At 64.8% G+C, this 57,671-nt stretch carries 43 protein-coding genes, 3 tRNA genes and 1 pseudogene (1 of these 47 running past the window's edge); 7 read left to right on the top strand and 40 right to left on the bottom strand.

Going from position 1 to position 57,671, the window contains the following annotated elements; translation table 11 throughout:
- The 12 genes from ligA to ccmA all read right to left on the bottom strand — a co-directional run.
- Positions 1 to 596, bottom strand: the 5' portion of a protein-coding gene (gene ligA / locus KUW00_RS20760; RefSeq protein WP_222570030.1) for an NAD-dependent DNA ligase LigA. Its footprint begins 1,447 nt before the window's first position; 596 of the gene's 2,043 nt are visible here — the first part of the coding sequence; the start codon lies at positions 594 to 596; its stop codon lies beyond the left edge, outside the window.
- Between the two features lie 192 nt (positions 597 to 788).
- Positions 789 to 2,765, bottom strand: coding sequence for a cell division protein ZipA (gene zipA, locus KUW00_RS20755; RefSeq protein ID WP_124803414.1), 1,977 nt, complete (start codon positions 2,763 to 2,765; stop codon positions 789 to 791).
- Positions 2,766 to 2,990: 225 nt separating this feature from the next.
- Complete coding sequence (gene smc / locus KUW00_RS20750) at positions 2,991 to 6,488, bottom strand: chromosome segregation protein SMC (RefSeq protein WP_222570029.1); 3,498 nt, start codon at positions 6,486 to 6,488, stop codon at positions 2,991 to 2,993.
- A gap of 3 nt (positions 6,489 to 6,491) precedes the next feature.
- A complete protein-coding gene (gene ccmI, locus KUW00_RS20745; RefSeq protein ID WP_222570028.1) occupies positions 6,492 to 7,712 on the bottom strand; it encodes a c-type cytochrome biogenesis protein CcmI in 1,221 nt (406 codons plus the stop codon).
- The gene (locus KUW00_RS20740; protein ID WP_308812416.1) at positions 7,709 to 8,311 is read right to left on the bottom strand and encodes a cytochrome c-type biogenesis protein CcmH; all 603 of its coding nucleotides are present in this window, start codon (positions 8,309 to 8,311) and stop codon (positions 7,709 to 7,711) included. Before KUW00_RS20740 ends, ccmI begins: the two co-directional genes overlap by 4 nt.
- Complete coding sequence (locus tag KUW00_RS20735; RefSeq protein ID WP_124803420.1) at positions 8,302 to 8,850, bottom strand: DsbE family thiol:disulfide interchange protein; 549 nt, start codon at positions 8,848 to 8,850, stop codon at positions 8,302 to 8,304. The genes KUW00_RS20740 and KUW00_RS20735 overlap by 10 nt, the downstream gene beginning before the upstream one ends.
- A gap of 61 nt (positions 8,851 to 8,911) precedes the next feature.
- Positions 8,912 to 10,912: a heme lyase CcmF/NrfE family subunit gene (locus KUW00_RS20730; RefSeq protein ID WP_108449933.1), complete on the bottom strand. Its 2,001-nt coding sequence runs from the start codon at positions 10,910 to 10,912 to the stop codon at positions 8,912 to 8,914.
- Positions 10,913 to 11,134: 222 nt separating this feature from the next.
- Positions 11,135 to 11,605, bottom strand: coding sequence for a cytochrome c maturation protein CcmE (gene ccmE, locus KUW00_RS20725; RefSeq protein ID WP_045991113.1), 471 nt, complete (start codon positions 11,603 to 11,605; stop codon positions 11,135 to 11,137).
- Positions 11,595 to 11,807: a heme exporter protein CcmD gene (gene ccmD, locus KUW00_RS20720; RefSeq protein WP_231498600.1), complete on the bottom strand. Its 213-nt coding sequence runs from the start codon at positions 11,805 to 11,807 to the stop codon at positions 11,595 to 11,597. The genes ccmE and ccmD overlap by 11 nt, the downstream gene beginning before the upstream one ends.
- Positions 11,804 to 12,544 carry a heme ABC transporter permease gene (locus KUW00_RS20715; protein WP_045991114.1) on the bottom strand — a complete coding sequence of 247 codons (741 nt, stop codon included), beginning with the start codon at positions 12,542 to 12,544 and terminating at the stop codon, positions 11,804 to 11,806. Before KUW00_RS20715 ends, ccmD begins: the two co-directional genes overlap by 4 nt.
- 51 nt (positions 12,545 to 12,595) lie before the next feature.
- Positions 12,596 to 13,330, bottom strand: coding sequence for a heme exporter protein CcmB (ccmB, locus tag KUW00_RS20710; RefSeq protein WP_108449932.1), 735 nt, complete (start codon positions 13,328 to 13,330; stop codon positions 12,596 to 12,598).
- On the bottom strand, positions 13,327 to 13,968 hold the full coding sequence (ccmA, locus tag KUW00_RS20705; protein ID WP_045991116.1) for a cytochrome c biogenesis heme-transporting ATPase CcmA: 642 nt from the start codon (positions 13,966 to 13,968) through the stop codon (positions 13,327 to 13,329). The genes ccmB and ccmA overlap by 4 nt, the downstream gene beginning before the upstream one ends.
- A gap of 277 nt (positions 13,969 to 14,245) precedes the next feature.
- On the opposite strand from ccmA, the gene lexA reads away from it, so the two are divergent.
- Together lexA and KUW00_RS20695 are read left to right on the top strand one after the other, a co-directional pair.
- Positions 14,246 to 14,722: a transcriptional repressor LexA gene (lexA, locus tag KUW00_RS20700; protein WP_045991117.1), complete on the top strand. Its 477-nt coding sequence runs from the start codon at positions 14,246 to 14,248 to the stop codon at positions 14,720 to 14,722.
- Entirely contained in the window at positions 14,722 to 15,348 is a 627-nt protein-coding gene (locus tag KUW00_RS20695; protein ID WP_222570027.1) for an IMPACT family protein, read from the top strand. Before lexA ends, KUW00_RS20695 begins: the two co-directional genes overlap by 1 nt.
- A 77-nt stretch (positions 15,349 to 15,425) precedes the next feature.
- Here KUW00_RS20695 and KUW00_RS20690 read toward each other — a convergent pair whose 3' ends face one another.
- The 4 genes from KUW00_RS20690 to KUW00_RS20675 all read right to left on the bottom strand — a co-directional run bounded on the left by KUW00_RS20690 (position 15,426) and on the right by KUW00_RS20675 (position 20,899).
- Positions 15,426 to 17,204 (bottom strand): GNAT family N-acyltransferase, encoded by a 1,779-nt coding sequence (locus KUW00_RS20690; RefSeq protein ID WP_222570026.1) that lies wholly within the window; start codon positions 17,202 to 17,204, stop codon positions 15,426 to 15,428.
- Between the two features lie 230 nt (positions 17,205 to 17,434).
- Positions 17,435 to 18,757 carry a sodium ion-translocating decarboxylase subunit beta gene (locus tag KUW00_RS20685; protein WP_045991120.1) on the bottom strand — a complete coding sequence of 441 codons (1,323 nt, stop codon included), beginning with the start codon at positions 18,755 to 18,757 and terminating at the stop codon, positions 17,435 to 17,437.
- Positions 18,758 to 18,766: 9 nt separating this feature from the next.
- The gene (oadA, locus tag KUW00_RS20680) at positions 18,767 to 20,578 is read right to left on the bottom strand and encodes a sodium-extruding oxaloacetate decarboxylase subunit alpha (protein WP_222570025.1); all 1,812 of its coding nucleotides are present in this window, start codon (positions 20,576 to 20,578) and stop codon (positions 18,767 to 18,769) included.
- Between the two features lie 72 nt (positions 20,579 to 20,650).
- Complete coding sequence (locus KUW00_RS20675) at positions 20,651 to 20,899, bottom strand: OadG family protein (RefSeq protein ID WP_045991122.1); 249 nt, start codon at positions 20,897 to 20,899, stop codon at positions 20,651 to 20,653.
- Between the two features lie 187 nt (positions 20,900 to 21,086).
- Here KUW00_RS20675 and KUW00_RS20670 point away from each other — a divergent pair, with 187 nt between their 5' ends.
- Positions 21,087 to 22,118 carry a tRNA dihydrouridine synthase gene (locus KUW00_RS20670; RefSeq protein WP_222570024.1) on the top strand — a complete coding sequence of 344 codons (1,032 nt, stop codon included), beginning with the start codon at positions 21,087 to 21,089 and terminating at the stop codon, positions 22,116 to 22,118.
- A 52-nt stretch (positions 22,119 to 22,170) separates the two neighbouring features.
- On the opposite strand, the gene KUW00_RS20665 is transcribed toward KUW00_RS20670, so the two are convergent.
- The 11 genes from KUW00_RS20665 to KUW00_RS20615 all read right to left on the bottom strand — a co-directional run bounded on the left by KUW00_RS20665 (position 22,171) and on the right by KUW00_RS20615 (position 31,215).
- Positions 22,171 to 23,037, bottom strand: coding sequence for an urea carboxylase-associated family protein (locus tag KUW00_RS20665; RefSeq protein WP_222570023.1), 867 nt, complete (start codon positions 23,035 to 23,037; stop codon positions 22,171 to 22,173).
- Positions 23,038 to 23,364: 327 nt separating this feature from the next.
- Positions 23,365 to 23,441 (bottom strand) — tRNA-Arg (locus KUW00_RS20660).
- Between the two features lie 66 nt (positions 23,442 to 23,507).
- A tRNA-Arg gene (locus KUW00_RS20655) sits at positions 23,508 to 23,584 on the bottom strand.
- 83 nt (positions 23,585 to 23,667) lie between these two features.
- Positions 23,668 to 23,760, bottom strand: a tRNA-Ser gene (locus tag KUW00_RS20650).
- Positions 23,761 to 23,845: 85 nt separating this feature from the next.
- Complete coding sequence (gene csrA, locus KUW00_RS20645; RefSeq protein ID WP_045991125.1) at positions 23,846 to 24,040, bottom strand: carbon storage regulator CsrA; 195 nt, start codon at positions 24,038 to 24,040, stop codon at positions 23,846 to 23,848.
- A gap of 187 nt (positions 24,041 to 24,227) precedes the next feature.
- Complete coding sequence (locus tag KUW00_RS20640) at positions 24,228 to 25,478, bottom strand: aspartate kinase (RefSeq protein ID WP_045991126.1); 1,251 nt, start codon at positions 25,476 to 25,478, stop codon at positions 24,228 to 24,230.
- Positions 25,479 to 25,591: 113 nt separating this feature from the next.
- Positions 25,592 to 28,198, bottom strand: coding sequence for an alanine--tRNA ligase (gene alaS, locus KUW00_RS20635; RefSeq protein ID WP_222570022.1), 2,607 nt, complete (start codon positions 28,196 to 28,198; stop codon positions 25,592 to 25,594).
- Positions 28,199 to 28,381: 183 nt separating this feature from the next.
- Positions 28,382 to 28,855: a regulatory protein RecX gene (locus tag KUW00_RS20630; protein WP_108132318.1), complete on the bottom strand. Its 474-nt coding sequence runs from the start codon at positions 28,853 to 28,855 to the stop codon at positions 28,382 to 28,384.
- A gap of 145 nt (positions 28,856 to 29,000) precedes the next feature.
- Positions 29,001 to 30,071, bottom strand: a complete 1,071-nt coding sequence (gene recA / locus KUW00_RS20625; RefSeq protein WP_045991129.1) for a recombinase RecA — start codon at positions 30,069 to 30,071, stop codon at positions 29,001 to 29,003.
- Between the two features lie 294 nt (positions 30,072 to 30,365).
- Positions 30,366 to 30,866, bottom strand: coding sequence for a CinA family protein (locus KUW00_RS20620; RefSeq protein WP_045991130.1), 501 nt, complete (start codon positions 30,864 to 30,866; stop codon positions 30,366 to 30,368).
- 190 nt (positions 30,867 to 31,056) lie between these two features.
- Complete coding sequence (locus KUW00_RS20615) at positions 31,057 to 31,215, bottom strand: YqaE/Pmp3 family membrane protein (RefSeq protein ID WP_045991131.1); 159 nt, start codon at positions 31,213 to 31,215, stop codon at positions 31,057 to 31,059.
- A gap of 342 nt (positions 31,216 to 31,557) precedes the next feature.
- On the opposite strand from KUW00_RS20615, the gene mutS reads away from it, so the two are divergent.
- Both mutS and fdxA read left to right on the top strand, forming a co-directional pair.
- On the top strand, positions 31,558 to 34,158 hold the full coding sequence (gene mutS / locus KUW00_RS20610; protein ID WP_409996307.1) for a DNA mismatch repair protein MutS: 2,601 nt from the start codon (positions 31,558 to 31,560) through the stop codon (positions 34,156 to 34,158).
- A 251-nt stretch (positions 34,159 to 34,409) separates the two neighbouring features.
- A complete protein-coding gene (gene fdxA / locus KUW00_RS20605) occupies positions 34,410 to 34,733 on the top strand; it encodes a ferredoxin FdxA (protein WP_045991132.1) in 324 nt (107 codons plus the stop codon).
- 760 nt (positions 34,734 to 35,493) lie between these two features.
- On the opposite strand, the gene eno is transcribed toward fdxA, so the two are convergent.
- From eno to pilM, 12 genes and pseudogenes are all read right to left on the bottom strand, one after another.
- On the bottom strand, positions 35,494 to 36,789 hold the full coding sequence (gene eno, locus KUW00_RS20600) for a phosphopyruvate hydratase (RefSeq protein WP_108132316.1): 1,296 nt from the start codon (positions 36,787 to 36,789) through the stop codon (positions 35,494 to 35,496).
- A gap of 103 nt (positions 36,790 to 36,892) precedes the next feature.
- Complete coding sequence (kdsA, locus tag KUW00_RS20595) at positions 36,893 to 37,744, bottom strand: 3-deoxy-8-phosphooctulonate synthase (protein WP_222570021.1); 852 nt, start codon at positions 37,742 to 37,744, stop codon at positions 36,893 to 36,895.
- Between the two features lie 5 nt (positions 37,745 to 37,749).
- Positions 37,750 to 39,405, bottom strand: coding sequence for a CTP synthase (locus KUW00_RS20590; RefSeq protein WP_045991135.1), 1,656 nt, complete (start codon positions 39,403 to 39,405; stop codon positions 37,750 to 37,752).
- 175 nt (positions 39,406 to 39,580) lie between these two features.
- Positions 39,581 to 40,999, bottom strand: a complete 1,419-nt coding sequence (locus KUW00_RS20585) for an FAD-dependent oxidoreductase (protein ID WP_045991136.1) — start codon at positions 40,997 to 40,999, stop codon at positions 39,581 to 39,583.
- 34 nt (positions 41,000 to 41,033) lie between these two features.
- Positions 41,034 to 45,479, bottom strand: a complete 4,446-nt coding sequence (gene gltB / locus KUW00_RS20580; protein WP_222570020.1) for a glutamate synthase large subunit — start codon at positions 45,477 to 45,479, stop codon at positions 41,034 to 41,036.
- A gap of 578 nt (positions 45,480 to 46,057) precedes the next feature.
- The gene (gene aroB, locus KUW00_RS20575) at positions 46,058 to 47,176 is read right to left on the bottom strand and encodes a 3-dehydroquinate synthase (protein WP_222570019.1); all 1,119 of its coding nucleotides are present in this window, start codon (positions 47,174 to 47,176) and stop codon (positions 46,058 to 46,060) included.
- Entirely contained in the window at positions 47,173 to 47,721 is a 549-nt protein-coding gene (aroK, locus tag KUW00_RS20570; protein WP_045991139.1) for a shikimate kinase AroK, read from the bottom strand. The genes aroB and aroK overlap by 4 nt, the downstream gene beginning before the upstream one ends.
- Positions 47,721 to 49,010, bottom strand: a pseudogene (locus tag KUW00_RS20565) (type IV pilus secretin PilQ); the annotation flags it as partial. The pseudogene KUW00_RS20565 and the gene aroK, both read right to left, overlap by 1 nt.
- A gap of 122 nt (positions 49,011 to 49,132) precedes the next feature.
- Positions 49,133 to 49,624 carry a pilus assembly protein PilP gene (locus KUW00_RS20560; RefSeq protein ID WP_222570018.1) on the bottom strand — a complete coding sequence of 164 codons (492 nt, stop codon included), beginning with the start codon at positions 49,622 to 49,624 and terminating at the stop codon, positions 49,133 to 49,135.
- Positions 49,621 to 50,289 carry a type 4a pilus biogenesis protein PilO gene (locus tag KUW00_RS20555; protein WP_222570017.1) on the bottom strand — a complete coding sequence of 223 codons (669 nt, stop codon included), beginning with the start codon at positions 50,287 to 50,289 and terminating at the stop codon, positions 49,621 to 49,623. Before KUW00_RS20555 ends, KUW00_RS20560 begins: the two co-directional genes overlap by 4 nt.
- Entirely contained in the window at positions 50,286 to 50,858 is a 573-nt protein-coding gene (locus tag KUW00_RS20550) for a PilN domain-containing protein (RefSeq protein WP_222570016.1), read from the bottom strand. Before KUW00_RS20550 ends, KUW00_RS20555 begins: the two co-directional genes overlap by 4 nt.
- Positions 50,855 to 51,907, bottom strand: a complete 1,053-nt coding sequence (gene pilM / locus KUW00_RS20545; protein WP_045991143.1) for a type IV pilus assembly protein PilM — start codon at positions 51,905 to 51,907, stop codon at positions 50,855 to 50,857. Before pilM ends, KUW00_RS20550 begins: the two co-directional genes overlap by 4 nt.
- Positions 51,908 to 52,146: 239 nt before the next feature.
- Between pilM and KUW00_RS20540 the strand changes: the two genes are divergently transcribed.
- Complete coding sequence (locus KUW00_RS20540; RefSeq protein WP_124803448.1) at positions 52,147 to 54,675, top strand: penicillin-binding protein 1A; 2,529 nt, start codon at positions 52,147 to 52,149, stop codon at positions 54,673 to 54,675.
- Between the two features lie 147 nt (positions 54,676 to 54,822).
- A complete protein-coding gene (locus KUW00_RS20535; RefSeq protein ID WP_231498599.1) occupies positions 54,823 to 55,527 on the top strand; it encodes a YdiY family protein in 705 nt (234 codons plus the stop codon).
- 402 nt (positions 55,528 to 55,929) lie between these two features.
- Here KUW00_RS20535 and KUW00_RS20530 read toward each other — a convergent pair whose 3' ends face one another.
- On the bottom strand, positions 55,930 to 57,201 hold the full coding sequence (locus KUW00_RS20530; RefSeq protein ID WP_222570015.1) for a malic enzyme-like NAD(P)-binding protein: 1,272 nt from the start codon (positions 57,199 to 57,201) through the stop codon (positions 55,930 to 55,932).
- Positions 57,202 to 57,671 lie beyond the last annotated feature (470 nt).

The raw sequence follows: 57,671 nt of genomic DNA, 5'->3' as shown, positions 1-57,671 counted from the left end.
ACCTTGCTGCCCTGCTCACGGGCACGCTCGTTCATCGCCTCGAACTCCTGGTGACGCATGATGACCTCGCCGCGCACCTCCATCAGCGTCGGCGGCGTCTCGCCCCGAAGGCGCAGCGGAATGGACTTCAGCGTCTTCAGATTGGACAGGATGCCCTCGCCGGTACGGCCGTCGCCACGTGTGGCACCGCTGACCAGCACACCGTCTTGGTAGACCAGCGAGACCGCAGCGCCGTCGAACTTGGGCTCACAGGAGAACGACAGTGCGTCGGCGTCCAGCTCCATACGCTCGGCCACCCGCTTGACGAAAGCTCGTATCTCATCGTCATCGAAGGCGTTGTCCAGCGACAGCATGGGCAGCGCGTGGGTCACCTCGGGGAAGCCGTCGGCGGGCTTGGCACCGACCCGCTGGGTCGGCGAGTCGGGGCTCGCAAGCTCGGGATGGGCCTGTTCGAGCTCCGTCAGCCGACGCAGCAGCCGGTCGTACTCGGCGTCGGGCAGACGCGGGTCGTCGAGCACGTGATAGCGGTAGTTGGCGTCATCGAGTTCGGTGCGAAGCCGCGCGACCTCGTCACGGGTCGAAGCATCGGTGGTCATGTAAACCCTTGTCCTGGCGAAGTGCGAAGTGCTGATGATCGGCCATTCTACCCCATGCCCGCCGGGAGAAAACCGCCAGGCATCACCGCCCCCGACAGGCAACCCCGGTCCGCCCCATCAAGACACAGAAGGAAAACGCAGACGGCCCCGTGTCTCCACGGGGCCGTCGCGTGCCAGGCAGCGCCTGCGCGGTCAGTTCACCTGATAACGATGCAGGCGGTGGCGGCGCTCGAACTCCTGCACCCGCTGGCGGGCAAACTCCACGGTCTGGGCGGTCATCACGCTGTGATTCTCGTCCTTCAGCTCACCCCCCATATGGCGCACGATCACCATCGCGGTCTCGACCATGGCCTCGAAGGCCGCCGAGCTGTCCTTGGCGCTGGGCAGCGGCATCAGCAGGGTGATACCAGGTGTGGTGAAGTCGTCCATGGCCTCGATCGGGAAGGTCCCGGGCTTGAGCACGTTGACCATGGAGAACTGCAGGGCGCTGCCCTCATCCTCGGTCTCGAAGCGATGGAAGATGCCCATGTCTCGGCTGTAGCGCAAACCGCAGGCCATCATCAGCTCCAGCAGGGTCGTGCCAGGGAAGCCGTCCTCGTCACGGGACATCACGCTGATGACGATGATTTCCTCGGCATTGCTCAGGCTGTCACGGGCATGCTCGGCGTTGACGTCGTGGCGCAGGGCCTTCTCGAGCACCGGATGGGTGCGCACCCTGGAGTCTTCGACATCGATGTCCTTAGTTTCATCAAATGCGGCTTCGTCATACGCGGCTTCGTCGTACGTGGCATCGTCGAACGAGGCTTCGTCTTCCATCGACGAGGCGCCACGCTGATCGGCAGCGGCCTGCCTGGCAAGCAAGGCTTCCTGACGGCGGCGCTCGGCCTCCTCCTGACGCAGCCCTTCTTCCTGCTGCCGCTGACGCTGCTGTTCGGCCTGATGCTGTGCCTGTTCGGCCTGCCGGCGAGCTTCTTCCTCGGCCTTGAGCTTGGCTTGTTCGGCCTTCTGCTCGGCCTTGAGCCGTGCCTTCTCGGCTCTTTCCTTCTCACGCTTCTCGCGTTCGATACGCTTCTGTTCCCGGCGCTCTCCCAGCGACTTCTGCAGCGAAGCGCCAAAACGATGCACGGAGGAACCCATGCGACGAGAGCGATCCTTCAACGAATCTCCCATCCCCTCGAAGTCCACCAGACGATACTGATCCTCGTCGAATTCCTCATGGTCCTGTGGGTCCGCCGCCAGAGACGGCATGGCAGCGTCGCCGGGCTCGCTGGCGACGTCATCGTCACGACGCGCGCTCAAGCTGGGCTCGCGGCGCCCATCACCCGCGTCGGCGACATCGTCACGCACCGCGTGTTCGTCCTGGGCAGTCTTGCCGGTGGAGGCGTCCGCGTCCACCGGAGCGTCCATCGTCGTCTCGCTGGTGGCCCGTGGCTCCTCGCGGCTGTCGGCCGCCATGGGCTCGTCTGACAGGGAGGACTGCTCGGCCACTTCTTCAGCGTTCGGGGCCTGCGCGGGCGCTTGATCGACCCGCACCGACGGCTCTGCCTGTGCTGGAGTCGGTTCTGCCTCGGCGGGCGCTTGTTCTGCACCCTCTTCTACACCCTCTGCCTGGGCGGGCTGCTCGGCCCGGGCTACAGGTGCCGGCTGACTGGCTCGCGGGGCAACGGTGTCCGCCGGCCGGTCATTGGTCGACGATCCATCGGCGCGCTGGCTGTCACCAGCCTCCTGAGCGCGACTGGCCTGACTGGAGCGGAATTCGGACAACACCCGGGATGGCCCGGGGTGCTCCTGGCGCTGCAGCTTGGGCTTGGGCTGAACATTGGAGAAATCCGCAGGCCTGACGACCCTGGCCCCTCCATTGGGCAGCTCCCAGTTGATTTCTTCCTGGCGCGCACGCTCCTCGGGGTCGTCCTCTACCGAGGCCACCTCCCGACGCTCTGGCGCGCTGGGTCCGGGGCTAGCCGCCATGGCGGGTTCCTGATCATGGCGACTGCCATGACCACTGCCATAGCCGCTTTCGTAGCTACCGTAGCCACTATCGAGGACGTCTCCCTGCACCTCATCAAGGCGGGGAGTGCGACGTTGGCGCTGGAGGCGACGCGCCCCATCGATAACGATGAGGGTCACCAGTGCCAGCCCCAGAATGATCAGCCACTCTCTTAGTTCCATGGGTCGTCATGCCTTTGCTAAGGCGCCATGCCTGATGGTTGTCCGTCAACAGCATAGCGTGATTGCGAAAAAAAGGGCCACTTTTTTTATTTGTCAAGCGCCGGATTTTCTCCGGTCTTCTCGACAGTGCCCTTCGCATTCGCCCTTCCAACTCCCTTTGCTTACCTTGCCATGCAGTATCATGGTCTTACTTGGTAACCCTATTATAACCACCTTTCAAGTGCATCATGCTTCTGCCAGCGCGGCCGCCTCGTCCACGCCCACCGAGACCAGTCGCGAGACGCCAGGTTCCTGCATCGTCACACCCATCAGTCGTTCACCGGCCTCCATGGCGATCTTGTTATGGGTGATATAGATGAACTGAACGCTCTCGGACATTTCCTTCACCAGCTTGGCATAGCGCCCGACATTGGCATCGTCCAGGGGCGCATCCACCTCGTCGAGCATACAGAACGGCGCCGGGTTCAACTGAAAGATGGCGAATACCATGGACAACGCCGTCAGTGCTTTTTCTCCCCCGGACAGCAAATGAATGGTGCTGTTCTTCTTGCCCGGAGGTCGCGCCATGATGGCCACCCCGGTTTCCAGCAAATCATCGCCTGTCAGGGTCAACCATGCGGTTCCACCACCGAAGACTCGCGGGAAAAGCGACTGCAGGCCGGCGTTGACCCGCTCAAAGGTATCGCGGAATCGCATCCGCGTCTCCTGATCAATACGTCGGATCGCCTTGTCCAGGGTTTCGAGGGCCTCGTTCAGCTCGGCCTGCTGCGCTTCGAGATAGTCACGCCGCTCGGCCTGCTGCTCGTACTCCTCGATGGCGGCCAGGTTGATCGCCCCCAGCCGGCGAATCTTCTCGCCCAGCTCCTCCAGCCGGGTCTGCCAGGCGGACTCGGTGGCATTGGGGTCCAGCCCTTGTGTCAGAGCCTCGGCATCGTGGCCAAGTTCCCTGAGCTGCTCATCCTGGGTCTCGGCCTTCAGCGCCAATGCCTGAACCTGCATACGCGCCTCCTGCAGACGCTCGCGCACGCCATCGAGATTTCGCTCGTGGCTCTGCCGCGCCTGCTCGTCGTCGCGTAGACGCTCGACCAGCGCCGCCGCCCGTGCCCGCGACTCATTGAGCTGGCGCTCCTCCTGCTCGCGCCGGTGCAACAGCTCATCGAGGCGCTCGCGACGTTCCTCATCCGGCTCATGCAGTCCCTCACGCGCTTCCTCGAGTTCGGCCACCCGCTCCTCCAGGCGTGAGCGGGTATCCCCCGCGCGCCCCTGCTGCTCGGCAAGGCCAGCACGCTCGGTGGTCAACCGCTGGTGCTCCAGGGTGAGCTGCTGGGAGCGCTCGCTCAGCGGACGCTGGCGGGTACGCAGCGAGGCCAGCCGCTCGCGCGCCTGGGTGCGCTCGCGCTCGAGACGCTCGCGTACCTCGGCGCCCTCTTCCAGCCGGGCCATGGCGCTCTGCCACTGCTCGCGCATTTCCTCGATGGCCAGCCGCGCTTCCTCGTCGGCTTCGGCCAGGCCCTCGAGCTCCTCGTGGATCTCGGCGCCGCGACTGGACAGATGCTCAAGCCGGCTGGCCAGTCCATTGTCCTGAACCGCCAGTTGCTGACGCGCCTGATCCAGCTCACGCTCCGACAGCCGCAGTTGCTCGAGCCCCTGCTCGGCCTGATCGACCAGCGCCTGGGCACCTTCGCGGGCCTGCTCGACGGACGCCAGCCGCTGTTCCTGCTCTGCCAGGGCGGCACTTGCCTCGTCCAGCCGGGCACGGCTCACCAGCAACGCATCCGGCCCATCTCCCTCGCCCCGCTGGCGCGCCCAACCAGGGCCTAGCCACAGGCCGTCGGCGGTCACCAGGCTGGCCCCCGCCTCGAGCCGATCCTGTGCCTGCCAGGCCTCGTCACGGGAGGCCGCACAGCGAATGCCGGCGAGCCACTGCGCGGCCGCACCGGCGCCCTTGACCCTCGCCGCCAGGCTGTCGCCGGCAGCGTCGACGCTGACCTCTGAATCGAGCAGTGCCAGTTCGGCGGCAAGCGGCGAGGCCATCACCTCACGACAGTGACTCGACGACGCCATGCGGGCCCTGAGCCAGGGACCCAGCACCCAGGACACCGTCTCCTCCCAGCCGGGCTCGACATTCAGGCATTCGCCCAGTCGTGGCGCCTCGGCAAGGCCATGCTCGGCCAGGTGCCGGTCCAGGCTTTCGTCGTGGTCGGCCAGGGCCGCCTCGATCAGCGCCTCCAGCGAGGCGATCTCGCCACCCAGGGCGCTGTGACGGGCAAGCGCCTGCTCGCGCGCGCGGTCATGTTCGACAACCTCGCGACGGTTGGCGTCGCGCTGCTCGATCAGCCGTTCACGACGCTCCTCGAGCTCCTCGGCGCGGGCCTCGTGCTCGGCCAGCTGACTCTTCACTTCTTCGCGCTGAGCGCTGAGGCCGGCCAGGTCCGGCAATTCATCGAGCTGCTGACGGCGCTTGGCACGGTCGGCGGCGATGCGCTCGAGCCGAGCTTCCAGCTCACGCAGTCGGTCCTGGGTGCGTTCAGCCTCGTGGCTGTCGCTGCGCCAGCGTTCGTTGAAGGCCTCCCATTCGGCGTCGGCCTCCTCCACCGCGGGCTCGGCCTCCTCCAGCGCCGCTTCCAGCTCGGCCAGTTGCTCTGCCAGTTCTTCCTGCTCGGGGCCCAGGGTCTCCAGGCGATCCTCGAGGGCCAGCAGGCGCTGACTGTCGTCCTCGCCGAGACGATCGAGCTCCTCGAGCTCGCGGCGGGCACTCTCGAGATCCCGCGCCAGTTGCTGATCGCGGGAGCGGGTGTGTTCGAGCTCCTGCTCGAGGCGGGCGATGGCGGTGGTGGTCTCGTAAAAGCGTGCCTGGCGCTGGTCGAGCTCCGAGGCCAGGCCATCGTGCTCGGCGCGGGCCTCTTCCAGCCGGGTCTCGCACTGGCGCATGCCGAGCACCTCGCGCTCCACCGCGGTCTCGAGCTCGCGCACCCGGGTGTCCTGCTCGGTCTGGGCGGCACGCAGGGCGCGTCCGCGCAGCAGTGCGAGTTCGCCCTTGACCCGGTGCTCTTCTTCTTTCAACGACTGGTAGCGTCTGGCCGCCTCGGCCTGACGCTTGAGCCGCTCGAGCTGCTTGTCCAGCTCCTCACGGATATCGTCGAGCCGGTCCAGGTTCTCCTGGGTGCGACGCATGCGATTTTCGGTCTCGCGACGGCGCTCCTTGTACTTGGAGATACCGGCGGCCTCTTCCAGGGTGGCGCGCAGCTCTTCGGGACGCGCCTCGATCAGCCGCGAGATCATGCCCTGGCCGATGATGGCGTAGGAGCGCGGCCCCAGGCCGGTGCCCAGGAACAGGTCGGCGATGTCGCGTCGGCGACACTTCTGGCCGTTGAAGAAGTAGCTGGACTGGGCGTCCCGGGTGACCTGACGCTTGACCGAGATCTCGGCGTACTGGGCGTAGACCCCGCCCATGGTGCCGTCGCGGTTGTCGAAGGTCAGCTCGATGGAGGCCATGCCCACCGGCTTGCGCCCGGTGGAGCCGTTGAAGATGACGTCGGTCATCGACTCGCCACGCAGGGTCTTGGCCGAGGATTCGCCCATGACCCAGCGTACGGCGTCGATGATGTTCGACTTGCCGCAGCCATTGGGACCGACGATGGCGGTCATGTTGCCGTCAAAGGGCACCGTGACCGGATCGACGAAGGACTTGAACCCGGCCAGCCGGATCGACGTCAGACGCATGGACTATTCAATCACTCGATCGATGATAAGCGCGACAGGATCCATGTCCGGGCCGCCGACTGCAACCCCTTGTCGTTCACCCATGAGATCGCCGGCCTGGGGCTGGGCCTGGCCGCTGGACGATACGCGCGCCAGCAGACGTACCTCATCGACCTGCGCGAGGCTTGCCATGGGCGACATGGCATCGCTGGCGTCAAGCGTCAGACTGGCCGGCAGGTCGGCCAGGGTCAGGCGCTCGATGGCCAGCGGCGGCAGCTTGCCTTCGCTGTCCCGCGCCACCACGAACACCGTGGTCTCCGGCGCTAGACGCCCGACCAGTTCATCGGCCAGCGACAGGCTGACCAGGACATTGCGCTCGCTCGCCGCAGGGGCCAGGCGTTGCTCGGCCTGGGCGACGCCCTGGCGCATGGCCTCGGACAACGGCGAGTCGTCTGCCGTCGACAGACCACGCCGCCAGAAGCCCAGGGCGCCCTGATAGTCCTCGTTCTGAAAGGCCTCGACCCCCAGAAACCACATGGCCGAGGGCAGATTCGGCGCCTCACGACTGGCCTCCCGGGACAGCGCCAGAATGCGATCGTCGAGCCGCCCTTCGTTGATGAAGTACTGCATCTTGGCCAACTCGCCGATCCACCAGGGTGAACGCCCCTCCAGCGCAAGCACACGCTCGATGGCATCGCTGGCCTGGGCGTAGGCGCCGCTGTCGCGGTAAAGCGGATACAGCGTCTGCCACACGCGAGGGTTGTCGGGTTGGCTCTCGGCCTGCTGCTCGAGGCGATGGATCATCAGCGCGAGGCTGGCCTCGGGGTCGTTGCGTACCTCTTCGATGGCCTGATACAGCACCAGGTCGCCCTCGGCGCCCTCCCAGCGGTACCACACCACGCTGACCACCACCACCGCCACCAGCACCAGCGGCACCGCCAGCTTGCCCGCAGCGGCAGACTTCAGCGGCGAGCGCTTGAGCCGCTCGGTGTCATCGAGCAGGCTGCGCTGGAGTTCACTGAGATCCTCGTCGAAGCGTGCCGCGTCGATGTCTCCCCGAGACTTGGCCGCTTCCAGCGACGCCACCCGACGACGATAGACCGCCACGTTCTGGGCGGCGGCGTCATCGCTGTCCTCCAGCGCACGTTGCAGGCGTTCCACCTTCGCCGCACGGCGCAGGGGCAGAATCAGCAGCCAGGCCGCGAGCAGCAGCAGAACGGCAAAGGCCAGCCATAACAGGGTCATGCGGATCCCTCTCTATCGATCAGGTCGTCCAGGCGCGCCTGCTCCTCGGCGGACAGCCTGCGTACCTGGGTGCGTCGCCGTGAGCGGATGATCAGCCACAGCACCAGGGCGCCGATGACGACCAGCGCGCCGGGCAGCCCCCACAGCAGCAGGGTGCGCCCCTCGAGACGCGGATTGTAGAGGACATAGTCGCCGAAGCGCTGGACCATGAAGTCGATGATCTCCTTGTCCGAGCGGCCGTCCTGAAGCTGGGCGTAGACCCGCTCGCGCATGTCGGCGGCGATCGGCGAGTTGGAGTCGCCGATCGCCTGGTTCTCGCACTTGGGGCAGCGCAGGGTGGCGGTCAGCTCCTGATAGCGCTTTTCGGTCACCGGGTTGTCGAAGCCGCGTACCTCGATGGCTTCCGCCCGAGCGTCGAGCGCAGCGACAAGCATCAACAGCGCCAGCACCATGCCCGCCAGCCAGCCAAGGCCCGAGCCAGGCAGGTTACGTGCACGGGCGCTGCGGTCGTCGCCGCTAGCGCGGGTGCGGGCGCTGGAGCTGATAGCGCGGGTGCGGGCGCTGATAGCGCTCGAGCAGCACAGATCGATCAACGCCATTTTTCCACCTCCGGCAAGATGATCTTCTCCACATCGTCGGCGGTGATATAGCCGGTGTGGTGGTAGCGAATGATCCCCTCGGCGTCTACCAGGAAGGTCTCGGGAGCGCCGTAGACGCCGAGATCGAAGCCGAGGGTACCCTCGGGATCGAAGATATTGAACTCGAAGGGATTGCCGAACTGGGTCAGGAAGGCGCTTCCCCTGGCTCTGCGCTCGCCGTCGCTGGCACCTTCTTCCTTGTAGTCGACCCCGACCAGGCGTACCCCACGCTCGGCCAGATCCAGAAGCTGCGGCATCTCCTGACGACAGGTCGGACACCAGCTACCCCAGACATTGACCAGGGAAAGCTCGCCGGACAGCGCGTCCTGGCTCACCCGACGGTCGGGATCCTCGAGGGTCGACAGCTCGAAGTCGGGGAACTCTCTGGCCATCAACGCGGATTCCCTTTCAAAGGGGTTGATCGACAGCCCCTGATAGAGAAAGATCCCGAGCGCCAGAAACAGCACCAGCGGCAACAGCAATAGAAGTCGACGTTTCATGCACGGGTCTCCCTGGCCGTGACGACAATGACAGGAGCGAAGGCCAGCGGCTGACGATCTTTCATGATGCACTGGCCTCCCTGGCCGTCACGACAGGTTCGGGCTCACGTACGCTCAAGCGGCGACGGTAGCGCCTGTCGGCGACGGCGATGATGCCACCGGCGGCCATCAGCAGTGCGCCCAGCCACAGCCAGCGCACGAAGGGCTTGATCTGCACCCTGAGCGCCCAGCTGCCGTCGTCGAGCTCCTCGCCCATGGCCACGTAGAGGTCATGGAACAGGCCAGGCCGCAGCGCCACCTGGGTCATCGGCATGCCGCGCGCGATGTACAGGCGCTTCTCCGGGTGCATCTCGAAGCTTGCGCTGGCGCCCTCTCGGGTCACCTCGATGGTGGCCGCGTCGGAGACATAGTTCGGCCCACGACGCTCGTCCAGCGCCGTCATGTGAAAGCCGATTCCGTTGACCTCGACGCGGTCACCGACATTCATGCGCACGTTGCGCTCCACCGAATAGTTGGACACCAGGGCGACCCCGATGATGGTCACGGCAAGCCCCAGATGGCCGAGCACCATGCCCCAGTAGGCAGGCGTCAGGCGCTTGAGGGCGCCAAGGCGCGAGCCGGCTCGGGAGGTCTTGCCCCACAGGTCACGCACCAGCGACAGCACCAGCCACAGCGCCGCGACCAGGCCCAGCGACGCCTTCAGGTTCCACTGCCCGGTGTAGACCAGCGGCGCCGCCACGCCGATGACCAGGGCGCCGAGACCGGCGAACCACAGGCGGGTCAGCAGCTCGCGCCCGGCCATGCGCTTCCAGCGGGCGCTGGGGCCAAGCCCCATGAACACGCAAAGCAATACGGTCAGGGGCACGAACAGGGCGTTGAAGTAGGGAGGCCCCACGCTGATCTTGCCCAGGTTCAGCGCGTCGAGCAGCAGCGGATAGACGGTCCCGAGCAGCACCGTCACCGTCATCACCACCAGCAGGATGTTGTTGACCAGCAACAGGGCATCGCGGGATACCCAGTTGAAGCCTCCGGGCTGGCTGACCCGTGGCGCGCGCAGGGCGAAGATCAACAGTGACAGGCCCACGGTGATGCCCAGCAGCACCAGAATGAACAGGCCCCGCGAAGGATCATTGGCGAAGGCGTGCACCGAGGTCAGCACCCCTGAGCGCACCAGGAAGGTGCCCATCAGCGACAGCGAGAAGGTGGTGATCGCCAGCAGCACCGTCCAGCTCTTGAAGGTGCCGCGCTTTTCGGTCACCGCCAGGGAGTGGATCAGCGCGGTGCCGGCGAGCCAGGGCAGCAGCGAGGCGTTCTCCACCGGGTCCCAGAACCACCAGCCGCCCCAGCCCAGTTCGTAGTAGGCCCACCAGCTACCGAGCGCGATGCCGACGGTGAGAAAGGCCCAGGCGATATTGGTCCAGGGGCGCACCCAACGGGTCCAGGCGCTATCCAGGCGTCCGCCCAGCAGCGCAGCGATGGCAAAGGCGAAGACCACGCTGAAACCCACGTAACCCATGTACAGCATCGGCGGATGGATGATCAGACCGACGTCCTGCAGCAGCGGATTGAGGTCGGCGCCGTCGGCGGGGATATTCGGCAGCGAACGCTCGAAGGGGTTGGAAGTGATCAGCACAAAGGCCAGAAAGCCCACGCTGACCAGCCCCATCACGCCGAGCACGCGCGCCACCATGTCCGGTGGCAGCCCCCGGGAGAAGCAGCCCACGGCGAAGGTCCAGACTCCGAGGATCAGGCTCCACAGCAGCACCGAGCCTTCGTGGTTGCCCCACACCGCGCTGAACTTGTAGTACCAGGGCAATAGCGAGTTGGCGTTGTTGGCGACGTTGACCACGCTGAAGTCGTCGAGCATGTAGCTCGCCGTCAGACAGCCGTAGGCGATCAACAGAAAGGCCAGCTGGCCCGCCGCCATCGGCCGCGCGTAGGCCATCCACAGCGGGCGCCGAGTGGCAGCCCCGGCCAGCGGCAGCACCGCCTGCACGCAGGCCATCAGCAGCGCCACGATCAGCGCGTAGTGTCCGATTTCCGGAATCATCTTGATCAGCATGGATTCACCTTGGCCCGCCTTCCGTCCGCGTCAGTCCACTGGCGCCTGGCTCTGCGACTGAATCGCGTGGGCCCATGGGCCCGGAACGCCTGCGTTATGGTCGATTGACCCTGTCCCCTTCTGGCTCGAAGAAACGCCTTCGGCCCTGCCCCCCTCGGGCAAACAAGGCCCCGCACCACGGAGCCCTGTTGTCGGGATACCTTTTTTGTCGATGCACGAAGCCTACTGCGACGTGCCTGGGCCCGCCTGCTTGTAGTCTGCCGGCGAATAGCCGGCGTCTTCCAATGCCTCGGCGACCTCGGGCGGCATATAGTTCTCGTCGTGCTTGGCCAGCACCTTGTCGGCCGCGATATAGCCGTCGCCGGTCAGTTCGCCGACCACCACCACGCCCTGCCCCTCGCGAAACAGGTCCGGCAGGATGCCGCTGTAGCGCACCTCGACATCGTCGACGTAGTCGGTGACCACGAAGCTGACGTCCAGGCTGTCACTGTCACGATGGACGCTGCCTTCCTTGACCATCCCGCCGGCACGTAGCTGCCGGTCCACGGGGGCTTCTCCGGCGGCAATCTGCACCGGGCTGAAGAACAGGTTGATGTTGGAGCGCAGGGCGTACAGCGTCAGTCCCACCGCCACCGCACACAGCGCCACCAGTCCAAGCACCAGCAGCATCTTGTTTCGGCGTTTAGCCCTCATCTTGATCCTCCGAGGGGGAACTTGCGACCGCGGCGTCACGCCTCAGCCGGCGGCGCAAGGTGCGCCGAACACCGCGGCTTTCACCGCGAACCAGAATCACGCTCAACAGCAGAAAGCCCAGGGTCGCACCCCAGGCGGTCCACACATAGGGGCCGTGGCTGCCCATGCTGACCAGCTCGGCCAGCGATTCGAAAGCCATCATGGACGCTCCTCGAACAGCTCTTTCACCCAGCGCTTGTGGCCTTCACGGCGCAGGATCTCGGTACGGGTGCGGGTCAGGGTGAAGGCCGCGAAGAAGGCGTAGAATCCCAGCACCATGATCAACAGCGGCATCCACATCTCGACCGGCATCGCCGGGCGTTCGGTGATGGTGAAGCTGGCGGGCTGGTGCAAGGTGTTCCACCACTCCACCGAGTACTTGATGATGGGTATGTTGATCACCCCCACCATGGCCAGCACCGACGCCGCCTTGGCGCCGCTCTGGGGGCGGGCGAAGGCGCGCCGGATCAGCATCACGCCAAGATACAGAAACAGCAGGATCAGCATCGAGGTAAGGCGGGCGTCCCACTGCCACCAGGTGCCCCAGGTAGGCTTGCCCCAGACCGACCCCGACAGCAAGGCGATGGCGGTCATGGCGGCGCCCAGCGGCGCCATCATCGCTGCCGCCATGTCGGCGATCTTGATCTTCCAGACCATGAATACGAAGCCGGAGGCGGCCAGCGCCATGAAGATCGACTGGGCCAGGAAGGCCGCAGGCACGTGCACGTAGATGATGCGAAAGCTGTTGCCCTGCTGGTAGTCCGCCGGAGCGAAGGCCAGCCCCCAGACGCTGCCGACCAGGATCAGCGCCAGCGCCAGCGCCCAGCACCAGGGAGAGAGACGCGCGGCTATGCCGTAGAACCAGCGCGGCGATCCCAGCTTGTGAAAGAAGGCCCACATGAGCGTTGTACCTCGATCAACCTTGAATTCGTGATGGCCACGACGGCCCGATCAACCATGGATACTGATGCGCAGCGACGCGGCAATGGCCACAGGAGCCGCCATCAGCGCTACCGACAACAGCGCGCCGATCACCGCCAGGTGCCCAAGCCATTCCCCGCCGCCCAGCGCCGCGCCCATGGCGCCGGTGCCGAAGATCAGCACCGGCATGAAAAGTGGCAACACCAGAAGCGACAGCAGCATGCCACCACGCGCCAGCCCCACCGTCAGCCCTGCGCCGATGGCACCAATCAGGCTGATGCAGCCACTTCCCAGTGCCAGGGTCGCGCTCAGCGCCAGGTAGCTGCCCTGGGGCAATGCCAGCAGCACCCCCAGCAAGGGGGCCATCAACGCCAGCGGTAGCCCGGTGGTCAACCAGTGCACGGCGACCTTGGCCAGCACCAGCAGCGACAGCGGGTGCGGTGCAAGCAACAGTTGCTCAAGGGTGCCGTCCTCGAAGTCGCCACGAAACAAGCCGTCCAGCGACAGCAGTGCCGACAGCAAGGCGGCCACCCACAACACGCCAGGGGCGATCAGCGCCAGGCGTTCGGGTTCCGGCGAGATCCCCAGTGGAAACAGGGTGATCACCATGGCGAAGAACACCAGCGGGGTCAGGGCGTCACCCGGTCGACGGGCGACCGCCGTCAAGTCACGGCGGAAGGTGGCAGCCATCGCGCGACCAAGGCCATCACCGGCCTCTCTGACCGGCTCGGCGGCTTCGATCGACCCAGACGTCGGCGTGTTCATGAAGCCACCTGTCGTTGTCCGTCCAGGGTCAGCCGGCGTACGCCAGGCACATTGGACAGCGGATGGTGGGTGGTGACCAGCACCGCGCCGCCGCTGGCGGCATGGTTGGCCAGGCGGCGCTCCAGGGCGGCCACGCCGGCCACATCGATCGCGGTAAAAGGTTCGTCCAGCACCCACAGGGCACGGCGACTCGACACCAGACGAGCCAGGGTCACCCGGCGCTTCTGGCCGGCCGATAGCTGGGCGGTGGGGACGTCCTCGAAGCCGGCCAGGCCGACTTCGGCCAGGGCCGCCTCGAGCTCGGCGTCGGGGCGCCCCTCGCCCCCCAGCGCCTGATACCAACGCAGGTTTTCCAGGGCACTCAGGTTGGCCTTGATACCCGGGGCATGGCCCAGATACAGCAGGTTGGCCAGCAGGTCGGCGCGGGCGCGGGGCAGCGCCCGCCCCTGCCAGCGCACCTCTCCATCGACGTCGGCGATCTGGCCGCACAGGATCTTCAACAGCGTGGTCTTGCCACTGCCGTTGGGTCCCTCGACTCGGAGCACTTCCCCCGCCTTGAGGACAACATCCAATCCTCGAAACAACCAGCGGCCATCGCGCTCACAGGCCAGTTGTCGGGCTTCAAGACACAGACGCAAAGGGCACTCCACAACCAGGGGACGGGGCAGCAAATCACGCACAGACTTTACACCGATTGCACTACCCGAACCAGACAGCCAGCGCAGCTGACAGCCGCAATCGCACAGGCAATGCACCTTTCGTTGATCCATGGCACTTGCACGAGCGGCGAGGCCTGCTATCTTTTACATACTGTATGAATCGACAGTATCAAGATCCCTCGACGTTGACACCAATCGCCACCCGCTACTCCATCCCGTGACAGCCCGACCCTCACAACAAGGGAGACCCCGCGCCATGGATATCGCGACCTGCCAGTTCCTCGAACGCCTGCCCAACCTGCCCATCGCCGACAGCTGGGCTCCCGTCGACTCCACCTCGGATGCCCTGGTGGAGGTCCCCCTGCTGGGGCAGGTATCCGCCGGCATGCCGATCGAGGCCTGCCTGGACAACGCCACCCTGCAGGTGCCATCGCGCATGGTCAGGCGCAACACTTACGCCCTCAAGGTGTGCGGCAACTCGATGATCGATTGCAATATCTTCGACGGCGATGTGATCATCATCGAACGCCAGGAAAGCGCCGAGAACGGCGAAACGGCGGTGGTGATGATCAATGACCAGGAGGTCACCCTGAAAAAGCTCTATATCGAGAAGAATGGTGTTCGCCTGCAGCCGGCCAACGAGACCATGCCCCCGATCTACCTGAAGAACAGTGACATCCGTGTGCTGGGTCTGGTCATGGGTGTCGCCCGCCAGGAAGAAATGGCCGCCTGATGCGCTACCCGATACCCGAGCTTGCCCCCGGTGAGTGGCACGAAAGCGAGATCGAGGTGGAAAAGAGCCGCTTTATCGCCTGGGTGGCCCACACCCCCAAGGTGGCGGACTTCGAAGCGCTGCTGGCCGAGGCTCGCAGGCAGCATCCCAATGCCAGCCATCATTGCAGCGCCTACATCGCAGGCCCGCCCGGGGAGCAGGTGCACATTGGCTTCTCCGATGACGGCGAGCCGGGCGGTACCGCCGGCCGACCGATGTTTCAGGCACTCGATGGCGATGGCATCGGCCAGGTGGGCGCGGTGGTGACCCGCTACTTCGGCGGCACCAAACTCGGTACCGGCGGACTCGCCCGCGCCTATACCCAGGCGCTGGTCACGGCGCTGGAAAGCCTGCCCAGGGGCGAATGCATCGAGCGCCGCCCACTCAAGATACGGGTCGACTTTGCCGGCGAGGCCGACGCCCGGCAGTGGTGCCAGGCGCAGGATATCCCGGTGCAGGCGGTCGACTACGGGGCCGAAGGCGTCACCTTGACCCTGGGCTGGCCCAGTGAACGGTCCACCGACCTGAGCGAGCTCAGCACTCGCCTCAAGGGCCGCATCGAGGCCCTGGACCATCAGGCAGGCTAGGCCCGCTCGATGCTAACGTCGAGGGAGCCTCCAGCCCCGTCTGTTCCTCCTCCGGGGCCGGTCCGACGCGACCCCTGCTAAAGCGGCCTCTCCAGGACGGCGTGTTCGTCCTTGGTGAGAGCGTCCTCTCCAGACGAGACAGCGTCTTCACCGATATAGCGTCTGCGCTTGTCGGCCTTGAGCCGTGCCACGTCGACCACCACCAGGCCATCGATGCAGTAGCCGAAGGCGGTATCCACGCCGAAGGCCTTGAAGCTGACGCCACCGGGTTCGGCCACCTCCACGTACTGCTTATAGAGCGCCGGCACCCCCGCCCCCATGGCCTGCAGTGCGCCTTTCAAGCGCTGAAAGTCCTCGCCGGCATCGTTGCCGGCAAACAGCCGATCCGCCTCCTCGCGCCCGGCACGCGACATCGTGCACACCGCCTTGGCCCGGATCGGGCTGTCACCGTCCCCGTGGTAGTGCCGGTAGTAGCTGACCAGCAGGTCCTTGGCCAGGGGCGGTAGATGATTGGGAATGGTCACCGGCCCGAACAGCCAGCGCACCTCGGGATGATGGCGCAGGTAGGCGCCAAGACCATGCCAGAGATAGTCGAGACTGCGACGTCCCCAGTAGCGTGGCTGGACAAAGCTGCGGCCCAGCTCCAGCCCGTGGCGCCAGCGATCCATCGGCGCCTGTTCGAGATGAAAGATGGTGGCGCTGTAGAGCCCTTCGATGCCTTTGCTATCGAGGATGCGCCCGACTTCACCGAGACGATAGGCCCCGGCGATTTCCAGGTCACGATCGTCCCACAGCACCAAATGACGATAGTGCTCGTCGTACTCGTCCAGATCCCGCTTCTTGCCGGTGCCCTCGCCGACCCGGCGAAAGGCAATTTCACGCAGCCGCCCGATCTCGCGCATCACCGCAGAGTCGGGACGATGGTCAAACAGCAGGATCTGCTTACCGTCAGGCGTCCTGCCCAGCACCTCGGCGTCGACCAGCTCCTCTCGCAGGTGCTGGCGATTTTCCGGATGGGCGATACCGGCCTCGGAGACAAACACGCCCTTGCGTCCCCGCCCCAGACGGTAGACGTGCTTACGCAGCAGCTTGAGCTTGGCGACGGTGGCCAGGTCCTCGCGGTCGAAGCGTGACAGCGGGATCTCGCCCCCCACCTTGAGCGTGATGTGCCGCCCTTTCTGGCGGAACATCTCGTGGGGCAACAGCAGCGTGCCCAGCAGCGAGTACAGCGAGGCCAACGAATAGAACAGCGAGGAGTTGCGACCGCCCACGTGCACCGGCAGGATCGGCGCATTGGTGCGCCGGGCCGCGTGCAGGAAACCTGACAGCCAGTTGCCGTCCTTTACCCCCTTGGGCCCCGCCCGCGACACCTCGCCGGCGGGGAAGACGATCACCGCCTGTTCATCGTCGAGGGCATCGACGATGCCCTGCAGGCTCTTGCGAAAGCCCCTGCGCGACAGGTTGTCCACCGGCAGCAGCAACGGTGCCAACGGCGAAAGCTGCATCAACAGGTCATTGGCGACGATTTTCACGTCAGGGCGTACATCCGCCACCATGCGTACCAGCGCCAGCCCATCCAGAGCACCGAGGGGATGATTGGCAACGATCACCACCCTGCCGGCGACCGGAATGTTGTCGCGATCACGCGACGACAGCGAATAGCCGAAGTTCAGCTGATCGAGCACCGCGTCGATGAACTCGAGCCCTCCGGCGCGGCGATGACGCTCGAGAAAGGCATTGATCTCGCGCTCGTGCACCAGGCCCTTGAGGCCGGCGCTCAACAGGCGGCGGCACCAGGCTGGCCAGCTCTGTGCCTTCGGCACCTTGGCCATCAAGGCCTTTTCGACATCGATCATGCCCGTCCTCCGTCGGTGGCAATAGCCGCCAGACTAGAAAGCGCGCATGACAGCACCGTGGCGATCGCATGTAAGCGGGATGACGGGCTCGACCGGAGTCAGCTACAAAAGCAGCGCCCCCACCTGGCGGCGGGGGCGCTGCGTTCGGTCAAACCAGGGCTGCAGGCCCGGATGACCTTGATCCTGATGTTTGATCACTATCCCGGGGTGTCACCCCAAGTACTTGATCATCATCCCAAGTACTTGATCATCACCCCGGCGGCCACTGCCGAGCCGATGACGCCGGCAACATTGGGCCCCATCGCGTGCATCAGCAGGAAGTTGTGAGGATTGGACTCGAGCCCCACCTTGTTGGACACCCGCGCCGCCATGGGCACCGCCGAGACACCGGCGGAGCCGATCAACGGGTTGATCGGATGCTTGCTGATGAGGTTGAGCAGCTTGGCCATCAGCACACCGCAGGCGGTGCCGATGGCAAAGGCCACCATGCCGAGCCCGAGGATGCCCAGGGTCTCCACCGCCAGGAAGCGGTCGGCCATCAGCTTGGAGCCCACCGACAGCCCGAGGAAGATGGTCACGATGTTGATCAGGGCGTTCTGCGCCGTGTCCGAGAGCCGTTCGACCACCCCGCACTCACGCATCAGGTTGCCGAAGCAGAACATCCCGAGCAGCGGCGCCGCATCCGGCAGGAACAATACCACCAGGATCAGCAGTGCCAGCGGAAACACGATCTTCTCGAGCTTCGACACCGGACGCAGCTGGGTCATGGCGATGCTGCGCTCCTTCTGGGTGGTCAACGCCTTCATGATCGGCGGCTGGATCAACGGCACCAGCGCCATGTAGGAGTAGGATGCCACCGCGATGGCACCCAGCAGCTCGGGGGCCAGAATGCTCGAGACATAGATCGAGGTCGGACCGTCGGCTCCACCGATGATGCCGATGGCCGCAGCCTGGTTGAGGCTGAAGTCCATCCAGCCCATGGCGGTCATGCCCACCGCCCCGATCAGAGTGGCGAAGATGCCGAACTGGGCGGCGGCGCCGAGGAACAGGGTGCGCGGGTTGGCCAGCAGCGGACCGAAGTCGGTCATCGCGCCGACCCCCATGAAGATCACCAGCGGCGCGATACCGGAGGCGATGGCCACGCTGTAGAACTGATACAGCATGCCATGGGAATAGCCCCCATCCATGGCCAGGTCGTTGGCGGTGCGAAGCAGCGCCGGCGAGATATCACCGTGCAGCGTCTCGCTGATGGCGTAGCGCCAGGTATCCACGTCGGCGCCCGCCGGCAGGCTGGTGCCGAGCGCCTGGGCCATCTGCGCCAGCAGCTCGGGACGGCCCAGGTGGGCCGCCTGCTCTGCCGCCGACAACGCCAGCCCTGCCTCGGGAATATTGGCCAGGATGCCGCCGAAGCCGATCGGCACCAGCAACAGCGGTTCGAACTTCTTGGCGATGGCCAGCCACAAGAGCAGCAGGCCCACCACCAGCATCACCGCCTGGCCCAGGGTCAGGTTGTACAGCCCGGAGCCGTACCATAGGGTCAGAATCTTCTCCATGGGAGGTCCTTAAAGCACGATCAGGGTGTCGCCGACGGAGACGCTGTCGCCCTCGGCGACCTGGACGTCAGACACGGTGCCGGCAGCGGCAGCGCGGACCTCGGTCTCCATCTTCATCGCCTCGAGGATGACCACCACGTCGCCCTCGGCCACGCTGTCGCCGGGCTTGACGTTGACCTTGAAGATGTTGCCGGCCAGCGGTGCATCGATGGTCTCGCCGGAGGAAGCTGCCGGCGCCGCCGGTGCAGCGTCAGAAGAGCCAGCGGCGGGCGCTTCCTTGACCTGGGAAATGTCGCCACCCTCGGCGACCTCGACCACGTAGGCGGTGCCGTTGACCTTGACGGTGTAGGTCTCGGGTCCGGCGGTACCAGCCTTGGCCGCCGGCGCCTTGGCGGGCGCAGCGGGCGTCGCCGCCTCGACACTGGGCGCGGGTTCGAAGGCGTCGGGGTTGTCACGGTTCTTGAGGAACTTGAGCCCGATCTGCGGGAACAGTGCGTAGGTCAGAACGTCGTCTACCTGACGCTCGCCTTCGGCCAGACGGATGCCGTCATCCTTGGCCTTGGCGGCCAGCTCATCGGTCAACCGCGACATCTCGGGATCCAGCCGATCCGCAGGACGCTCGGTGATCGGCGAGGCACCGTCCAGCACCCGGCTCTGCAATTCGCTGTCGAAGTCCGCCGGCGCAGCGCCGTACTCGCCCTTGAGCAGCGCCTGCACCTCCTTGGAGATGGACTTGTAGCGCTCCCCCATCATCACGTTCATCACCGCCTGGGTGCCGACGATCTGGGAGGTGGGGGTCACCAGCGGAATAAAGCCGAGGTCTTCACGGACCCGAGGAATCTCCTTGAGCACCTCGTCGAGACGGTCACCGGCGCCCTGCTCCTTCAACTGGCCTTCCATGTTGGTGAGCATGCCGCCCGGCACCTGGGCCACCAGAATGCGCGAATCGATGCCCTTGAGCGAGCCCTCGAAAGCGGCGTACTTCTTGCGCACCTCACGGAAGTAGGCGGCGATATCTTCCAGGGCCTCCAGATCCAGGCCGGTATCGCGCTCGGTGTCCTTGAGCATCGCCACCAGCGATTCGGTGGGGCTGTGGCCGTAGGTCATCGACATCGAGGAGATGGCGGTATCGACGTTGTCGACGCCTGCCTCGGCGGCCTTGAGCGCGGTCGCCGACGAAAGCCCGGTAGTGGCGTGGCAGTGCAGATGGATGCGAATATTCAGCGCCGACTTGAGTTTGGTGACAAGCTCGAAGGCGTCATAGGGAGTCAGAAGCCCCGCCATGTCCTTGATCGCCAGGGAGTCGGCGCCCATGTCGGCGATGGACTTGGCCAATTCCACCCAGCTGTCCAGGGTGTGCACCGGGCTCTTGGTGTAGGAGATGGTACCCTGAGCATGGCCATCGTTGGCCTTGACCGCCTGGATCGCACGCTCGAGGTTACGTGGGTCGTTCATCGCATCGAACACGCGGAAGACATCGACCCCGTTGGTCTTGGCGCGCTCGACGAAGCGGTCGACCACGTCATCGGCATAGTGGCGATAGCCCAACAGGTTCTGGCCCCGCAGCAACATCTGCTGGGGCGTATTGGGCATGGCTTCCTTCAACGCCCGTATCCGCTCCCACGGATCTTCGCCGAGGTAGCGGATACAGGCGTCAAAGGTGGCGCCGCCCCAGGATTCCAGCGACCAGAAGCCGATCTTGTCGAGCTTCTCGGCGATGGGCAGCATGTCGTCGATACGCATGCGGGTGGCAAACAGAGACTGATGGGCGTCGCGTAGCACGACATCGGTGATGCCTAGCGGGCGTGCAGATTCGCTCATGGCTGGGTCCTTATCGTTATGAAGCGCTTTGTCGAAATTCACGGTCAGGGTCGTCGCCTGGTACGGACGACCTCAGCGACGCTGGCGGTAGCGGTGAACCGCGGCCGAGATCGCCGCCATCACCGCATCGTCCTGGCCCGGCGCGGCGGGTGCCGCCCCGCGCTTGGGCGCCTCGACCGGCACCGGTTCGGGAAAGTAGCGACCGATGACACGAGACATCAGCGTGGTGGTGATCACCAGCACCGTAAGAAAAACAAAAACAAAACCCATGCCGAGCGCCATCAGGCTGAGGCCCTCGTTGAGCAACTGAGTGTCTTGCATGCGGGATCCTCCGCGTTGTAGCGCCAAAGTTGCCTTGATCTTTCTGGATCATACGGCTTGCGCAAAAATTTTGATGCTATACCCTGCCACATCCCCGGCACAGCACCATGGTCTAAAGGTAGCAGTTTTGGTTGTTAAATTACTACATAAACAGGGGTTAGACGAAGGTCGCATCGGGCTCGCGCCCATGGAGGGCGTGATCGACGCCCACACCCGCGACCTGCTGACCCGTGACGCCGGCTTCGACTGGACGGTCACCGAGTTCGTACGGGTGGTGGACGCGCGCCTGCCGCCTCGAGTGTTCTACAAGCACTGCCCGGAACTGGCGACCGAGGGCGTCATCACCCCCAACCACATCCCGGTGCACCTGCAACTGCTCGGCTCCGACCCCGACGCCCTGGCCGCCAATGCCCGCCAGGCGCTACGCCTCGGCGCCATCAGCCTGGACTTGAACTTCGGCTGCCCAGCCAAGCTGGTCAACCGCCATGACGGCGGCGCCTCATTGTTGCGCGATCCGCGACGCCTGGAGCGTGCCGTGGACGCCGTCCACCGTGCCGTGGGCGACAGCATCCCGGTCACCGCCAAGGTCCGCCTGGGCTTCTCCGACCGCCGCCGGGCGCTGGACTGCGCCCTGGCCGCCGAGGCCGCCGGCGCCACCCAACTGGTGGTGCATGCCCGCACCCGGGACGAGGGCTATCGCCCGCCGGCCCATTGGGAGTGGATCGGCCGCATCAACCAGCGCCTGCGCATCCCGGTCGTCGCCAACGGCGACATCTGGACCCTCGAGGACTACTGGAAGGCACGCACCCTGTCCGGCTGTCGCGACGTCATGCTTGGCCGCGGCGCCCTGGCCGACCCGAAACTCGCCCCGCGCATCCGCCACTGGCAGCGCACCGGAGAGCGCCTGCCGGCCACGACATGGGCCGAGCGAGCCGGTATCCTGACGTCCTATGCTGCAATGCAGCGTACCACACTCCCGGCAAAAGTGGTGGTATCGCTACTAAAGCAGTGGATGAACCACATGAAGGCGCGCGACCGCGAGGCCGCCTCCCGCTTTCAGGCCCTGCGCCGCATCACCGATCTCGATGAATTCCTTGCGGGGCTCGGCGCCCAGCGCATCGAATCAGACGCAGCGCCAGAAACAGCACCTGACGCCACACTGCGCCAGAATCTCGCCTCACCCAAGCACCGAAGCGAGGCAGTCGCCGCCGTCCAATAGGGATAGGCAGGCCAACCTCCCCTCCCGGAGAGGAATCCGATCGGAGCAGCGCCTAGCTCTTGTCCTTGAGATCGGCCCAATCCACATCGGGATCACGTCGCCCGTGGGCGCCTGCATAGGCCGGAGACTCGGGCGGCTGCCACTGCGCCAGCCGCTCGGACTCGACCTCGAACACTTCCACCGCCAAGGGGTGGCAGGTGGACAGCGGATCCCTGGCGTCCGGCCCCCATAGATCCACCGACAGATCGCCACCGGGACAGCAGGACAGCGCGCACAACAGGTCGATCTCGGCAAACAGCTCAAGATAGTCCCCAGGCCGCGCCGGGCAAGCCTTCATGAAGTACTGGTCATCGTCGTTGAGCCCGGTGCACTGGAAGACATTGAGCACGTCATGCACGTCAAACTCGGTCAACCCCCAGGGCGCGACCGCCCTCACCAGGTTGGAATGGCAGTGAAAATCGAAGTCCTCGCCGGTCAACAGGCGATTGACGTAGGGATCACAGCGGGTTCCCAGCAGGTCATGCACGCGCCCGCCTTCGGTGTCCTCACCGTAGCCTGCCAGGGTGTCGTCGATGATGGTGGCCATGGGACGCAGAAAGGGCAGCGTCGACCACAGCCTGTCGTAGGTGCTGACATGAGCTCGCTGCAGCTGACGGGTGCGCGAGGCCCACATACGCTCGCGCGGGTCATGGCGGTGCCACATGTTGAAGTCACCGACCTGGGCGCCGTCGACGATGGCGATGCGAAAGACCTGCCCCGCCTTGACCTCCCATGCCAGCCCATCACGAATCGGTACCCGGTGACTGGCCACCCGCCGCCGACTCCCCGCCCGTTCGGTCAGGCCGTCATAGAAGGCGCGATCCACGTCGAGCACTGACCCCCTGGTCGCCTGATACGCCGCCGCCACCTTGCCGCCCATGCGCCACCCTCCCGATGCGTGAATGTCAGGCTTCAGCCTAGACCAGGCCAGGGGAGACAACGACCGACGCTCGACACAGCACCGTTCATAAAGAATCGACGCCGGTCAACCGGTCAGCCGGTCAGCCGGTCAGCCGGTCAGCCGGTCAGCCGGTCAGCCGGTCATCACGAAACTTGGCAGGAAACTTGGCAGGAAACAGCATAAAAAAAGGCGCCCATCTCGCGACAGGCGCCTAAACGATCGCAACCGGCAGTGATCGCCAGCCGGTCAGCACGAAACTGGACAGGAAACAGAAAACCCGCCCTCCGAAGAGAGCGGGTCTGAATCTGGCGCGCCCGGGAGGATTCGAACCTCCGACCACCTGATTCGTAGTCAGGTACTCTATCCAGCTGAGCTACGGGCGCGTAGGCAATGAAACTCATTGCTATGTCGTATTCCAGGAAACTATCGGAATGCAACCTGGGAGAAGATGGCGCGCCCGGGAGGATTCGAACCTCCGACCACCTGATTCGTAGTCAGGTACTCTATCCAGCTGAGCTACGGGCGCGTATCAATCTCTTGATGCACCAGGCATCCAACATGCCTGATCATCGGTACCCATGAAGCCGCTTCACGACATGCATCGTAAAATGGCGGAGAGGGAGGGATTCGAACCCTCGATGAGGCTATAAACCCCATACTCCCTTAGCAGGGGAGCGCCTTCAGCCACTCGGCCACCTCTCCCTCATCGGCACGGTGCGTATCCTACCGAGACGTAAGGCCTTTGTCCAGCCCGAGGCGAAAAAAGTTCTCCGCTCGGCCACCACCTTCACTCATCATCGGCAGCGCCATCGTCAGCCTTCTCGCGCTGGATGCGCTGGTAGATCTCTTCACGGTGGACGGCAACGTCCTTGGGCGCATTCACGCCGATACGCACTTGATTTCCCTTCACCCCCAGAACGGTGACGGTGATATCGTCCCCGATCATCAGGGTTTCGCCGACGCGGCGTGTCAGGATGAGCATGACTGATCTCCTTCTCAGACTTGTTACGTGAGTCGCTACGCCATCACGCTTCCGGACGACGTGCCCTCTTTCTTGGTGGCGAGCACTAGCGACTCATGACACCTGATTGTGCCGTTTAAGGGAAGCCCCCGGCCGAATTGGCAAGGGGACTCCTTAAAGCGTAGAAGGTGTGCGCCGCGCCGAGAAACTATTCGCTCTCGATATCGGCCTTGTCGAGACCAAATGCCTTGTGCAGCGCACGTACTGCCAATTCCATCTGCTTCTCGTCGATCACCACGGAGATCTTGATCTCCGAGGTCGAGACCATGCGGATGTTGATGTTTTCCTCGGACAGCACGCGGAACATCTTCGAGGCGACCCCGGCGTGTGAGCGCATACCCACCCCTACCAGAGACACCTTGGCGATATTATCGTCGCCACGCAACTCGCCACCGCCCAGATCGGGGATGACCTGCTGCTCGAGGATGCGCATGGTCTGCTTGTAGTCACCCTTGGCTACGGTGAAGGTGAAGTCGGTGTAGTCACCGGCCGGCGCCACGTTCTGCACGATCATGTCGATCTCGATGTTGGCGTCGGCGATCGGGCCCAGGATGCGCGAGGCCACGCCCGGCACGTCCGGCGTGTTGAGCAGGGTCAGCTTGGCTTCGTTGGCGGTGAAGGCGATGCCTGAGATCAGCGGTTCTTCCATGGAATCCTCGTCTTGTTCGGAGTCTGCAACGATCAGGGTGCCGGGGCCGTCCTCGAAACTGGACAGCACGCGCAGCGGAACATTGTACTTGCCGGCAAATTCGACGGCGCGAATCTGCAACACCTTGGAGCCGAGGCTGGCAAGCTCCAGCATCTCCTCCACGGTGATCGAATCCAGGCGCTGGGCCTTGGAGCAGACCCGCGGGTCGGTGGTGTAGACGCCGTCCACATCGGTGTAGATCTGGCACTCGTCGGCCTTGAGCGCGGCCGCCAGCGCCACACCGGTAGTGTCCGAGCCGCCACGACCCAGGGTGGTGATATTGCCTTCCTCATCGACCCCCTGGAAGCCGGCGACCACCACCACCTGGCCAGCGTCCAGGTCTTCACGCATCTCGTCGGTCTCGATGCGCTGGATACGCGCCTTGGTGTGGGCGCTGTCGGTCATGATGCCGACCTGAGAGCCGGTGTAGGACGTTGCCGGCACGTCCAGCTTGTGCAGCGCCATCGCCAGCAGCGAGATGGTCACCTGCTCGCCGGTGGACACCAGCATGTCCATCTCACGGGGGGTCGGCTCGTCGTTGATCTCGTTGGCCATCCCGATCAGGCGGTTGGTCTCGCCGCTCATGGCGGAGACCACCACCACGACCTGATGGCCCTGGTCGCGGAAGCCCTTGACCTTCTCGGCCACGGCCTTGATGCGCTCCACCGAGCCGACCGACGTCCCACCGAACTTCTGTACGTATAGTGCCATATGCCGTCTTCCTCGCTCGTTGGATTCAATGAATGAAACTGTTGTCTCTGCGAAGTTTTGTCAGGGCAGAAAAAAGGGCCGGGGACCCTCTCGAGCCCCCGACCCCAGAGGGATCACAATTTGGCGTCCACCCAGGCCGGGACGCTCTCCAGCGCCGCCGGCAGTGCATTGACGTCACTACCGCCGGCCTGGGCCATGTCGGCACGACCGCCGCCCTTGCCGCCGACCTGCCCGGCGACGTGATTGACAAGCTCCCCGGCCTTGACCCTGGCGGTCAGATCATCGGTCACCCCGGCGATCAGGCTGACCTTGCCGGCGGCCTCGTCGGCCACCCCCAGCACGATGATGCCGGAGCCCAGCTTGTTCTTGAGCTGGTCAAGCACGCCACGCAATTCCTTGCCCGACACGCCATCCAGGTGCGTCGCCAGTACCTTGACGCCTTTGACCTCGGTGGCGCTTGCCAGCATGTCGCTGCCGGCGGCGCTGGCGAGCTTGGCCTTGAGCCGCTCGAGCTCCTTCTCCAGGCCGCGATTACGCTCGACCAGGCTGTCGACGCGCTCCTCGAGCTGCTCGGGCTTGGCCTTGAGGCGTTCGGCTACACGCGCAAGGCGCGCCTCCTGTTCGCCGAAGTAGGCCAGCGCCCCCTCACCGGTGATCGCCTCGATCCGCCGCACGCCTGAGGCGATGCCGCTCTCGGCGACGATATGACAGCAGCCGATGTCGCCACTGCGGGCCACGTGGGTACCACCACACAGCTCGATGGAGAAGTCGTCGGCACCGATGGTCAGCACCCGCACGCTGTCGGCGTACTTGGCCTCGAACAGGGCAGCGGCGCCCTTCTCCTTGGCCTCATCGAGGGTCATGCTCTCGATCCGGGTCGGCGCATTGGCCAGCACCTGCTGGTTGACCAGGCGCTCCACTTCCTTGAGCTGTTCGGCGCTCATCGCCTCGAAGTGGCTGAAGTCGAAACGCAGGCGCTCAGGCGTCACCAGCGAGCCCTTCTGCTGGACATGATCGCCCAGCACAAGACGCAGGGCCTTGTGCAGCAGGTGGGTCGCCGAGTGGTTACGCACCGTCGCCGCACGCAGGCTCTCGTCCACCTGGGGCGTGACCTCGCTGCCGACCACCAGCTCACCTTCGAGCAACACCCCCTGATGCAGGTGATGCCCCGCCTGTTTCTGTGTGTCCTTGACCAGGAACCGTCCGCCCTCGACGTTCAGGTAGCCGGTATCACCGACCTGGCCACCGGACTCGCCGTAGAAGGGGGTGCGGTCCAGCACCACCACAGCGGGATGCTCAGGCGTCAGGCGCTCGAGCGCATTGCCTTCGCTGTCATAGAGCGCGACCACCCTGGCGCTGTCCTCGAGGCGGTCGTAGCCGGTGAACTCGGTCTGGCCCTCGAGCTCGATGGTGGCGCTGTACTCGGCGCCGAACTGGCTGGCCGCCCGGGCCCGCTCACGCTGCGCCTCGAGCTCCCGCTCGAAGCCTTCGGCATCGAGGGTGACGCCCCGCTCACGGCAGACATCGGCGGTGAGGTCATAGGGAAAGCCGTAGGTGTCGTAGAGCTTGAACACCGTCTCGCCCGGCAGGGTGTCACCGTCGAGCGCGGCCAGCGCCTGCTCCAGCAGGCCCATGCCATGATCCAGGGTGCGAGCGAACTGCTCTTCTTCCTTCAGCAACACGCGCTCGATCTGTGCGCGAGCCTGGCGCAGTTCCGGGTAGGCCTCGCCCATCTCGGCGTCCAGCGCCGCCACCAGGCGATGGAAGAAGGCTCCCTGGGCGCCCAGCTTGTGACCATGGCGGATTGCCCGGCGAATGATCCGCCTGAGCACGTAACCACGACCTTCGTTGGAAGGCAGCACGCCGTCCGCGATCAGGAAGGCACAGGAACGGATATGGTCGGCGATCACGCGCAGCGACGGCGCCTCCAGGTCGCTCGCACCGGTCGCCTCGGCGGCGGCCTTGAGCAGATTCTGGAACAGGTCGATCTCGTAGTTGGAGTGGACCCCCTGCATGACCGCGGCGATGCGCTCCAGCCCCATGCCGGTATCGATGGACGGCTTGGGCAGCGGCTTCATCTCGCCGCTGGCGTCGCGATCGAACTGCATGAACACCAGGTTCCAGATCTCGATGTAGCGATCACCGTCTTCCTCCGGACTGCCGGGAGGGCCGCCCCACACCTCGGCGCCATGATCGTAGAAGATCTCGGAGCTGGGACCGCAAGGGCCGGTGTCGCCCATCTGCCAGAAGTTGTCTTCGTCCAGCTTGGAGAAGCGCTCGGGATCGATACCGATCTCGTCTTTCCAGATGCGTTCGGCCTCATCATCACTGACGTGGACGGTGACCCACAGCTTCTCCTTGGGCAGTCCCAGCACCTCGGTCAGGAAGGTCCAGGCAAAGCCGATGGCGTCGCGCTTGAAGTAGTCGCCGAAGCTGAAGTTGCCCAGCATCTCGAAGAAGGTGTGATGACGCGCGGTGTAACCGACGTTGTCCAGATCGTTGTGCTTGCCACCGGCGCGCACGCAGCGCTGGGAGGAGGTAGCCCGCACATAGTCCCTGGGGTCACGCCCGAGAAAGACGTCCTTGAACGGCACCATGCCGGCGTTGGTGAACAACAGCGTCGGATCGTTGCCCGGCACCAGCGAACTGGACGGCACGCGGGTATGACCCTGTTCTTCGAAGAACCTCAGAAAGGCCTGTCTGATATCTGCGCTTTTCATGAAATATCCGTGGCGATGAGCGATAGAGCGCGTCGAACCGGCCCACTGCCGTGGCACGCCGGAGCATCCGAGCATGAAACCGCGACCCGGGGCTGTCGCAAAAGGGGACATTATAGCGTAGTTGTCAAGCGACTAAAGTGGGTCGTGCAAAACCGCATCCGAGAAGGCCCGTCTGGCGGCGGTTCAATCATCGCCGAGGGCCCGTATCGCCTCGCGCACCTGGTCGAAGTCGAAACCGCGCCCGGCCAGAAAGCGTTCACGTCGAGCACGTTCCCTGGCATCCGCTGGCAGCTCTCGGCCGAAGCGCCGCTCCAGCGCTTCGCTGGCCAGTCGATACCAGTCGACGGACTCCTCGCGCTCCAGTTCCGCCAGCGCCTCCCTGGCCAGCGCTCGATCGACGCCCCTCTGGCCCAGTTCCGCCAGCATCTTCACCGGCCCCTGCCCACGCATCAACCGACCGCGCAGAAAGCTCTCGGCGAAGCGCCGGTCGCTCTGCAGGCCTTGATCGGCAAGCGCTTCCAGGGCCTGCTCAATGTCCTCGAGGGCGTGCCCCTTGGCCAGCAATCGCCCTCGCAGCTCTTCACGGCCGTATTCGCGTCGAGCGAGCAGATCGATGGCGTGCTCGCGTGGGGACATCTGGCTGGCAGCCTTGTGCATGTCATCTCCTGTTGGCACGGGACGGCGAGCACCGACGGCGCGAGCCCCCTTTCACAAACGCCTCGGGCCCCTGTCGAGGGGCCCGAGGAAAGTCGTACGTTGCGACGTCACAGGCCGGCGTGCCGGCCTGCCGCGAGTCGACCTGCTACAGCAGATCGTCGCCAAGGTCGTCGCCAGCGGGCGCCGCGGCTTCCGCTTCCTTCTCGCTCTTCTTCGGCTCCGGCTGGGTCAGCAGCTGGGCACGAATCTGGGACTCGATCTCTTCCATGATGGCCGGGTTGTCCTCGAGGAACTGGGCGGCGTTGGCCTTGCCCTGGCCGATCTTGTTGCCCTGGTAGCTGTACCAGGCGCCGGCCTTGTCCACCAGCTTGCACTGAACGCCAAGGTCCACCACCTCGCCGGCGTGGTAAATGCCCTTGCCGTAGAGGATCTGGAATTCGGCCTGACGGAAGGGCGGCGCCACCTTGTTCTTGACCACCTTGACCCGGGTCTCGTTGCCGGTGACCTCGTCGCCCTGCTTGACCGAGCCGGTACGACGGATATCCAGACGCACGCTCGAGTAGAACTTCAGGGCGTTACCGCCGGTGGTGGTCTCGGGGCTACCGAACATCACCCCGATCTTCATGCGGATCTGGTTGATGAACACCACCATGCAGTTGGCGTTCTTGATATTGCCGGTGATCTTGCGCAGCGCCTGGGACATCAGTCGGGCCTGCAGGCCGACGTGGGAGTCGCCCATCTCGCCTTCGATCTCGGCTCTGGGCGTCAGCGCCGCCACCGAGTCGATGATGATCACGTCGACGCCACCGGAACGCACCAGCATGTCGCAGATTTCCAGCGCCTGCTCACCGGTATCCGGCTGCGACACCAGCAGATCATCCAGATTGACGCCAAGCTTCTCGGCGTAGCTGGGATCGAGGGCATGCTCGGCGTCGATAAAGGCGCAGGTCTTGCCGTCCTTCTGGGCCTGGGCGATCACCGACAGTGTCAGGGTGGTCTTGCCCGAGGACTCTGGACCAAAGATCTCCACCACTCGACCATAGGGCAGACCGCCGATGCCAAGTGCGATATCGAGACCCAACGAGCCGGTGGATACCGACGGCATCACCACCCTGGGAGCGTCTCCCAGACGCATCACCGTACCCTTGCCGAACTGGCGATCGATCTGGGAAAGGGCGGCGTCCAGCGCCTTGCTGCGGTTCTGATCCTGCGCCATTACGGAGCTCCTGTAGACAATGGATCGGGGTCGAGCGCCTTGCCCGAGTCCCCATCGGGCCCTGCGCCGGACCCTGGCAATTACTGTATGACTGAACAGTAGTATGACGAAATTTGCGGACGACGACCAGCCCTTCGAGGTAACGAATCGAGCGCATAGGGCAAATCAATAGTGGATGAGGGGTTGATCGCTGCACCGCCACAGCCGCGGGGCCGGAACGCTTGCGCCCCACGCCCGGCACACGGCGCTGGACGCTACGCCCACGGGCACATCAAGGGGCATCACCGGCAAGGCTCAGGTCAGGCTCTCGAGCCGCCTGATCAGGCCTTCGAGCGCATGGACCACGGCGGCCTGGCGAACCTCATCGCGACCGCCGGCAAAGCGCTGCCGATCGGCCTCGAGCCGCCCGTCGACGGCGAAGGCAAACCACACCGTACCGACAGGCTTTTCAGCGCTGCCGCCATCCGGACCGGCGACGCCACTGACCGAGACGCCAAGTCGGGCACCACTGTCGCGACAAGCGCCCTCTACCATCGCCTCCACCACCGGCTGACTGACGGCGCCATGGGCGTCCAGGGTCTCGCCGGGCACCCCCAGCAGCCGCTGCTTGGCGGCGTTGGAGTAGGTCACGTAGCCGGTCTCGAAGTAGCGTGAACTGCCGGCGATATCGGTAATGGCAGCGGCCACGCCGCCACCGGTACAGGACTCGGCGGCGGTCACCGAGACCCCACGCTCGACACACAACTCACCCAGCCGAATCGCCAGGCGACGAACACGATCGTCTGCATTTGTCATCGCAGGCCCGTCTCTTGTGGTGAAAACAGGGTGTCACGATACGACATCACGACAACAATGACAGGCTCGTCGTCGCCTCGGAAACGTCTTGCCACGACAACCGCGACAACAAGCCGACAGGTACAGCGCCCACCAACGCATCGCGGCGACCGAGGTCGCCGCGACAGTGATACCCGTCATCCAGGCAGGTTCAGCGCTTGGCAATGATCCAGATGGCGTGAACGATACCGGGAATATAGCCCAGCAGGGTCAGCAGGATATTGAGCCAGAAGTGCAGACCAAAGCCCACCTGCAGGAAGACGCCCAGCGGGGGCAGCAGGATCGCGAGAATAATGCGTACAACGTCCATATGACAGCTCCTTTGAATAGTCCGTAAAGACAGTTCCTTGTAGGCGACTCCTTGAGAGAGTCCCGCAAGGGAAGAGAGTTCCTTGAAAATCGCTCCGCACTCACCAGAAAAGGCGTCGACCGATCACCCACAAGGGTAGACGGACACCCTCTGGCCCCACAAATGCTGCATCGTGGATACATCATGCTGACACGCCTGGCCCCCGGGAAGAAAGCCCGAGACGGATCTCGGCACAGCGGTACAGGCGCGCCCTGCGCCCATGCTATCCTTGACGCCTTTCGCCAGCGTCCCTCGCGATGCCGGCCCGCCGCCGACGACTCATCAACATCGCTTCGAGATCCCATGAACGACATGGCCAAGCCCAGCGCCCCCAGCCATACGCCGATGATGACCCAGTACCTGCGGATCAAGCGCGAGCACCCCGAGGTGCTGCTGTTCTACCGCATGGGGGACTTCTACGAGCTGTTCTACGAGGACGCCAAGCGCGCCGCCGCGGCCCTCGACATTACCCTGACCCAGCGCGGGCAGTCCGCCGGCAAGCCGATTCCCATGGCCGGCATTCCCTATCATAGCGCCGAGGGCTACCTGGCACGCCTGGTCAGCGCCGGCGAGTCGGTGGCGATCTGTGAACAGATCGGCGACCCGGCCACCTCCAAGGGACCGGTGGAGCGCAAGGTGGTGCGTATCGTCACCCCCGGCACCCTCCACGACGAAGCCCTGCTCGACGCCCGCCGCGATAACCTGCTGGTGGCGATCGCGCCCCAGGGCGAGCGCATCGGCCTGGCCTGGCTCGAGGTCTCCAGCGGCCGCTTCAGCGTGCTCGAGGTGGAAAGCGAGGCAGAGATGCTGTCGGAGCTGACCCGCCTGGACCCGGCGGAGCTGCTGGTACCGGAAAGTACCGAGCTGCCGCCGGCGCTTGGCGAACGCCGGGGCCTGCGGCGTCAGAGCGACTGGCTGTTCGACCACGAGAGCGCCCATCGGGTGCTGTGTGACCAGTTCGGCGTGCAGGACCTCAAGGGGTTCGGCTGCGCCCACCTGCACGCGGCGATCATCGCCGCCGGGCTACTGGTGGACTACGCCAGAGACACCCAGCGCAGCGCCCTGCCCCATGTCACCGCCATCGGCGTCGAGAGTCGCGACGACACCGTGGTCATCGACGCTGCCAGCCGGCGCAACCTGGAGATCGACACCAACCTTGGCGGGGGCGGCGACAACACCCTGGCCAGCGTGCTCGACACCACCACCACCGCCATGGGCTCACGCCTGCTCAAGCGCTGGCTCAATCGACCGCTGCGTGATCGCGAGCAGGTCATGGGGCGCCAGGCGGCCATCAGCCTGCTGCTCGACCATGACGGCCATGAGCCGCTGCGCGACGACCTCAAGGCGATCGGTGACGTCGAACGCATTCTGGCCCGGGTGGCCCTCAACAGTGCCCGCCCGCGGGACCTGGCACGGCTGCGCGACGCCCTCAACGCCCTGCCGGCACTCGAGGCGAGCCTTGCCGGCTACGCCGACGGCACCACGCTCGACGGCCTGCGCCAGCACATTCGCCCCTTCCCGGAGCTGGCCGAACTGCTGACCCGAGCCCTGGTCGACAATCCTCCCGTGGTGATCCGCGACGGCGGCGTCATCGCCGAAGGCTTCGACGACGAGCTCGACGAGCACCGGGGCCTGGCCGAACACGCCGGCGACTACCTGGTGAAGCTCGAGACCCGCGAACGCTCGCGCACCGGGCTTGCCGGGCTCAAGGTCGGCTACAACAGGGTTCACGGCTACTACATCGAGATCCCCCGTGCCCAGGCCAAGGAGGCCCCGGCCGACTATATTCGCCGCCAGACGCTGAAGAACGCCGAACGCTTCATCATCCCGGAGCTCAAGGAGTTCGAGGACAAGGCGCTGTCGGCCAAGTCCCGCGCCCTGGCCAGGGAAAAACTGCTGTACGACAGCCTGCTCGACAGCCTCAACGCCGAACTTGCCAGGCTCCAGGCGACGGCCAGGGCGCTGGCCGCACTCGACGTACTGTGCACCCTGGCGGAGCGTGCCCGGGCGCTGGACTTTGTCCGCCCGACGCTGTCAGAGACCCCAGGCTTCGATATCCGCGGTGGTCGCCATCCGGTGGTCGAACAGGTCAGCGACGGCCCCTTCGTGCCCAACGACCTGCGCATGGATGACGATCGCCGCATGCTGGTGATCACCGGCCCCAACATGGGCGGCAAGTCGACCTACATGCGCCAGGCGGCCCTGATCACCCTGCTCGCCCACAGCGGCAGCTTTGTGCCCGCCGACAGCGCCACCATCGGCCCGGTGGATCGCATCTTCACCCGCATCGGCTCCAGCGATGACCTGGCCGGCGGGCGCTCCACCTTCATGGTGGAGATGACCGAAACCGCCAATATCCTGCACAACGCCACCGACCACAGCCTGGTGCTGATGGACGAGATCGGCCGGGGCACCAGCACCTTCGACGGCCTGTCACTGGCCTGGGCCAGCGCCGAACACCTGACCCGTACCCGCGCCTTTACCCTGTTCGCCACCCACTACTTCGAGATGACGGCGCTGGCCACAGAGGCGCCGGCGGTGACCAACGTCCACCTGACCGCCGCCGAACACAATGATGGCATCGTCTTCATGCACCGGGTCGAGGACGGCCCCGCGAGCCAGAGCTATGGCCTGCAGGTGGCCCAGTTGGCCGGTGTGCCCCAGACCGTCATCGCCGAGGCACGGACCAAGCTTGCCGCCCTGGAGCAGCAGGAGATCGATCATGGCCGCAGGAGCGCTGATCCGGATGGCGGAAGCCGACACCACCAGTCCGCCCCCCAGCAGGCGGACCTGTTCGCCAGCGCCCCCCACCCTCTGGTGGAAGAACTCGGCGGCCTGGCGGTCGACGACCTCAGTCCACGCCAGGCACTGGAACTGCTGTACCGCTGGAAGTCGGCACTGTGAGGCCCTTGTGAGGCATACTCTTGCCCGATAGCGGCGCGAGGACTAGAATGTGGCACCCAAGGACCGTAGATTATAAAAAGCCATTTCTATATAACATTAAGGCTTAAGACGCGCCGGCATGTTACGCCGGACGCGAAGGTTGCATGGCCTGCATGGGCGCCACGCCGCACGCACGTCACCAACGACCCGGGCGAAAGCCACCACTGTACAGAGAGGCCGGCAAGGCGCTGGCCCGAGGAAGGGAGACTGGCATGACATTCGTCGTCACCGAAAACTGCATCAAGTGCAAGTACACCGACTGTGTCGAGGTCTGCCCGGTGGACTGCTTCTACGAAGGCCCCAATTTCCTGGTGATTCACCCCGACGAATGCATCGACTGCGCCCTGTGCGAGCCGGAATGCCCGGCTGAGGCGATCTACTCGGAGGATGAACTGCCCGAGGGCCAGGAACAGTTCCTGGAGATCAATACCGAGCTGGCGGAGGTGTGGCCCAACATCACCGAGAAGAAGGATCCGCCGGAAGACGCCGAGCAGTGGGACGGCAAGCCGGGCAAGCTGGAAAAGCTCGAGCGCTGAGCTTAGCCGCCAGGCAGTACCTGAACAAACGCGACAGCCGCCTTATCCGGGCGGCTGTCGCGTTTGTGTAACGGCAATCTTGAAGGAGGGTGTCCGGCCCACTCGCCCCCGGACAAGCAGCGACCGGCGCGGATTTCTGCCCGACATCGGCGCGGGAAGGACGTGGCGCAATGGCCTTTCGAAGCAGGTGCCCGACAGGCAGGCATAAAAAAAGGCGGCCCGTAGGCCGCCCGCTCCAAGCGTTTCCTTGGGCGGCTCCCTCCGCCCTACTCCCTGAGCGCCCTCCGTGCCCAGAAGCGACTTCCTGTCGCACCAGGCGCGCTCTTGACTCCTGAACGCATCCCGAAAACACCTACCTGAACCGAAGAGTGGCAAGTCCGGCCCATCCGGGTGTCAACCACCGAGGACATCCATGCCCCTTCACTGCCGACGTCGACTCCACCTCCTTGCGGAAACGATGCCGAAACAATGAAGTTTCCGTGGGACAGACGGGCGACTTGCCGCCGCGAAGCCTGACCTCTCGATTCGTGTGGCCATTCTGTCAGTTTCTGGGGTCATCACAAGCACCCTACTTTTCTCACCCATGACGCAGACCGAGAGGGCCTTGCGGAAAAAACATCGAAAAATCAAGGCGATAAAAAAGGCCCGCAACACGGTTGCGAGCCTTTTCGGCGCCAAAATAGTCAATGTCTTACAAGAACTGTAGTCAATCTCTTACAAGACGCGTCGACACTAGCACCATCGGCGCCTTGCCAAGGGCCTACGCCTGCCCCTTGATGGCGGAGCGGCCCGGATAGCTCGCACGCTCACCCAGCTCCTGCTCGATGACCAGCAGACGGTTGTACTTGGCCACACGATCACTGCGGCACAGAGAGCCGGTCTTGATCTGACCGGCACAGGTGCCCACGGCCAGGTCGGCGATGGTGGTGTCCTCGGTCTCACCGCTGCGGTGGGAGATGACCGCCGTGAAGCCGGCGTCCTGAGCCATGCGAATGGCATCGAGGGTCTCGGACAGGGAACCGATCTGATTGAACTTGATCAGGATGGAGTTGCCGATGGACTCGTCGATGCCGCGCTTGAGGATACGGGTGTTGGTCACGAACAGGTCGTCACCCACCAGCTGCACGCGATCGCCGAGCTTGGCGGTCAGCGACTTCCAGCCGTCCCAGTCGGACTCGTCCAGACCATCCTCGATGGACACGATCGGGTACTCGTCGCTGAGGCCCACCAGGTAGTCACCGAAGCCCTCGGCGTCGAAGCTCTTGTCCTCGCCGGCCAGCAGGTACTGCCCGTCCTTGTAGAACTCGCTGGCGGCGCAGTCCAGCGCCAGGGTGACGTCCTTGCCCAGCGCGTAGCCGGCGTCTTCGACGGCCTGCTTGATGACCGCCAGCGCCTCGGCGTTGGAGGCCAGGTTGGGGGCGAAGCCGCCCTCGTCACCGACGGCGGTGGCCAGACCACGCGCCGACAGCACCTTCTTCAGCGCATGGAAGATCTCGGCGCCGACGCGCAGCCCTTCGCGGAAGCTCGGCGCGCCGACCGGCTGGACCATGAACTCCTGGATGTCGACGTTGTTGTCGGCGTGCTCGCCCCCGTTGAGGATGTTCATCATCGGCACCGGCATCAGGTACTTGCCCGGCTGGCCGTAGAGCTCGGCGATGTGCGCGTAGAGCGGCACGCCCTTGGCGTTGGCGGCGGCCTTGGCCGCGGCCAGGGAGACCGCCAGGATGGCATTGGCGCCCAGGTTTTCCTTGTTGTCGGTGCCGTCGAGCTCGAGCATGGCATCATCCAGCCCGCGCTGATCGCGTGCGTCCATACCCAGCAGACGCTCACGGATCTTGCCGTTGGCCGCGTCCACCGCCTTCAGCACGCCCTTGCCCAGGTAGCGACTCTTGTCACCATCACGCAGCTCCAGCGCCTCGCGAGAGCCGGTGGAGGCGCCGCTCGGTGCGCAGGCGACACCGATCGCGCCGCTTTCCAGGCGGACTTCCGCCTGCACGGTGGGGTTGCCGCGAGAGTCCAGCACCTCGAGGGCACGAATATCGACGATCTTGGTCATCTTGAGGATCCTTGTGGGTGAAAAACTCGTGTCAGCGTTGTCGATCCGCCCGGGTGACACCATAGGCCCCAGGGCCAGAACACACGATCCAACGGAGGTAGCGTCAGCGTATCTCGATCGACGGTAGTTTTTTTACTACGTCATCCAGCGCCTTGATCTGCGACAGGAAAGGCTCGAGCTTATCAAGCGGGAGTGCACAGGGGCCGTCGCATTTTGCTGAATCGGGATCGGGGTGGGCTTCCAGGAACAACCCGGCGATGCCCACCGCCACCCCGGCCCTGGCCAGGTCCAGCACCTGGGCGCGGCGGCCATCGGCGCTATCACTGCGCCCGCCCGGACGCTGCAGCGAGTGGGTCACGTCGAACAGCAGCGGGAAGCCGGTGTCCTTCATCTCGCCGAAGCCGAGCATATCCACCACCAGGTTGTTGTAGCCGAAGCTCGAGCCACGCTCGCACAGCAGCAGCCGCTCGTTGCCGGCTTCCTGGAACTTGGTGATGATGTGGCGCATCTCGTGGGGGGCCAGGAACTGCGGTTTCTTGATGTTGACCACCGCACCGGTCTCGGCCATCGCCACCACCAGGTCGGTCTGGCGAGCCAGAAACGCCGGCAGCTGGATGACATCGGCCACCTCGGCCGCCGGCGCCGCCTGGTGCGGTTCGTGGACATCGGTGATCACCGGCACCCCGAAGCGCGACTTGACCTCATCGAGGATCGCGAGCCCCTTGTCGAGGCCGGGACCGCGGTAAGAATGCACCGAGCTGCGGTTAGCCTTGTCGAAGCTGGCCTTGAACACATAGGGGATGTCGAGCTTGCCGGTCACCTGGACGTAGGCCTCGGCGACCTCGAGGGCCAGCTCACGAGATTCGAGCACGTTCATCCCTGCAAACAGCACCAGAGGCAATGAATTGCCGGCCCTCAGGCCGGCAAATTCGATGGTACGCTGGGCGTCTGACATGGCGATCACTCCTGATGCGCGGACTGGGCGCGGGTGCGCTTGGCCTTGTGACCCAGGGCCGCGTTGACGAAGCCGGTGAACAGCGGATGGCCATCACGCGGCGTCGAGGTGAACTCCGGGTGGAACTGACAGGCCACGTACCAAGGGTGGTCCGGCAGCTCGACCATTTCCACCAGGGAGTTGTCGACGCTGCGTCCGGAGACCACCAGACCTGCCTTCTCCAGGTCCTCGATGAACTGGTTGTTGACCTCGAAGCGATGACGATGACGCTCGACGATGATGTCGTCACCGTAGGCCTCGCGGGCCTTGGACCCCTTGGCCAGACGGCACTCCTGGCCACCCAGACGCATGGTGCCGCCCAGATCGGAGGCCTCGTCGCGCACCTCGATCTTGCCCTCGGGATTGAGCCATTCGGTGATCAGGCCCACCACCGGGTGCTGGGTGTCGTGGGTGAACTCGGTGGAGTCGGCATCGTTCCAGCCGGCCACATGGCGCGCGTACTCGATCACCGCCACCTGCATGCCCAGACAGATGCCCAGGTAGGGAATGTCGTTCTCGCGGGCGAAACGCGCGGTGGCAATCTTGCCTTCCACACCGCGCTCACCGAAGCCGCCGGGCACCAGGATGGCGTCCTTGCCGGCCAGCCGGTCGGTGCCGTGACGCTCGATGTCCTCGGAGTCGATGTAGTCGACGTTGACCTTCACGCGGGTCTGGATGCCGGCGTGGATCAGCGCCTCGTTCAGCGACTTGTAGGCGTCCAAGAGCTCCATGTACTTGCCGACCATGGCGATGTTCACCGACTTGAGCGGGTTGAGCTTGGCGTCGAGCACCTTGACCCACTCGCTGAGGTCGGCCTCGTCGGCCTCGAGGCGCAGCTTGTCGCAGACGATGTCATCGAGCCCATGCTCGTGCAGCATCAGCGGAATCCGATAGATGGTGTCGGCGTCCTGCAGCGGTACCACCGCACGCTCTTCCACGTTGGTGAACAGCGCGATCTTGCGACGCTCGGTCTCTTCCAGCTCGACCTCGCTGCGGCAGATCAGGATATCCGGCTGGATACCGATGGAGCGCAGCTCCTTGACCGAGTGCTGAGTCGGCTTGGTCTTGGTCTCGCCGGCGGTCTGGATGTAGGGCACCAGCGTCAGGTGCATGAAGATGGCGTTGCTGGCGCCCTTCTCGCTGCGAATCTGGCGGATGGATTCGAGGAACGGCAGCGACTCGATGTCACCCACGGTGCCACCGATCTCTACCAGTGCCACGTCGAAGCCTTCGCCACCTTCGTAGACACGACGCTTGATCTCGTCGGTGATGTGCGGGATGACCTGTACCGTGCCGCCCAGGTAGTCGCCACGACGCTCCTTGCGCAGCACGTGCTCGTAGACCCGGCCAGTGGTGAAGTTGTTGGACTGGGTCATCTTGGTGCGGATGAAGCGCTCATAGTGGCCCAGGTCCAGGTCGGTCTCGGCGCCATCCTCGGTGACGAACACCTCGCCGTGCTGGAAGGGACTCATGGTGCCCGGATCCACGTTGATGTACGGGTCGAGCTTGAGCATGGTGACCTTGAGGCCGCGAGCCTCGAGAATCGCCGCCAGCGAGGCCGACGCAATGCCCTTGCCAAGAGAGGACACAACGCCGCCGGTCACGAAGATATATCGTGTCATGGAGAACCTGTCGAAACGTGATCGGTAGGCCCGGCAGGAAGCCGCGCCAGGATGGGACGACAGACTAGCAGATATCGACTAACGGCTCAATTTGCACAACAGGAAGTCATCCTGGAGAAACCGCCCCGCCCCTCCGCCATGGTTCTCACAGCGGGGGACGGGGCTCGGCAGAGCCTCAGATGTCGAGGTAGTCGAGGATGCCCTCACCGGCCTGGCGACCTTCGTAGACCGCGGTCACCACCAGATCGGAGCCGCGCACCATATCGCCACCGGCAAAGATCTTCTCGTTGGTGGTCTGGAAGGCGAAGCTGCCATGCTCAGGCGCCTTGACCCGGCCACGCTCGTCGACCTCGATGCCCACCGACTCGAACCAGGGCGCCGGGCTCGGCTGGAAGCCGAAGGCGATGACCACGGCGTCGGCGGGGATGATCTCCTCGGAGCCCGGCACCACCTCGGGACGGCGACGGCCGTTCTCGTCGGCTTCGCCCAGGCGGGTCCGCACCACCTTGACGCCTTCGACCCGCTCTTCACCGACCACCGCCACCGGCTGACGATTGAACAGGAAGTCCACGCCCTCCTCACGGGCGTTGGCCACCTCACGCCGGGAGCCCGGCATGTTCTCTTCGTCACGGCGGTAGGCGCAGGTCACCTCGCGGGCGCCCTGGCGAATGGCGGTACGGTTGCAGTCCATGGCGGTATCGCCACCGCCCAGCACCACTACACGCTGACCTTCCAGCGAGACGAAGTCCTCGGGGTTCTTCTCGAAGCCCAGGCGGTGGTTGACGTTGGCGATCAGGTAGTCGAGCGCCTTGTGCACCCCGGGCAGGTCCTCGCCGGGGAAGCCACCTTCCATATAGGTATAGGTGCCCATGCCGAGGAACACGGCGTCGTACTTCGCCAACAGGTCCTCGAAGGCGACGTCCTTGCCCACCTCGACGTTGAGGCGGAACTCCACGCCCATCTCCTCGAACACCGCACGACGACGTTCCATTACCGTCTTCTCGAGCTTGAACTCAGGAATGCCGAAGGTCAGAAGGCCGCCGATCTCGGCGTACTTGTCGAAGACCACCGGCTTGACGCCGTTGCGCACCAGGATGTCGGCGCAGCCGAGGCCAGCGGGCCCCGCGCCGATGATCGCGACCTTCCTGTCGGTCCAGGTCACCTGGCTCATGTCCGGGCGCCAGCCCATGGCGAAGGCGGTGTCGGTGATGTACTTCTCCACCGAGCCGATGGTCACCGCGCCAAAGCCGTCATTGAGGGTGCAGTCACCCTCGCACAGGCGGTCCTGGGGGCACACCCGGCCACACACTTCGGGCAGCGAGTTGGTGCGATGCGACATCTCCGCCGCCTCGAGGATGTTGCCCTCGCTGACCAGCTGCAGCCAGTTGGGAATGTAGTTGTGGACCGGACACTTCCACTCGCAGTAGGGATTACCGCAATGCAGGCAGCGATGCGCCTGGCTGGCCGCCTCCATGGGCTTGAACGGCTCGTAGATCTCGGCGAACTGGCGGGCGCGGGTGCGCGCCGCCTTCTTCTGCGGATCCTGACGACCGACGTCGATGAACTGAAAGTCGTTGTTCAAACGGTTTGCCATGATGTTCTCCTGCCTTGTTCGGGACGCCGTCGGGTTATTCGGGCTGACGCGTGGACTGGGCCAAGAGGCCATTCAGGCTCGCCGCCTTGGGCTTCACCAGCCAGAAGTGGCGGATAAAGTCGCTGAAGTCCTCGAGGATCGCCTGACCGCGCAATGATCCGGTCTCGGCCACATACTCCTCGATGGTTTCCCTGAGGTGTCTCCGATAGGCCTCCATGGCCTCGGTGTTGACCCGATGGATCTCCACCAGTTCGTGGTTGTAACGGTCGACGAAGCAGCGATCCTCGTCGAGCACGTAGGCGAAGCCGCCGGTCATGCCCGCACCGAAGTTGACGCCGGTCTCGCCGAGCACGCAGACGATGCCACCGGTCATGTACTCGCAGCAGTGATCGCCCGAGCCTTCGATGACCGCGTGGGCGCCGGAGTTGCGCACGCCGAAGCGCTCGCCGGCGGTACCCGCGGCAAACAGCTTGCCGCCGGTGGCGCCGTACAGGCAGGTGTTGCCGATGATCGCCGTCTTGTGGCTCTCGAACTGACTATTCTTCGGCGGGGTAATGACGATCTTGCCGCCGTTCATGCCCTTGCCGACGTAGTCGTTGGCGTCACCTTCCAGGTACAGATTGAGTCCGCGGGCGTTCCACACCCCGAAGCTCTGACCGGCGACACCGGTGAAGCGCGCGGTCACCGGCGCGTCGTCAAGACCCGCCTCGCCGTAACGCTTGGCGATGGCGCCGGAAGTCAGCGCACCCACCGAACGATCACAGTTGGTGATGGTGAAGGACACGTCGGCCCCGCCCTTGGACTCGATGGCGTCCTTGAGCGCCTCCAGCACCTCGAGGTTCTTGGCGCCAGGGTCATGCGGCACGTTACGGCTGACCTGGCAGTACTGCGGGGCATCTGCCGGCACATGGTCGTTGGCCAGCAACGGCGTCAGGTCAAGCTTGTGCTGCGAAGGCGTCAGCCCCTCGAACACCTCGAGCAGGTCGGTGCGCCCGATCAGGTCGGTGAGCTTGCGCACACCCACCAGCGCCATCAGTTCGCGCACTTCCTCGGCGATGAAGCGGAAGTAGTGCTTGACCATGTCGACGGTGCCACGGAAGTGCTCGTCGCGCAGGTACTGCATCTGGGTGGCGACACCGGTGGCGCAGTTGTTGAGGTGGCAGATACGCAGGTACTTGCAGCCCAGCGCCACCATCGGTGCGGTACCGAAGCCGAAGCTCTCGGCGCCAAGAATGGCTGCCTTGATCACGTCCAGGCCGGTCTTCAGGCCGCCGTCAGTCTGCAGCCGGATCTTGTCGCGCAGGCCGTTGATGCGTAACGCCTGATGCACCTCCGGCAGGCCCAGCTCCCAGGGTGAACCGGCGTGCTTGATCGAGGTCAGCGGGCTCGCCGCGGTACCGCCGTCGTAGCCGGACACCGTGATCAGGTCGGCGTAGGCCTTGGCCACGCCGGTGGCGATGGTGCCGATGCCGGGCTCGGAGACCAGCTTGACCGACACCTGGGCGTCGGGATTGACCTGCTTGAGGTCAAAGATCAGCTGGGCCAGATCCTCGATGGAGTAGATGTCGTGGTGCGGCGGCGGCGAGATCAGGGTCACCCCCGGCACCGAATAACGCAGCCGGGCGATCAACTCGTTGACCTTGCCACCGGGAAGCTGGCCACCCTCGCCGGGCTTGGCGCCCTGGGCCACCTTGATCTGCAGCACCTCGGCGTTGACCAGGTAGGCCGGGGTGACACCGAAGCGCCCGGAGGCGATCTGCTTGATCTTGGAGCTTCTGATGGTGCCGTAACGCGACGGATCCTCACCACCCTCACCGGAGTTGGAGCGCCCACCGGCCTCGTTCATGGCCTGGGCCAGGGCCTCGTGGGCCTCCGGCGACAGCGCACCCAGCGACATGCCGGCGCTGTCGAAGCGTGGCAGCAGGTCCTCGACCGGTTCGACTTCCTCGAGCGGCAACGCCTCGGCGGCGGGCTTCAGCTTCAGCAGGTCACGGATGGTGGCGGGCGCGCGATCATTGACCAGCTGCGCAAACTTTTTCCACTTGGCGTAGTCGCCCTCCTGCACCGCCTCCTGCAACGCCTTGACCACATCGGGGTTGTAGGCATGGTACTCGTGACCATGGACGTACTTCATCAGGCCGCCCTGGGAGATGCCCTTGCGCGGCTTCCAGGCGTCCTTGGCCAGCGCCACCTGAGTCAGCTGAATCTCGTTGAAGCCGGTGCCCTCGATGCGCGAGGCCATGCCGGTGAAGCAAAGATCCATCACCTCGGAGGACAGACCCACCGCCTCGAACAGCTGCGAACCACGGTAGGAGGCCAGGGTCGAGATACCCATCTTGGAGAGGATCTTGAACAACCCCTTCTGCAGGCCCTTGCGGTAGTTCTCGCGGGCGTCCGCCGGATTGCCGGACAGCTCGCCAGTGCGGTGCATGTCGGCCATCACCTGATAGGCCAGCCACGGATAGACCGCGGTGGCGCCCACCCCGAACAGCACCGCCATCTGGTGGGCGTCACGGGCGTAGCCGGTCTCGACGATCAGGTTGACCCGCGGGCGCAGGGCCTTGCGACCGAGTTCGTTGTGGATCGCGCCCACCGCCAGCGCCGGATGGATCGGCACCTGCCCCTGGGGCAGGTCGGCGTCGGACAGCACCAGGATCACCTTGTTCTCGTGAACCGCCGCCTCGGCCTCGCGACACAGCTCGAGCAGCGCCGCCTTGAGCCCTGTCTGCTCCGGGTCATAGCCCAGCGACAGACGCTGGCTGGCAAAGGCCGGGTCGTCCTGGCCGACCAGAGCAGTGAACTTGCGCGGCGACAGGATCGGGGTCGTCAGCACGATACGGTGGGCGTGCTCCGGGGTCGCCTTGAACACGTTGCGCTCGGCACCGATGCAGGTCTCCAGCGACATCACGATGGCTTCGCGCAGCGGATCGATGGCCGGGTTGGTGACCTGGGCGAACTTCTGACGGAAGTAGTCCGACAGCATCCGGTGCTTGCCGGAGAGCACCGCCATGGGGGTGTCGTCACCCATGGAGCCCACCGCTTCCTGGCCGCTCTCGCCCAGCGGACGCAGCACCTGGTCACGCTCCTCGAAGCTGACCTGGAACATCTTCTGCTGCACCTGAAGGGTGTCGGAGTCCATGTTCTTGAAGGCGGCGAGCTCGGTCAGCGCGGACTCCAGGAACTGAGCCTCCTGCTTGAGCCAGCGCTTGTAGGGATAGGCCGACTTCAGCCGCTCGTCGATGTCGCTGGTGTGCAGCACTTCGCCGGTCTCGGTGTCCACGGCGAGGACCTGACCGGGGCCGACACGGCCCTTGGCCACCACGTCCTCGGGCTTGTAGTCGTAGGTACCGATCTCGGAGGCCAGGGTGATGAAGCCGTTGCGGGTGATCACCCAGCGCGCCGGGCGCAGGCCGTTGCGGTCGAGCATGCACAGGGCCTGACGACCATCGGTCATGACCACACCGGCGGGACCATCCCAGGGCTCCACGTGCATGGAGTTGTACTCATAGAAGGCACGCAGGTCGCCGTCCATGATCTCCACGTTCTGCCAGGCCGGCGGCACCATCATGCGCACCGCCCGATGCAGCTCCATGCCGCCGGTCAGCAGCACCTCGAGCATGTTGTCCATGCTCGAGGAGTCGGAACCGGTGGTATTGACGATCTGGTCGAGGCTGGCGATGTCGGGCAGCCGCTCGGAGACGAAGTTCTCCTTGCGCGAGTTGGCCCAGCCACGGTTGGCCTCGATGGTGTTGATCTCGCCGTTGTGGGCCAGCAGGCGGAACGGCTGAGCCAGCGGCCAGCGCGGCGCGGTGTTGGTGGAGAAACGCTGGTGGAACACGCAGATGGCGGTTTCCAGGCGCTCGTCACCCAGGTCCTGATAGAAGGCCGGCAGATCCACCGGCATCACCAGTCCCTTGTAGGAGACGACGTCGCTGGACAGCGAGCTGACGTAGAAGTCCGGCTCGTCGATCAGCGCCTGCTCGACCAGTCGGCGGGCCATGAACAGCGAGACGTCAAAGGCTTCCTCGGCGTCACCGGGCTCGACGAACAGTTGACGGATACGCGGCAGGCACTCCAGCGCCATCGGGCCGCACACGCTGGGGTCCACCGGCACCTCGCGCCAGCCGAGCACCTTGACACCACGCTCTGTCAGGCTCGCCTCGAGCACCTGGCGGGCGCGCTCCTCACGCTGGTCGTCGTCGGGCAGGAAGATCACGCCCACGGCATAGCTGTCGCCCAGTTCGATACCCAGGCTTTCCTTGGCGGCGTGGCGCATGAAGCCGTCGGGCATCTTCAACAGCAGGCCACAGCCGTCACCGGTCTTGCCGTCGGCAGCGATACCGCCACGGTGGGTCATGCAGGTCAGTGATTCGATGGCAGTACTGAGCAGTTCATGGCTAGCCTGCCCTTCCATGTGGGCGATCAGGCCAAACCCGCAGTTGTCACGGAACTCGCCGGGCTGGTGAAGACCTCTGTTCATGGGCGCGCCTCAGGTGAAAGGGTTGTAGTCACAGCATAATCGCGATATTATTATCGGTTTTTCTTTTGATTTTAAGCCCTTAAGGGCTTTCGCTAACTGCACGAAAAATGGGTACCCAGCATAGCCAGCCCCCCGCCCTCGCGCAATCTCCCCGCCGCGCACGCCCGATAAAAAAACACCGTAAATCTGATGCTTGCACCAAGGCTTCGAAAAAAAACCTTATCAGGTCAACGACTTGGAAGCCGTTTCCAGCAAGTCTTGCTGTACGCCTTTCGCCACTAGACTTTAGTCGCAAAAACTGTCGACACCCCATGCCGATCAGGCATACGACATACAGATCCACGCATGAGCGGCGCCTATTCCCCCTATCCCGAAGCCGTCGACAGCACCTCGTACCGCACTCCGTGAAGCCCTGTTCGGCCAATACCTGTCCCGTCTCTAGCCGCCCCTTTCCACGCCAAAGCCACGCCAAAGCGACCCGTGCCAACCAAAGCCAACCTTGCCGCTCGGCATGCCCCAGACACGACAACGCCCGCACAAGGCGGGCGTCGCAGTCGATACGCTGGAGACTGGCATCATCAGGCCCGCGGGTAGGTCTCGATGCATTCGCCAAGCAGCGCCGGCGGGGTCTGGTCGTAGACGCAGGCCTCGCCAAGCGCGCGCATCAGCACCAGGCGCATGCGGTCATCGGTATTTTTCTTGTCGAGCTTCATGCGCGACACGAAATCCTCAACCGTCATCTCCCTCGGCGCCGCCACCGGCAGACCCGCCCGCTCGATCACTCGACGGGTGCGCGTCACATCGGCCTGCTCGATAAAGCCCTGACGCATCGACAGGTCCGCCGCCATCAGCATGCCCACACCCACCGCCTCGCCGTGCAGCCAGGTACCGTAGCCCATGTAGGCCTCGATGGCGTGCCCGAAGGTGTGCCCCAGATTCAAAAGCGCCCGCACGTCCTGCTCGGTCTCGTCGAGGGCGACGATCTCGGCCTTGATCGCGCAACTACGTTCGATGGCCTTGGCGAGCACAACATCGTCGAGGTCACGCAGCGCAGCCATCTCATCTTCCAGCCAGCCGAGAAAGTCACTGTCATGAATCAGTCCGTACTTGATCACCTCGGCAAGACCCGCGGACAGTTCGCGCTCGGGCAGGGTCGAGAGCGTGGCGGTATCGATCAGCACTGCGCGGGGCTGCCAGAAGGCGCCAATCATGTTCTTGCCCAGCGGATGATTGACCCCGGTCTTGCCCCCTACCGAAGAATCCACCTGGGACAACAGAGTGGTGGGCACCTGGATAAAGGAGATGCCGCGCTGATAGGACGCCGCGGCGAAGCCGACCATATCGCCGATCACCCCGCCGCCCAGCGCCACCAGCGTGGCCTTGCGGTTGAAGCCGGCCTCCAGCAGGGCGTCCCAGATGCGCGAGACGCCTTCGACATTCTTGTGGGCTTCACCATCCGGCAACACCAGGGTCTCGATCCTGAGGCGGTCGTCGGCCGCTGCCAGCGCCGAGGTCAGCCGCTCGAGATAGTGCGCGGCGACGGTGTCGTTGGTCACCACCATCACCTGGCGACCGCTGAGATAGGAGGCCAGACGCTCACCGTCATCGACCAGCCCCGGTCCGATATGGATGGGGTAGCTGCGATCGCCCAGGGCGACGGTCAGGGTCAAGGGATTCACGGACGTGGGTGTGCTCATGATGAGGCCTTGCAGGTGAGAGGGTCGAGGAGGCGATGGACGCGACGAACGATATCGTTGACCACCGAGCGCGGCCCGCGGCGGTCGGTGCGGATCACCAGGTCCGCGGTGGCGCGATACAGCGGGTCACGCAGGGCGAACATGTCGCGCAGCAGTTGCTCGCGATCGCCGCGCTGCAGAAGCGGCCGGTTGCGATCCTTGGCGGTGCGCTTCAACTGCTGCTCCACGGTAGTGAACAGATAGATGACGGTACCGCCCTCGCGGATACGCTGGCGATTTTCCTCGCGCAGCACCGCGCCGCCGCCAGTGGCGATCACTACCTTGTCGTAGTCCACCAGCTCGCTGATCATGGCGCTTTCCCTGTCACGAAAGCCGCTCTCGCCCTCGACATCGAATATCCAGGGGATATCCGCGCCACAGCGTGACTGAATCTCGTGGTCACTGTCGTAGAACGGACGTGACAATTCGGCCGCCAGCAGGCGGCCGATGGTGCTCTTTCCCGCCCCCATGGGGCCTATCAGAATCAGGTTGGGTACTTCCTGCATCAGTGAGTCGCCAGGCCGTCGTCGAGTATCCGGGGAGTGATGAATACCAACAACTCTACCTTATCGTTGACGTCCTCGGTATAGCGAAACAGCTTTCCCAGCCAGGGGATATCGCCAAGCCAGGGCGTCTTGTACAGCGTATGCAGCTGCTGGGTGGTGAGAATCCCCCCCAGCACCACGGTCTCGCCGTCCTCGACCAGCACCTGGGTCTGGATCTCGTTGGTATCGATGGCCGGCTCGCCGTCGAAGCTCTGCTCGGCCAGGGTGTCATTGTTGATGGTCAGATCCATGACGATGCGGTCATCGCTGGTAATCTGCGGGGTGACCTCAAGCGCCAGCACCGCCTCCTTGAACTCCACGTTGGTGGCACCGCTGGAGGTGGACTCCTGGTAGGGGATCTCCTTGCCCTGCTTGATCAGGGCGGTGTGCTGATTGGCGGTAATCACCCGCGGCTCGGAGATGGTCTGGCTCTTGCCCTCGCTCTCCAGCGCATGCAACTCCAGATCCAGCAGCACATCCCCGGCCAGATAGCCGAACTTGAAAGAGCTTCCCGGATCCAGGGCATCGCCCAGATCCACCCCCAGGCCACCGTAGGCATCCCCTCGATTGCCGAAGACCCCATCACCGATCTGTACCGATTCACCCAGCGCCCCGGACAGGGCACCGTCCCCGCTCCCCACAGGCAACTTGTCGTGGCGACTGCGCGCGCCCCAGTTGACGCCAATCTCCTCGGCGGTGTTGTCTCGGGCCACCACGATGCGCGCCGAAATCTGCACCTGGCGTACCGGCACATCCAGGCGCGCCAGGGTCCAGCGAATCTCGTCAAGCTGACTGGCCACGTCCTGGACCAGCAGGGTATTGGTGCGCGGATCGGTGGCCACGCGCCCGCGATCGGACAACAGCCCGAAACCGTTCTCGCCACGCAGCAAGGCGGCGAGCTCCGCCGCCTTGGCATAGCGCACTTCGATGTGTTCGGTTACCAGGGGCTCAAGCTCGTCCAGCCGCGAGGCCGCCTCGAGCTTGAGGCGATCACGCTCGGCCAGTTCCGAGGCCGGCGCCACCAGCAGGATGTCGCCCTGCCGACGACTATCGAGCCCCTGGCTCTCCAGCACCATGTCCAGCGCCTGGTCCCAGGGCACCGCTTCCAGGTTCAGGGTCACCCGCCCAGCGACGCTATCACTGGCGACGATATTGAGGCCGGTGAAGTCACTCAACACCGACAGCACCGAGCGCACCTCGACATCCTGAAAGTTCAGAGTGATCGGCGCGCCCTGATAGCCCTCGCCCTGCGCCCAGCCCGGCGACACCAGCAGCACACCGACCACCAGCCCCACCAGCCACCGCGCGATCGCCTGCCCAGGCGAAAACACCGATTCGCCTGTCCGACATGAACCGATATCAGGTCGCCTGCTCACTCGCCTACCCTCATGACACGCTCCTTCCAGCGATAGTCCTTGCCTGCAACCGCCTCCAGCCTGACGGCCTCAGCGCTGATCGCCGCGACCCTGGCGGGCGGATTGGCCAGCATCTCCCCTTGCGCCACCCGATAGAGATGACCATCGGGCGCCTCGAACAGCGCCCAATGCCGCTGCCCTCGACCCAGCACTCCCACCAGTTCAAGTTCGTCCAGGGAAAAGGCAGCAAGACCGCTGCCTTGCACAAACCGCTGACCGCCGAAGCCCTGGCCCTCGAAGCGAAAGGGGCTTCTCGCGTTGGCGTAGCGATACTGCAGCACCGGCAGGCTCACTACCTCGGGCAACGCTACCGGCCGCCGATCGAGCTCCGGCGCCAGCGCCTCGGCCAGACGCCGATCCAGGGCGTCGAGGTCCGCCTGCTGGCAACCCGTCAGGGCCACACCCAACAAGGCGCCCATCAGCACGCCCACCAGCCGGCGCCGCCTCATGAACCCTCCACCAGCGCATCGGCGACGCGCGCGCCGTCACCAATACTGTAGGTCTGCGCCAGCGCGTGCAGCTCAAGCCCTCCCTCGACCGGCGACAGGCTGAAATCGTGCAACGTCACCAGTCTAGGCAGGTTGGCCAGATCAGCCACGAAACCACCGATGGCGTGATAGTCGCCCCGCACCCGCAGATCAAAAGGCCGCTCGACATAAAGCTCCAGGGGGCGCGCCGCCCTCAGTTCGAGCTCCTCCAGCGATAGCCCGCGACGCTTGGCCACCTGGCCGATGCCTTCCAACAGCGATGGGATGGCGGCGCCGTCCGGCAACATGCGACGCCGCTCGCTGACACGCTGATCGAGATCCACCAACAGCCGCTTGAGGCGATCAAGCTCCGCCAACTCGCGTGCGCGGCCTTCGAAGTCGGCGATCACCTCTCGCTCCTGACGCTGCAGCTCCACCAGACGCTGTGACAGGGGATGCAGATAGCCCACCACCATGGCCACCAGGGCGAGCACGAAAGCCAGGATCGCCACCAGGGTCCGCAGCGACATCGGCCAGCGCCCGGCCTCACTCAGCTCCAGCCGACGCCAGTCCAGCGCCTTGAGCCGGCGCCACTCATCGAGCCAGCGCTCACGCCAGCTGACATCACCGCCCTGCTCTGAATTCATGGCAAGGGCTCCAGCGCCGGCAATGCCGCGAGGGTCATCTCCAGCGCAAAATGCTGATACCCCTGCTCGGCCCCCACCCGCGACAACAGCGGTTCGGCAAAGACCTGCGCACGCTCGAGGGAGCGCAGCTGTTCGACCAGCCTGGCGCTGTCCACGGCCTCGCCCTCGAGCATCAATCTGTCGCCGATGCGCTCGACACGCTGATAGCGGACCCCCGGCGCCAGGGTGGCTGCCAGGGCGTTGACCACCGCAAGCGTCTGGCGCCGCTCGTCCTGCAGCCGCTCGAGCAACGCCTGTTCCTGATCCAGCAATGAGAGCTGGCGTTCGAGATCGACCATCTCGGCGGACTTTTCTTCCAGACGCTCGACGGCAGCGGCGACATGTCGCTGGCGGGCCTCCATCTGCCTCAACCCCCACTGCAGCCAGAGCGTCGCCATCAACGCGAGCCCGACACCCGCCAACGCCGACAGCGCCACCGCCAGCCAGAAGCGTCGCGTGCGCCTGGCGCGAGCGGCCTCGCGCCAGTCAAGCAGATTGACCTGGACCTCGTTGATCGTCACATCTTTCATGGTCGTCCTCGCATGGCCAGGCCGCAGGCGGTCAGCAGGGCCGGCGCTTCGCCGCGTAGTGCCGCCGCGTCCAGCGATGGCTTGAGCGCCATCCCCTCCAGCGGGTCCACCTGGCTGACCGGCAGGCCGAGGGCCTGGCTCAGACGATCGGCAAGCCCCGCGACCAGGCTGCCACCTCCCGTCAACAGCAGTCGCTCGAGCGGGCGCACATGGTCCGACACCTGATACAGCTGCAACGATCGCTGGATGTGCTCCACCAGGGTCTCGACGAAGGGCCCCAGCACCGTCTGCGAATAGTCGTCCGGCAAACCGCCCCGTTTCTTGCCGAAGCCGGCCTCATCCATGCCGATACCGTAGTGACGCTGGATCGCTTCGGTGAGCTGCATGCCGCCGAACAGGCTGTCATGGCTGTAGACGATGCGCCCGGCCACCACCACGTGCAGCGTGTTGAGGTAGGCGCCCACGTCCACCAGGGCCAGGGCGCCGTCCCCCAGTCGGCGACGACGGCAAAGGCCAGCGATGGCCCGCTCGATGGCGAAGCTCTCGACATCCACCGCCGCAGGCATGAGCCCGCTGGCCTCCAGCGCCTGGGTCAATTGCTCGACGTCCTGGCGACGACAGGCCACCAGCAGTACCTCCTGCCACTGCGGATCGTCGGAGCAGCGCCCCAGGCGATAGAAGTCAAAGGCCACCTCACGGAACGGAAACGGTATGTGCTTGTCTGACTCCCATTCGATACGGGCCTCGATCTCTTCATCATCGAGCGCTGCCGGATAGCGCAGTACCCGGGTTATCGCCGCGCGGGATGGCACCGCCACGGCGGCCTCTCGACTCCCTGGAGAGGCCAGCTCGACCACCCGCGACAGCACCTCGATGACCTCGCCCATATCACGTATGCGGCGCTCCACCACGGCCCCTTGACGCAGCGGTCTGACCGCGTAGCCGGCCACGCGGTGGCCGGCGTCGTCCTCCACCAGCTCGATCAACTTGACCGAGGCGGAGGTGATATCGACACCGACCAGACCCTTGTCCTTCGAGGAAAACCACATGAGCCCATCACACTGCCACCATGGCACCGCGCCCGATGCACGACGCTGTGGCGCCAGCCTAGCCAAAACCGAGCCGGGCCTTACTGATCCATGACGGCACTTTGTGCAACAAGACGGGCAATTCGTCACAATGGTGGTGACAGGCCCTCCCAGTTCCTATAATGGCCGACGCAAAGGACTGCCTTACCCCATCTCTTCGCCCCGCCGTTTTTCGTTCTCAGCATGGACACCGCGATTTCATGAAGTATCTCAGAACGCTCATTTTCTCCGCCGTGTGGCTGGTGATATCGCTTGGCGCCGCCGCGGCCCTGGGCGTCGTCGGTGCCGCCCTCTACTTCGCTCCTGGGCTTCCCGATGTCCGTCAACTGCAGGACTTCGAGCTGCAGACGCCACTGCGCATCTACACCCGCGACGGTCAGCTGATCGGCGAATTCGGCGAGGAACGCCGCATGCCGGTCGACTTCGAGGACATTCCCGAGCCAATGCTCCAGGCACTGATGGCAGCAGAGGATTCGGCGTTCTTCGAACACCCCGGCGTCGACCCCAAGGGCCTGGCCCGGGCCGCAGTGGAACTGGTGTCCAGCGGTGGCGATATCCAGTCGGGCGGTTCGACCATCACCATGCAGGTGGCGCGCAACTACCTGCTGACGCTGGACCGCACCTTTACCCGCAAGCTGCGTGAGATCCTGCTGTCGCTGCAGATGGAACAGATCCTGAGCAAACAGGAAATCATGGAGCTCTATGTCAACAAGATCTTCCTGGGGCACCGTGCCTACGGCATCGCCGCCGCCGCCGAGGTCTACTACGACAAGCCGCTCGATGAGCTGACGCTGGCCCAGCACGCGATGATCGCAGGCCTGCCCAAGGCGCCTTCGGCCTTCAACCCCCTGGCCAACGCCGAGCGCGCGCTGATTCGCCGCAACTGGATCCTGTTTCGCATGCGTGAGCTGGGCTACATCGACCGGAGCGCCTATGACGAGGCGGTTCAGGCGCCGATCACCGCCAGTCGCCACGTGGCCAAGGCCGAGGTTCAGGCCGACTATGTCGCCGAGATGGCCCGTCAGTTCGCCACCGATCGCTTCGGTGACGAGGCCTATACCGGCAGCTATCGCATCACCACCACCATCGACAGCGAGCTCCAGCCCATGGCTCGCCAGGCGCTGGCCAATGGCCTGATCGCCTACGACACCCGCCATGGCTGGCGCGGGCCTGAGGACACCGAGATTCCTCAGAGTCTGGCCGAAGCCCAGGAAAAGACCGAGCGCACCGGCCTGGAGGAAGAGCTGTCCGAGTCTCCCGAGGTCATGGAAACCGCCCGTCGCGCGGCCGAGCGCAGTCAGACCAGCGTCGAGGGCGTCGATGGCGACGTCAGCAACTGGCTGCAGGTGCTGGAGCGCACCCCGACCTACGGCCCGCTGGAACCCGCCATCGTGGTGAAGAGCGAAGGCCGCGAGATGCAGGTGCTGGCCCATGAGGGCGAGCTGATCACCCTGTCCTGGGACGGGCTGGACTGGGCCGCGCCCTACAAGAGTGCCCGCTATCGTGGCGCCTCACCGTCCTCGGCCTCAGAGATCGCCAGCCGGGGTGACCTGGTGCGCATCCTCCAGCGCGAGGACGGCAGCTGGCGCCTGTCCCAGCAGCCCGGTGCCGAGGGCTCACTGGTGGTGATGGACCCGCAGACCGGCGCGATCCTCGCACTCCAGGCCGGCTTCGACTTCGACGCCAGCAAGTTCAACCGCGCGATTCAGGCCCGTCGCCAGGCCGGCTCCATCTTCAAGCCGTTCATCTACCTGGCGGGCCTGAACAGTGGCGAGGTGACCCCCGCCACCGTCATCAACGACGCCCCGGTGGTGCTCAACGACGGCAGCAACGAACTGTGGCGCCCGTCCAACTCCAGCGGTGACTTCCTCGGCCCGACCCGACTGCGGGTCGGCCTTGCCCGCTCGCGCAACCTGGTCACCATTCGCCTTCTGCAGAACATCGGGCTGAGTCGCACCATCGACTTCCTGGTGGACTTCGGCTTCTCCCGTGATCGTCTACCCAACGGCCTGTCGCTGGCACTGGGCAGCGCCAGCCTGACCCCGCTGGAAATGACCAACGCCTACGCGGTGCTGGCCAACGGCGGCTTCCGGGTATCGCCCTGGTTCATCGAGAAGATCACCCAGGGCGAGCAGCAGACCCTGGTGGAAGAGGCAAGCCCCCGCGTGGCCTGCCGCGAATGCAGCGAAGGCCAGACCACCACACAGATCGACGGCAAGACCTACGAGGTGGCGCCCAGGGTCGCCAACGAGCGTGCCGTCTACCTGCTGCGCGACATGCTGCGCGACGTGGTCGAGCGCGGCACCGCCCGCCGCGCCCTGGCACTCGAGCGCACCGACATCGTCGGCAAGACCGGCACCACCAACGACCAGCGTGATGCCTGGTTTGCCGGCTTCAACGGCGACTACGCTGCCACCGTGTGGGTGGGCAAGGACGACAACACCCCCACCGCCGAGTACGGCGCCCAGGCCGCCTTGCCGATCTGGGTCGACTTCATGGGCCAGGCGCTGGCCGGCAAGCCGGAGAACATCCCCGAACAGCCGCCCGGCATCATCACCGCCAGGGTCGACGCCAACAGCGGTCGCCTGCTGCGCGACGGCCAGGGTGGCGGCGTCGAGGAACTGTTCGACGAAGACCACATGCCCACCGTACAGCCCCGCCGTGTCGAAAGCGCCGTCGAGCGCCACAGCGGCTCCCAGGGTACCGGCGCCTACGAAGCCATCTTCTAAGGCCATTACCCCTCCTTCCCGTCGGGAAGGAGGGGTCCCTTGTCACTTCGCGCTACTCACCACGCCTTGAACCTTCCTAGAGACCACCTTATGGTGATTTCCCGTTTTCATTTGCCCGCGACGGCACTATGCATTTTCGGGCTTTTTGTGCCGATAAAAGCCGCGCTGGCGGACGCCTTCTACGCCCCGATCCCCGTCCATGACGACTCGCCGGACTTTCTCGGCCATGTCGAGTTCGGCTACACCCATCTGTCGGGCAACTCCAACAGCGAGACCTTTCTCGGCAAGGCTCAGCTGACCTGGCTGCAGGGGGCCTGGCTGTCACGCCTGCGCGGCGAGGCCCGCCACGCCAGCGAGGACAGCGAGACCAGTGCGGAGCAGTATCTGGTGTCCTTTCGCCAACGCCGCGAACTGGTCGGCCCGCACTATCTGTTCGGCTTCGGCCGCTGGGAGAAGGATCGCTTCAGCGGCTACGACCACCAGTTCACCGCCATCACCGGCTACGGCCGCCAGCTGATCGACGACGATCGCGCCCACCTGGCGCTGGAGGCAGGCCCCGGCTATCGTGCCGACATCCTGCCCGGCGAGAACGACCAGCGTCTGGCGGTGGCCTACGGCGCCCTGGAGGCCGGCTATGCGCTGAGCGATAGCGCCACCCTCGAACAGGAACTGTCGCTGGAGACCACCCGCAAGAACTCGACGGTGCGCTCCTATACCGCCCTGGATACCCGCATCAACGCCCATATGTCGCTGCGCCTGTCCCACGAGATCAAGCACAATTCGGATCCCCCCGAGGACGCCGAGGCCAAGACCGACCGCATCACCTCGGCCTCGCTGCGCTACGAGTTCTAAAGCAGCGTCCATTCCCCGATGGCCTCGCTGCGATACGAGTTCTCAAGCAGCTCTCATCCCTTGGGATCCCCCCGAGGATGCCGAGGCCAAGACCGACCGCATCACCTCGGCCTCGCTACGCTACGAGTTCTAGGGCAGCCCCCGATCAAGAACATACCGGCTCCTTCGCCACGAGTTCTCAAGCAGCCCCCATCCCTTGGGATCCCCCCGAGGACGCCGAGGCCAAGACCGACCGCATCACCTCGGCGTCACTGCGTTACGAGTTCTAGCGACCAGGACCGATCGGATTACGGCCACCAGACGCGACAAGGCCCTCCACTGGAGGGCCTTGTCGTTGCTGTCGAGACGTCTGGATCTATCGGCGTCTGGATCTAGCGGCGCCTGGATCTATCGGCGCCTGGCTCAGCCGCCGTAGACTTCGTCGATGGTCTTGAGCGGATAGTGCGACGGGTAGGGCTTTCTGGCCACGCCGGAGTCCACCGCCGCCTGGGCCACCGCCGAGGTCACCCGCTCCAGCAGACGCACGTCCACCGGGGTCGGAATGATGTACTCACGGCCGAAGCTCATGGCGTCCTTCTCGTAGGCTTCCAGCACCGCCTGGGGCACCGGCTCCCGCGCCAGGTCCTTGAGCGCATGGACGGCGGCAACCTTCATCTCTTCGTTGATGCGGGTGGCGCGCACGTCCAGGGCACCGCGGAAGATAAAGGGAAAACCGAGCACGTTGTTGACCTGGTTCGGATAGTCCGAACGGCCGGTGGCCATGATCACGTCCGGGCGGGTCTCCCGCGCCAGGTCGGGATGGATCTCCGGATCCGGATTGGTGCAGGCGAAGACGATCGGGTCCTTGGCCATCTTGCCAATATGATCGGCGGTCATCAGGCCAGGGCCGGACAGACCGATGAACACATCGGCACCATCGATGGCGTCATCCAGGGTGCGCTTGTCGGTGTCCACCGCAAACATCGCCTTGTACTGGTTGAGGTCCTCACGACCCGTATGGATAACGCCCTTGCGGTCGAGCATCACCAGGTTCTCGGGGCGAGCACCACAGGCCACCAGCAGCTTCATGCAGGCGATCGCCGCGGCGCCGGCGCCCATGCACACGATACGCGCCTGATCGAGGGACTTGCCGGCAATTTCCAGCGCATTGAGCATACCCGCCGCAGTGACGATGGCGGTGCCATGCTGATCATCGTGAAACACCGGGATCTTGCAGCGCTCGACCAGCGCCTGCTCGATCTCGAAACACTCCGGTGCCTTGATGTCCTCGAGATTGATGCCGCCCCAGCTGTCGGCGATCCGCGCCACGGTATCGATGAATGCCTGGGGACTCTCGGCGTCGACCTCGATATCCACAGAGTTGATGCCGGCGAAGCACTTGAACAGCACACCCTTGCCTTCCATCACCGGCTTGCTCGCCAGCGGCCCCAGGTTACCGAGGCCAAGGATGGCGGTGCCGTCGGAGATCACCGCCACGGTGTTGCCCTTGCCGGTATAGCGATAGGCGTTTTCCGGGTCCCGCGCGATCTCTCGCACCGGCTCCGCCACGCCGGGACTGTAGGCCAGCGCCAGGTCCTTGGCCGTGGCGGTCGGCTTGGTCAGTTCGACCGACAGCTTTCCGGGAATGGGGAGGGCGTGATAGTCCAGCGCAGCCTGCTTCTTTGCGTCCGTCATGCTTGGTGTCCGGATGTCCTTGTGGAACGGTGGCAACACAATATAGAAAAATATTCCATTTCTCAACATGATTGAGAAAAGCGTCAGTTATACGCCCGTTTCAGGATTTTCGCTGACAATGTCGACAACTTTTGCTGCATTGCACCAACCCTTGTCATGAAGAAAGATGCAAGGAAGGTGAGCGCAGAGATGGGCCAAGGGTGACGCTGGAAGCTCACCGCTCGGGCAAGCGTGAGTTCGCCCAGTGACAACGATGAGGCCCGACCATCGCCTCCCTTTGCTGCTTGAAGCCTAGTCGCCCGCCGCGCGTTGCGCATTGATGCAACGCAATAACGGGAACGCTCACGCGGTCGCGGGCCCTGCCCTTTGCCCCCTGTCCTTTCCCCACGTTCCTCTGCGCAACCCCAGACGCAACGAACCCGCCATGAAGGCGGGTTCGAAGGGGACATTGCCCGAGCATCGTCGACCAG

Origin of the sequence: Halomonas sp. DP5N14-9 (assembly GCF_019802175.1) — a bacterium.
GTDB lineage: Bacteria > Pseudomonadota > Gammaproteobacteria > Pseudomonadales > Halomonadaceae > Halomonas > Halomonas litopenaei.
The sequence above is the reverse complement of the archived record's forward strand: the minus strand, read 5'-3'. Positions and strand labels throughout refer to the sequence as shown.

What these genes read in the sequence shown, in the direction of transcription:
- zipA (WP_124803414.1), bottom strand. Translation starts at nt 2,765, where the DNA reads ATGGAACTAAGAGAGTGGCTGATCATTCTGGGGCTGGCACTGGTGACC.
- smc (WP_222570029.1), bottom strand. Translation starts at nt 6,488, where the DNA reads ATGCGTCTGACGTCGATCCGGCTGGCCGGGTTCAAGTCCTTCGTCGAT.
- ccmI (WP_222570028.1), bottom strand. Translation starts at nt 7,712, where the DNA reads ATGACCCTGTTATGGCTGGCCTTTGCCGTTCTGCTGCTGCTCGCGGCC.
- KUW00_RS20740 (WP_308812416.1), bottom strand. Translation starts at nt 8,311, where the DNA reads ATGGCGTTGATCGATCTGTGCTGCTCGAGCGCTATCAGCGCCCGCACC.
- KUW00_RS20735 (WP_124803420.1), bottom strand. Translation starts at nt 8,850, where the DNA reads ATGAAACGTCGACTTCTATTGCTGTTGCCGCTGGTGCTGTTTCTGGCG.
- KUW00_RS20730 (WP_108449933.1), bottom strand. Translation starts at nt 10,912, where the DNA reads ATGCTGATCAAGATGATTCCGGAAATCGGACACTACGCGCTGATCGTG.
- ccmE (WP_045991113.1), bottom strand. Translation starts at nt 11,605, where the DNA reads ATGAGGGCTAAACGCCGAAACAAGATGCTGCTGGTGCTTGGACTGGTG.
- ccmD (WP_231498600.1), bottom strand. Translation starts at nt 11,807, where the DNA reads ATGATGGCTTTCGAATCGCTGGCCGAGCTGGTCAGCATGGGCAGCCAC.
- KUW00_RS20715 (WP_045991114.1), bottom strand. Translation starts at nt 12,544, where the DNA reads ATGTGGGCCTTCTTTCACAAGCTGGGATCGCCGCGCTGGTTCTACGGC.
- ccmB (WP_108449932.1), bottom strand. Translation starts at nt 13,330, where the DNA reads ATGAACACGCCGACGTCTGGGTCGATCGAAGCCGCCGAGCCGGTCAGA.
- lexA (WP_045991117.1), top strand. Translation starts at nt 14,246, where the DNA reads ATGGATATCGCGACCTGCCAGTTCCTCGAACGCCTGCCCAACCTGCCC.
- KUW00_RS20695 (WP_222570027.1), top strand. Translation starts at nt 14,722, where the DNA reads ATGCGCTACCCGATACCCGAGCTTGCCCCCGGTGAGTGGCACGAAAGC.
- KUW00_RS20690 (WP_222570026.1), bottom strand. Translation starts at nt 17,204, where the DNA reads ATGATCGATGTCGAAAAGGCCTTGATGGCCAAGGTGCCGAAGGCACAG.
- KUW00_RS20685 (WP_045991120.1), bottom strand. Translation starts at nt 18,757, where the DNA reads ATGGAGAAGATTCTGACCCTATGGTACGGCTCCGGGCTGTACAACCTG.
- oadA (WP_222570025.1), bottom strand. Translation starts at nt 20,578, where the DNA reads ATGAGCGAATCTGCACGCCCGCTAGGCATCACCGATGTCGTGCTACGC.
- KUW00_RS20675 (WP_045991122.1), bottom strand. Translation starts at nt 20,899, where the DNA reads ATGCAAGACACTCAGTTGCTCAACGAGGGCCTCAGCCTGATGGCGCTC.
- KUW00_RS20670 (WP_222570024.1), top strand. Translation starts at nt 21,087, where the DNA reads ATGGAGGGCGTGATCGACGCCCACACCCGCGACCTGCTGACCCGTGAC.
- KUW00_RS20665 (WP_222570023.1), bottom strand. Translation starts at nt 23,037, where the DNA reads ATGGGCGGCAAGGTGGCGGCGGCGTATCAGGCGACCAGGGGGTCAGTG.
- csrA (WP_045991125.1), bottom strand. Translation starts at nt 24,040, where the DNA reads ATGCTCATCCTGACACGCCGCGTCGGCGAAACCCTGATGATCGGGGAC.
- KUW00_RS20640 (WP_045991126.1), bottom strand. Translation starts at nt 25,478, where the DNA reads ATGGCACTATACGTACAGAAGTTCGGTGGGACGTCGGTCGGCTCGGTG.
- alaS (WP_222570022.1), bottom strand. Translation starts at nt 28,198, where the DNA reads ATGAAAAGCGCAGATATCAGACAGGCCTTTCTGAGGTTCTTCGAAGAA.
- KUW00_RS20630 (WP_108132318.1), bottom strand. Translation starts at nt 28,855, where the DNA reads ATGCACAAGGCTGCCAGCCAGATGTCCCCACGCGAGCACGCCATCGAT.
- recA (WP_045991129.1), bottom strand. Translation starts at nt 30,071, where the DNA reads ATGGCGCAGGATCAGAACCGCAGCAAGGCGCTGGACGCCGCCCTTTCC.
- KUW00_RS20620 (WP_045991130.1), bottom strand. Translation starts at nt 30,866, where the DNA reads ATGACAAATGCAGACGATCGTGTTCGTCGCCTGGCGATTCGGCTGGGT.
- KUW00_RS20615 (WP_045991131.1), bottom strand. Translation starts at nt 31,215, where the DNA reads ATGGACGTTGTACGCATTATTCTCGCGATCCTGCTGCCCCCGCTGGGC.
- mutS (WP_409996307.1), top strand. Translation starts at nt 31,558, where the DNA reads ATGAACGACATGGCCAAGCCCAGCGCCCCCAGCCATACGCCGATGATG.
- fdxA (WP_045991132.1), top strand. Translation starts at nt 34,410, where the DNA reads ATGACATTCGTCGTCACCGAAAACTGCATCAAGTGCAAGTACACCGAC.
- eno (WP_108132316.1), bottom strand. Translation starts at nt 36,789, where the DNA reads ATGACCAAGATCGTCGATATTCGTGCCCTCGAGGTGCTGGACTCTCGC.
- kdsA (WP_222570021.1), bottom strand. Translation starts at nt 37,744, where the DNA reads ATGTCAGACGCCCAGCGTACCATCGAATTTGCCGGCCTGAGGGCCGGC.
- KUW00_RS20590 (WP_045991135.1), bottom strand. Translation starts at nt 39,405, where the DNA reads ATGACACGATATATCTTCGTGACCGGCGGCGTTGTGTCCTCTCTTGGC.
- KUW00_RS20585 (WP_045991136.1), bottom strand. Translation starts at nt 40,999, where the DNA reads ATGGCAAACCGTTTGAACAACGACTTTCAGTTCATCGACGTCGGTCGT.
- gltB (WP_222570020.1), bottom strand. Translation starts at nt 45,479, where the DNA reads ATGAACAGAGGTCTTCACCAGCCCGGCGAGTTCCGTGACAACTGCGGG.
- aroB (WP_222570019.1), bottom strand. Translation starts at nt 47,176, where the DNA reads ATGAGCACACCCACGTCCGTGAATCCCTTGACCCTGACCGTCGCCCTG.
- aroK (WP_045991139.1), bottom strand. Translation starts at nt 47,721, where the DNA reads ATGCAGGAAGTACCCAACCTGATTCTGATAGGCCCCATGGGGGCGGGA.
- KUW00_RS20560 (WP_222570018.1), bottom strand. Translation starts at nt 49,624, where the DNA reads ATGAGGCGGCGCCGGCTGGTGGGCGTGCTGATGGGCGCCTTGTTGGGT.
- KUW00_RS20555 (WP_222570017.1), bottom strand. Translation starts at nt 50,289, where the DNA reads ATGAATTCAGAGCAGGGCGGTGATGTCAGCTGGCGTGAGCGCTGGCTC.
- KUW00_RS20550 (WP_222570016.1), bottom strand. Translation starts at nt 50,858, where the DNA reads ATGAAAGATGTGACGATCAACGAGGTCCAGGTCAATCTGCTTGACTGG.
- pilM (WP_045991143.1), bottom strand. Translation starts at nt 51,907, where the DNA reads ATGTGGTTTTCCTCGAAGGACAAGGGTCTGGTCGGTGTCGATATCACC.
- KUW00_RS20540 (WP_124803448.1), top strand. Translation starts at nt 52,147, where the DNA reads ATGAAGTATCTCAGAACGCTCATTTTCTCCGCCGTGTGGCTGGTGATA.
- KUW00_RS20530 (WP_222570015.1), bottom strand. Translation starts at nt 57,201, where the DNA reads ATGACGGACGCAAAGAAGCAGGCTGCGCTGGACTATCACGCCCTCCCC.